The organism is Terribacillus saccharophilus, assembly GCF_046592595.1.
Classification (GTDB): Bacteria; Bacillota; Bacilli; order Bacillales; family Amphibacillaceae; genus Terribacillus; species Terribacillus saccharophilus_C.
This window is the reverse complement of sequence record NZ_JAWVPF010000012.1, coordinates 1-51,813: the sequence shown is the minus strand read 5'-3', so window position 1 is coordinate 51,813 and position 51,813 is coordinate 1. Positions and strand designations below refer to the sequence as shown.

57 protein-coding genes and 1 tRNA gene are annotated in these 51,813 nt (G+C 44.7%); 50 read left to right on the top strand and 8 right to left on the bottom strand.

Translation table 11 applies throughout. The annotated features are described in order from the left end of the window. Positions 1 to 22 precede the first annotated feature (22 nt). The 3 genes from SFC25_RS17440 to SFC25_RS17430 are packed head-to-tail and all read right to left on the bottom strand — an operon-like array spanning position 23 to position 977. Positions 23 to 262 carry a helix-turn-helix domain-containing protein gene (locus SFC25_RS17440; protein WP_411216476.1) on the bottom strand — a complete coding sequence of 80 codons (240 nt, stop codon included), beginning with the start codon at positions 260 to 262 and terminating at the stop codon, positions 23 to 25. 2 nt (positions 263 to 264) lie between these two features. Then, positions 265 to 417, bottom strand: a complete 153-nt coding sequence (locus SFC25_RS17435; RefSeq protein WP_084160723.1) for a YvrJ family protein — start codon at positions 415 to 417, stop codon at positions 265 to 267. Continuing rightward, the gene (locus SFC25_RS17430; RefSeq protein WP_411216475.1) at positions 414 to 977 is read right to left on the bottom strand and encodes a sigma-70 family RNA polymerase sigma factor; all 564 of its coding nucleotides are present in this window, start codon (positions 975 to 977) and stop codon (positions 414 to 416) included. Before SFC25_RS17430 ends, SFC25_RS17435 begins: the two co-directional genes overlap by 4 nt. A 313-nt stretch (positions 978 to 1,290) precedes the next feature. On the opposite strand from SFC25_RS17430, the gene SFC25_RS17425 reads away from it, so the two are divergent. From SFC25_RS17425 to rsmI, 11 genes are all read left to right on the top strand, one after another. Then, positions 1,291 to 1,470 (top strand): sigma factor G inhibitor Gin, encoded by a 180-nt coding sequence (locus SFC25_RS17425; protein WP_411216474.1) that lies wholly within the window; start codon positions 1,291 to 1,293, stop codon positions 1,468 to 1,470. Positions 1,471 to 1,541: 71 nt separating this feature from the next. Then, complete coding sequence (locus SFC25_RS17420) at positions 1,542 to 2,969, top strand: aminotransferase class I/II-fold pyridoxal phosphate-dependent enzyme (RefSeq protein WP_411216473.1); 1,428 nt, start codon at positions 1,542 to 1,544, stop codon at positions 2,967 to 2,969. Continuing rightward, positions 2,966 to 3,604 carry a dTMP kinase gene (gene tmk / locus SFC25_RS17415; RefSeq protein ID WP_411216472.1) on the top strand — a complete coding sequence of 213 codons (639 nt, stop codon included), beginning with the start codon at positions 2,966 to 2,968 and terminating at the stop codon, positions 3,602 to 3,604. Before SFC25_RS17420 ends, tmk begins: the two co-directional genes overlap by 4 nt. Before the next feature lie 27 nt (positions 3,605 to 3,631). Beyond that, positions 3,632 to 3,961, top strand: coding sequence for a cyclic-di-AMP receptor (locus tag SFC25_RS17410; RefSeq protein WP_038562504.1), 330 nt, complete (start codon positions 3,632 to 3,634; stop codon positions 3,959 to 3,961). An 18-nt stretch (positions 3,962 to 3,979) separates the two neighbouring features. Then, complete coding sequence (locus SFC25_RS17405; RefSeq protein ID WP_038562501.1) at positions 3,980 to 4,417, top strand: YaaR family protein; 438 nt, start codon at positions 3,980 to 3,982, stop codon at positions 4,415 to 4,417. Positions 4,418 to 4,441: 24 nt separating this feature from the next. Beyond that, positions 4,442 to 5,428 (top strand): DNA polymerase III subunit delta', encoded by a 987-nt coding sequence (gene holB / locus SFC25_RS17400; protein WP_411216471.1) that lies wholly within the window; start codon positions 4,442 to 4,444, stop codon positions 5,426 to 5,428. An 8-nt stretch (positions 5,429 to 5,436) separates the two neighbouring features. After that, positions 5,437 to 6,261: a PSP1 domain-containing protein gene (locus tag SFC25_RS17395; RefSeq protein WP_095224685.1), complete on the top strand. Its 825-nt coding sequence runs from the start codon at positions 5,437 to 5,439 to the stop codon at positions 6,259 to 6,261. Positions 6,262 to 6,276: 15 nt separating this feature from the next. After that, entirely contained in the window at positions 6,277 to 6,627 is a 351-nt protein-coding gene (gene yabA / locus SFC25_RS17390) for a DNA replication initiation control protein YabA (protein WP_411216470.1), read from the top strand. Positions 6,628 to 6,697: 70 nt separating this feature from the next. Then, the gene (locus tag SFC25_RS17385) at positions 6,698 to 7,444 is read left to right on the top strand and encodes a tRNA1(Val) (adenine(37)-N6)-methyltransferase (protein ID WP_411216469.1); all 747 of its coding nucleotides are present in this window, start codon (positions 6,698 to 6,700) and stop codon (positions 7,442 to 7,444) included. Next, entirely contained in the window at positions 7,431 to 7,715 is a 285-nt protein-coding gene (locus tag SFC25_RS17380) for a GIY-YIG nuclease family protein (RefSeq protein ID WP_411216468.1), read from the top strand. The genes SFC25_RS17385 and SFC25_RS17380 overlap by 14 nt, the downstream gene beginning before the upstream one ends. Next, on the top strand, positions 7,693 to 8,568 hold the full coding sequence (rsmI, locus tag SFC25_RS17375) for a 16S rRNA (cytidine(1402)-2'-O)-methyltransferase (protein ID WP_411216467.1): 876 nt from the start codon (positions 7,693 to 7,695) through the stop codon (positions 8,566 to 8,568). Before SFC25_RS17380 ends, rsmI begins: the two co-directional genes overlap by 23 nt. 35 nt (positions 8,569 to 8,603) lie before the next feature. Here rsmI and abrB read toward each other — a convergent pair whose 3' ends face one another. Further along, on the bottom strand, positions 8,604 to 8,882 hold the full coding sequence (abrB, locus tag SFC25_RS17370; RefSeq protein ID WP_038562480.1) for a transition state genes transcriptional regulator AbrB: 279 nt from the start codon (positions 8,880 to 8,882) through the stop codon (positions 8,604 to 8,606). A 460-nt stretch (positions 8,883 to 9,342) separates the two neighbouring features. Between abrB and metG the strand changes: the two genes are divergently transcribed. The 18 genes from metG (at position 9,343) to SFC25_RS17280 (ending at position 27,226) form a co-directional block, all read left to right on the top strand. Beyond that, the gene (gene metG, locus SFC25_RS17365) at positions 9,343 to 11,301 is read left to right on the top strand and encodes a methionine--tRNA ligase (protein WP_411216466.1); all 1,959 of its coding nucleotides are present in this window, start codon (positions 9,343 to 9,345) and stop codon (positions 11,299 to 11,301) included. A 68-nt stretch (positions 11,302 to 11,369) separates the two neighbouring features. Beyond that, positions 11,370 to 12,140 carry a TatD family hydrolase gene (locus tag SFC25_RS17360; RefSeq protein ID WP_411216465.1) on the top strand — a complete coding sequence of 257 codons (771 nt, stop codon included), beginning with the start codon at positions 11,370 to 11,372 and terminating at the stop codon, positions 12,138 to 12,140. 10 nt (positions 12,141 to 12,150) lie between these two features. Further along, entirely contained in the window at positions 12,151 to 12,714 is a 564-nt protein-coding gene (gene rnmV, locus SFC25_RS17355) for a ribonuclease M5 (protein ID WP_411216464.1), read from the top strand. Beyond that, positions 12,704 to 13,579 (top strand): 16S rRNA (adenine(1518)-N(6)/adenine(1519)-N(6))-dimethyltransferase RsmA, encoded by an 876-nt coding sequence (gene rsmA, locus SFC25_RS17350; protein ID WP_411216463.1) that lies wholly within the window; start codon positions 12,704 to 12,706, stop codon positions 13,577 to 13,579. The genes rnmV and rsmA overlap by 11 nt, the downstream gene beginning before the upstream one ends. A gap of 60 nt (positions 13,580 to 13,639) precedes the next feature. Continuing rightward, positions 13,640 to 14,521, top strand: a complete 882-nt coding sequence (yabG, locus tag SFC25_RS17345) for a sporulation peptidase YabG (protein ID WP_411216479.1) — start codon at positions 13,640 to 13,642, stop codon at positions 14,519 to 14,521. A gap of 183 nt (positions 14,522 to 14,704) precedes the next feature. Next, positions 14,705 to 14,965 (top strand): biofilm formation stimulator Veg, encoded by a 261-nt coding sequence (gene veg, locus SFC25_RS17340; protein ID WP_038562465.1) that lies wholly within the window; start codon positions 14,705 to 14,707, stop codon positions 14,963 to 14,965. 134 nt (positions 14,966 to 15,099) lie between these two features. Then, positions 15,100 to 15,276 (top strand): small, acid-soluble spore protein, alpha/beta type, encoded by a 177-nt coding sequence (locus SFC25_RS17335; protein ID WP_038562461.1) that lies wholly within the window; start codon positions 15,100 to 15,102, stop codon positions 15,274 to 15,276. A 116-nt stretch (positions 15,277 to 15,392) separates the two neighbouring features. After that, positions 15,393 to 16,262: a 4-(cytidine 5'-diphospho)-2-C-methyl-D-erythritol kinase gene (ispE, locus tag SFC25_RS17330; RefSeq protein WP_411216462.1), complete on the top strand. Its 870-nt coding sequence runs from the start codon at positions 15,393 to 15,395 to the stop codon at positions 16,260 to 16,262. 54 nt (positions 16,263 to 16,316) lie between these two features. After that, positions 16,317 to 17,129, top strand: coding sequence for a pur operon repressor (gene purR, locus SFC25_RS17325; protein ID WP_038562454.1), 813 nt, complete (start codon positions 16,317 to 16,319; stop codon positions 17,127 to 17,129). Between the two features lie 120 nt (positions 17,130 to 17,249). After that, positions 17,250 to 17,546, top strand: coding sequence for a septation regulator SpoVG (gene spoVG / locus SFC25_RS17320; RefSeq protein WP_411216461.1), 297 nt, complete (start codon positions 17,250 to 17,252; stop codon positions 17,544 to 17,546). 212 nt (positions 17,547 to 17,758) lie between these two features. Next, positions 17,759 to 19,120, top strand: a complete 1,362-nt coding sequence (gene glmU, locus SFC25_RS17315) for a bifunctional UDP-N-acetylglucosamine diphosphorylase/glucosamine-1-phosphate N-acetyltransferase GlmU (RefSeq protein ID WP_411216460.1) — start codon at positions 17,759 to 17,761, stop codon at positions 19,118 to 19,120. A gap of 19 nt (positions 19,121 to 19,139) precedes the next feature. Further along, positions 19,140 to 20,087, top strand: a complete 948-nt coding sequence (locus tag SFC25_RS17310) for a ribose-phosphate diphosphokinase (protein ID WP_411216459.1) — start codon at positions 19,140 to 19,142, stop codon at positions 20,085 to 20,087. Between the two features lie 73 nt (positions 20,088 to 20,160). Continuing rightward, entirely contained in the window at positions 20,161 to 20,796 is a 636-nt protein-coding gene (locus SFC25_RS17305; protein WP_411216458.1) for a 50S ribosomal protein L25/general stress protein Ctc, read from the top strand. Positions 20,797 to 21,164: 368 nt separating this feature from the next. Beyond that, positions 21,165 to 21,725 carry an aminoacyl-tRNA hydrolase gene (gene pth / locus SFC25_RS17300; RefSeq protein ID WP_411216457.1) on the top strand — a complete coding sequence of 187 codons (561 nt, stop codon included), beginning with the start codon at positions 21,165 to 21,167 and terminating at the stop codon, positions 21,723 to 21,725. Between the two features lie 87 nt (positions 21,726 to 21,812). Beyond that, positions 21,813 to 22,040 (top strand): anti-sigma-F factor Fin, encoded by a 228-nt coding sequence (locus SFC25_RS17295; protein ID WP_374079850.1) that lies wholly within the window; start codon positions 21,813 to 21,815, stop codon positions 22,038 to 22,040. A gap of 90 nt (positions 22,041 to 22,130) precedes the next feature. Further along, the gene (mfd, locus tag SFC25_RS17290; RefSeq protein ID WP_411216456.1) at positions 22,131 to 25,661 is read left to right on the top strand and encodes a transcription-repair coupling factor; all 3,531 of its coding nucleotides are present in this window, start codon (positions 22,131 to 22,133) and stop codon (positions 25,659 to 25,661) included. A 147-nt stretch (positions 25,662 to 25,808) separates the two neighbouring features. Next, complete coding sequence (gene spoVT, locus SFC25_RS17285; protein ID WP_411216455.1) at positions 25,809 to 26,345, top strand: stage V sporulation protein T; 537 nt, start codon at positions 25,809 to 25,811, stop codon at positions 26,343 to 26,345. Positions 26,346 to 26,422: 77 nt separating this feature from the next. Next, positions 26,423 to 27,226, top strand: coding sequence for a helix-turn-helix transcriptional regulator (locus SFC25_RS17280; protein ID WP_411216454.1), 804 nt, complete (start codon positions 26,423 to 26,425; stop codon positions 27,224 to 27,226). Here the strand turns inward: SFC25_RS17280 and SFC25_RS17275 are convergent. Then, the gene (locus tag SFC25_RS17275) at positions 27,178 to 28,398 is read right to left on the bottom strand and encodes an MFS transporter (protein WP_411216453.1); all 1,221 of its coding nucleotides are present in this window, start codon (positions 28,396 to 28,398) and stop codon (positions 27,178 to 27,180) included. The genes SFC25_RS17280 and SFC25_RS17275 overlap by 49 nt on opposite strands. A gap of 126 nt (positions 28,399 to 28,524) precedes the next feature. Here SFC25_RS17275 and SFC25_RS17270 point away from each other — a divergent pair, with 126 nt between their 5' ends. The 7 genes from SFC25_RS17270 (at position 28,525) to SFC25_RS17240 (ending at position 33,494) form a co-directional block, all read left to right on the top strand. Continuing rightward, on the top strand, positions 28,525 to 30,105 hold the full coding sequence (locus tag SFC25_RS17270; protein WP_411216452.1) for a putative polysaccharide biosynthesis protein: 1,581 nt from the start codon (positions 28,525 to 28,527) through the stop codon (positions 30,103 to 30,105). Then, positions 30,102 to 31,418, top strand: a complete 1,317-nt coding sequence (gene yabN, locus SFC25_RS17265) for a bifunctional methyltransferase/pyrophosphohydrolase YabN (RefSeq protein WP_411216451.1) — start codon at positions 30,102 to 30,104, stop codon at positions 31,416 to 31,418. The genes SFC25_RS17270 and yabN overlap by 4 nt, the downstream gene beginning before the upstream one ends. Before the next feature lies 1 nt (position 31,419). Continuing rightward, positions 31,420 to 31,677, top strand: coding sequence for an RNA-binding S4 domain-containing protein (locus SFC25_RS17260; protein ID WP_038562415.1), 258 nt, complete (start codon positions 31,420 to 31,422; stop codon positions 31,675 to 31,677). A 60-nt stretch (positions 31,678 to 31,737) separates the two neighbouring features. Further along, on the top strand, positions 31,738 to 32,022 hold the full coding sequence (yabP, locus tag SFC25_RS17255) for a sporulation protein YabP (RefSeq protein ID WP_095224708.1): 285 nt from the start codon (positions 31,738 to 31,740) through the stop codon (positions 32,020 to 32,022). Then, complete coding sequence (gene yabQ / locus SFC25_RS17250) at positions 32,019 to 32,618, top strand: spore cortex biosynthesis protein YabQ (protein WP_411216450.1); 600 nt, start codon at positions 32,019 to 32,021, stop codon at positions 32,616 to 32,618. Before yabP ends, yabQ begins: the two co-directional genes overlap by 4 nt. Positions 32,619 to 32,625: 7 nt before the next feature. Then, on the top strand, positions 32,626 to 33,006 hold the full coding sequence (locus SFC25_RS17245) for an FtsB family cell division protein (RefSeq protein ID WP_411216449.1): 381 nt from the start codon (positions 32,626 to 32,628) through the stop codon (positions 33,004 to 33,006). Positions 33,007 to 33,080: 74 nt separating this feature from the next. Further along, a complete protein-coding gene (locus SFC25_RS17240) occupies positions 33,081 to 33,494 on the top strand; it encodes a S1 domain-containing RNA-binding protein (protein WP_411216448.1) in 414 nt (137 codons plus the stop codon). 142 nt (positions 33,495 to 33,636) lie between these two features. Here the strand turns inward: SFC25_RS17240 and SFC25_RS17235 are convergent. Further along, positions 33,637 to 33,710: transfer RNA gene (locus SFC25_RS17235), tRNA-Met, on the bottom strand. Between the two features lie 130 nt (positions 33,711 to 33,840). On the opposite strand from SFC25_RS17235, the gene SFC25_RS17230 reads away from it, so the two are divergent. Then, a complete protein-coding gene (locus SFC25_RS17230; protein ID WP_411216478.1) occupies positions 33,841 to 34,416 on the top strand; it encodes a histidine phosphatase family protein in 576 nt (191 codons plus the stop codon). A gap of 36 nt (positions 34,417 to 34,452) precedes the next feature. Here the strand turns inward: SFC25_RS17230 and SFC25_RS17225 are convergent, their stop codons facing one another. Continuing rightward, entirely contained in the window at positions 34,453 to 35,955 is a 1,503-nt protein-coding gene (locus tag SFC25_RS17225; protein ID WP_411216447.1) for a DHA2 family efflux MFS transporter permease subunit, read from the bottom strand. Beyond that, positions 35,952 to 36,398 (bottom strand): MarR family winged helix-turn-helix transcriptional regulator, encoded by a 447-nt coding sequence (locus SFC25_RS17220; RefSeq protein ID WP_411216446.1) that lies wholly within the window; start codon positions 36,396 to 36,398, stop codon positions 35,952 to 35,954. The genes SFC25_RS17225 and SFC25_RS17220 overlap by 4 nt, the downstream gene beginning before the upstream one ends. Before the next feature lie 391 nt (positions 36,399 to 36,789). Between SFC25_RS17220 and spoIIE the strand changes: the two genes are divergently transcribed. From spoIIE to lysS, 13 genes are all read left to right on the top strand, one after another. Beyond that, positions 36,790 to 39,249 (top strand): stage II sporulation protein E, encoded by a 2,460-nt coding sequence (gene spoIIE, locus SFC25_RS17215; protein WP_411216445.1) that lies wholly within the window; start codon positions 36,790 to 36,792, stop codon positions 39,247 to 39,249. 63 nt (positions 39,250 to 39,312) lie between these two features. Continuing rightward, positions 39,313 to 40,047, top strand: coding sequence for a hypothetical protein (locus SFC25_RS17210; RefSeq protein ID WP_411216444.1), 735 nt, complete (start codon positions 39,313 to 39,315; stop codon positions 40,045 to 40,047). Continuing rightward, the gene (locus tag SFC25_RS17205) at positions 39,977 to 40,942 is read left to right on the top strand and encodes a protein kinase domain-containing protein (protein WP_411216443.1); all 966 of its coding nucleotides are present in this window, start codon (positions 39,977 to 39,979) and stop codon (positions 40,940 to 40,942) included. The genes SFC25_RS17210 and SFC25_RS17205 overlap by 71 nt, the downstream gene beginning before the upstream one ends. A gap of 61 nt (positions 40,943 to 41,003) precedes the next feature. Continuing rightward, on the top strand, positions 41,004 to 42,422 hold the full coding sequence (gene tilS / locus SFC25_RS17200) for a tRNA lysidine(34) synthetase TilS (protein ID WP_411216442.1): 1,419 nt from the start codon (positions 41,004 to 41,006) through the stop codon (positions 42,420 to 42,422). Beyond that, positions 42,415 to 42,966, top strand: coding sequence for a hypoxanthine phosphoribosyltransferase (gene hpt, locus SFC25_RS17195; RefSeq protein ID WP_095224721.1), 552 nt, complete (start codon positions 42,415 to 42,417; stop codon positions 42,964 to 42,966). The genes tilS and hpt overlap by 8 nt, the downstream gene beginning before the upstream one ends. A gap of 116 nt (positions 42,967 to 43,082) precedes the next feature. Continuing rightward, complete coding sequence (gene ftsH / locus SFC25_RS17190; RefSeq protein WP_411216441.1) at positions 43,083 to 45,131, top strand: ATP-dependent zinc metalloprotease FtsH; 2,049 nt, start codon at positions 43,083 to 43,085, stop codon at positions 45,129 to 45,131. A 155-nt stretch (positions 45,132 to 45,286) separates the two neighbouring features. Continuing rightward, positions 45,287 to 46,156, top strand: coding sequence for an Hsp33 family molecular chaperone HslO (gene hslO, locus SFC25_RS17185; RefSeq protein WP_366248426.1), 870 nt, complete (start codon positions 45,287 to 45,289; stop codon positions 46,154 to 46,156). A gap of 85 nt (positions 46,157 to 46,241) precedes the next feature. Continuing rightward, positions 46,242 to 47,168 (top strand): cysteine synthase A, encoded by a 927-nt coding sequence (cysK, locus tag SFC25_RS17180; RefSeq protein ID WP_411216477.1) that lies wholly within the window; start codon positions 46,242 to 46,244, stop codon positions 47,166 to 47,168. Positions 47,169 to 47,264: 96 nt separating this feature from the next. Further along, on the top strand, positions 47,265 to 48,080 hold the full coding sequence (gene folP / locus SFC25_RS17175; protein ID WP_411216440.1) for a dihydropteroate synthase: 816 nt from the start codon (positions 47,265 to 47,267) through the stop codon (positions 48,078 to 48,080). A gap of 3 nt (positions 48,081 to 48,083) precedes the next feature. Then, positions 48,084 to 48,446, top strand: coding sequence for a dihydroneopterin aldolase (gene folB, locus SFC25_RS17170; RefSeq protein WP_411216439.1), 363 nt, complete (start codon positions 48,084 to 48,086; stop codon positions 48,444 to 48,446). Then, a complete protein-coding gene (folK, locus tag SFC25_RS17165) occupies positions 48,443 to 48,940 on the top strand; it encodes a 2-amino-4-hydroxy-6-hydroxymethyldihydropteridine diphosphokinase (RefSeq protein WP_411216438.1) in 498 nt (165 codons plus the stop codon). The genes folB and folK overlap by 4 nt, the downstream gene beginning before the upstream one ends. 27 nt (positions 48,941 to 48,967) lie before the next feature. Next, positions 48,968 to 49,957, top strand: a complete 990-nt coding sequence (dusB, locus tag SFC25_RS17160) for a tRNA dihydrouridine synthase DusB (RefSeq protein WP_411216437.1) — start codon at positions 48,968 to 48,970, stop codon at positions 49,955 to 49,957. A 163-nt stretch (positions 49,958 to 50,120) separates the two neighbouring features. Further along, positions 50,121 to 51,605: a lysine--tRNA ligase gene (lysS, locus tag SFC25_RS17155; protein ID WP_411216436.1), complete on the top strand. Its 1,485-nt coding sequence runs from the start codon at positions 50,121 to 50,123 to the stop codon at positions 51,603 to 51,605. Positions 51,606 to 51,813 lie beyond the last annotated feature (208 nt).

Here is a 51,813-nt window from a genome sequence, read left to right as displayed (position 1 = left end):
CTGATAAAGATCAGGGATTTTTTTATATGACGGAATGAAGTTGATGGGAGAATTGCCACTGAGGTTCCACCTCTTGGATTTCAAATCGATGTATGGCTTTGATTAGTTGGATATACAACTCTTGCTCCATGTCTTCTTTCCATGCATATGGCGCGGAACTGCTGAGTTTTCGGATCTTTGGCTGAAACCGTATAAGCATAGCTTCCAGTGCGTCTTTATCTTCCGCCTTTGCTTTGATTGTAAGTTCAAGCAGTGTATTCAATGTTAGTTTCCTCCTTTTTGAATTTGTTCGATGAGCGCCTGCAAGGTTTGCTCCAGGCGCTTGATGTTTTGCTCAAGCCGTATAAGCAAATAAAACGAGACTACAATAGGAAAGCCAAGGTTGCCAATCATGGAAATAATGGTTTCTGTCGTCATGGCGCGTCTCCTTTCGGTAAAACTGAGCGGAGTTTCCTAAGTGCAGATTGGATTGACTTTGAAACTGCTTGCTGGGAGATATCCAGTGTCTCAGCAATTTCCGTATGAGTAAGCTGATGAATAAAATGGAGTTCTAAATATTCCTTCTGTTTATTAGGCAAGTCCTGAATAGCTGTTAAAAGGGCAGGGTCGTGTATGGCCTGTTCCCAGCTGTATACAGTCTGATCTTCCCTGGCTACAAGCATGTCCTTTTTGCTCGTTTCTTGTTCTTCACCTGCAGGCTGATCCAGAACAGCTAATTCTCTGCCTTGATGTACTGCTGCTTGTTTACTGTAATTTCTCGCATAATAACTTAGTGTCATCGTAAGGTAATTGGTTAGTTGTATTTCTGTATAAAATCGCTGAAATGCAGAATTTAGTTTTTGTATATTTGCCTCGGAAGGATATCGTTCTGCTTGTTCGTAAACAATGCGGTGCTGTTCATCTTTCAGGAATCCTTGCATCAAGGCTGCATTTGGATGGAATTTTCCTGGTTCGGGTTTTTCCTCGCTGCACATCATTATGTTCCCCCTTTCAACCAAAAACGAACATATGTTCTATTTTAGTGTAAAAAAAATCAGCCTTTTTGAAAAGACTTTTTCGGATAGTCCCAACCTGCTTGTCCATTTATGCTGCCTGCTGCAGTTTTCATTAGCAAGTTTCCTCTTTCTCCTATACTTTATAAAAGGTAATCCGTACCTCATATGACAACGTCAATACGTACAAACCGTACAAACAACATCTTTGCCAGTTGAACATAAACTGAGACTACAAGATTGGCAGGTATGAAGTTCGTTAGTTTAGGAGAAACTAACCTAACGGAGGTGGAGAAGGATGAGCAAAAGCTGTTTATGCGGTATTTGTGACCAGGAGAAACAAGAAGGTATACATCTTTATCGCTTATTTATCTGCAGGGAATGTGAACAGAAAATTGTGCAAACGGAACCGAAGGAAGTTCAATACCATTATTTTGTTAAGAAACTTCGCAACTTGAATCAAATGACATTTCATTAAAGCCTGTGCCAGGCTTTTTTCTTTTTGTATGTGTGCGTATAATAAGTGAAAAAGCTCAAAGGAAGAATGAAATGAATCAGTTACATACGCCGCTATACGATAAGTTGGTACAGTTTGCTAAACAAGATCCAATATCGTTCCATGTGCCAGGACATAAACATGGAATGCTATTTGATGAGGAAGCATTCTTTCAAACTGCTGGATTGCTGGATCAGACAGAGCTGACAGGTTTGGATGATTTGCATGCTCCTGAAGGAATCATAGCAGAGGCGCAGGAGTTGGCTGCGTCCTATTTCGGGGCAAAGCATACACGATTCTTAGTCAGTGGGAGTACAATTGGAAATATAGCGATGATTCTCGGAAGCCTGAAAAGAAATGAAATAGTCTTAGTGCAGCGCAACTGCCACAAGTCGATATTAAATGGATTGGAGCTTGCTGGAGTAAAGCCTGTTTTTTTGGCACCTGTATATGATAAAGAGAAAGAGAGATATACCCATCCTGCACAAGAAACAATACAGATGGCGATTACAAGGTATCCGGAGGCAAAGGCACTCATTTTGACGTATCCAGACTATTTCGGAACAGTATTCGATTTGAAAGAAACCGTGAAAATGGCCCATAAAAGCAGAATACCTGTATTAGTAGATGAAGCTCATGGAGTGCATTTAAAGATTGCTGAGACACTTCCTCTAAGCGCATTAGAAGCTGGAGCAGATGTTGTTGTCCAGTCCGCTCACAAAATGGCACCTGCGTTTACGATGAGTTCCTATCTTCATTTCAATAGTGAGTATATCTCCATTGCCTCTATTGATCGTTACTTGCGGATGCTGCAATCCAGCAGCCCATCCTATATGCTGCTTGCTTCACTTGATACAGCCAGAAAGTACTTGGCTACTCGTACAGCACAGTATATGGATGGGCTTCATACAGCAGTCGATGCATTCCGGGAACTACTTTCTGCGTCGGACCTCTGGGAAGTGGAAAGACAAGACGGTGACTGGCTGAAGATTGTGTTGCGTGTTAAGCCAGGCTATCAGCCGAGGCAGCTTGCCAATATGCTGGAGGCATCCGGTATTTATCCGGAATTAGTAACGGATCGGCATATTTTACTTGTCCATGGATTGAAAGCACTAACAGATAAAGATTTAGATCGCATCAGGACAGCTTTAAAAGATATGAATGCACCAGCTTCTATCAATCCTGCCCGAGCAGCTCATCTTTTCTCTGAGCCGATACAGGAGCTTGCCATAAGCTATGCAGAAATGGAAGAGCAACGGCCTGTTTTTACAGATTGGGATGAAGCTGTCGGCTGTATCGCAGCAGAATCGATCATTCCTTATCCGCCGGGTATACCGGTACTGGCAAAAGGAGAAATCGTTACAAAACAGCATGTGGAAATGATACAATTATGGAAGAATAACAGCATCTCTTTTCAAAATGAACAGATTGAAAAAGGAATGCTTACGTATAGAGGCACAAACGAAGGAGAATTATTTTGACAGGATTGTTTATTACGCTGGAGGGCGGAGAAGGTGCGGGTAAGACATCCGCAGTGCCGCTTTTGACAGCTCGTTTAGAAGAACAAGGCTATCAGGTGCTTGCCACTCGTGAGCCGGGCGGGATCGAGATAGCGGAAGCAATTCGAGCAGTAATTCTGGATCCAGCCAATACGAGCATGGATGGACGTACAGAGGCACTGCTTTATGCAGCTGCCAGAAGACAGCATCTGGTGGAAAAGGTGTGGCCGGCGCTGAAAAAGGGAATGATTGTACTATGCGATCGTTTTGTGGACAGCAGTTTGGCTTATCAGGGCTATACACGCGGTCTTGGGATGGAGGAAGTGATGGAGATCAATCGATTTGCCGTTGAATCTACCATGCCGGATTTGACATTATTCTTTGATATTTCCCCAGAAGCAGGATTAGCCCGAATTTCGGAGAATAAAGGTAGAGAACAGAATCGGTTGGACTTGGAGGCATTATCCTTCCATGAGAGTGTTTATGAAGGGTATCAGATTCTTCGGGAACAATACAAGGACCGCTATGTGACACTTGATGCTTCCAAACCGCTTGCTGATGTAGCTGAAAATGCTGTGCAAGCGATCATGGCTTTTTTAGAAGACAAAGAAAAGTGATGGAAAAGACATGGAGGAGGAAATAAGATGAAACTAGTATTAGCAATTATTCAGGATAAAGACAGCAACAGATTGACAGATGCACTCGGGGATCAGAATTTCAAGACGACTAAGCTATCCACGACTGGAGGCTTCCTAAAAGCGGGGAATACGACACTTATGGTCGGTTGTGAGGATGATCAAGTAGATGATGTGCTTGATATCATCAAGGACAATTGCAGTCAGCGCAATCAGATGGTGGCACCGATATCCCCGATGGGAGGCAACGCGGATTCTTATATCCCGAACCCTGTCAAAGTAGAGGTTGGCGGAGCTACTGTTTTCGTACTTCCTGTCGATTCCTTTATAAAGTTCTAAACAAAGGAGACAATACTGTTGAAAATCGGTCCGGATTTACGTGCACAGCTGGATGCTGCACGTAAGAATACGACACAGGCACCAGCTGAGCCGAAAAGGTTCCAGGATCTGGTGCAGTCCCAAAGCAGGAAACTGCAGGGACAGGAGCTGCAGCAGCTGATCACGGACATTACCAAGCAAGGGGAACGGCTCGCGCGTACGCGTTCGTTCCGGGAGCTTGCTTTGTATAAACGTAAGATTAAAAAGTTCATGGAAGATGTGAAGGACAACGGGATGGAGCTGCATCATGAGCATTCCTGGAACCAGCATGGGTCCCGGAAGCTCACAACAGTGCGGTTGATCGATGAGAAACTGATGGAGCTGACAGAAATCCTGATGGATCAGGAGAAGCAGCAAATCGGTGTCCTCGGTCTGATCGGAGAGATCAAAGGGCTCCTATTCAACCTGTACACGTGAAGTAACTGATAAAGGAAGAACGTTATGATAAATTGGGCTGACATGTCTACAAAACAGCCTGTTGTCAGTAAGATGCTCGTCAACAGCCTGAAACGCGACCGTATTTCTCATGCCTACATATTCCAAGGATCGCGTGGAACTGGCAAATCAGCATTAAGCCGCTTGTTCGCCAAGAGTATCTTTTGTAAAAACCGCAGGGTCGCAGAGCCTTGCAATGCATGTAAGGATTGCCGCCGCATCGATTCTGGCAATCATCCGGATCTTCACTGGATCGTTCCGGAGGGGGCCTCGATAAAAAACGATCAGATTCTCCAGCTTCAAAAAGAATTTTCCTATACAGGTATGGAATCTGATCGCAAGGTATATGTAATGGAAGACGCAGATAAAATGACAGCCAATGCATCCAATCGACTGCTCAAGTTTCTTGAGGAACCAGGTGCCCATACAACAGCGATCCTATTGACGGAAAATAGTCAGGCGTTGCTTCAGACAATTCAATCAAGATGTCAGATACTCGCACTGCAGCCTTTGCATGAAGGACAGTTCGAGGAATTGCTGATTTCGGAAGGATTGCCGCAGTCAACAGCCCGACTTTTGTCCCAGCTGACGCAGAATTATGAGGAAGCAATAGAGATTTCCGGTCAAGAGTGGTTTGCTAAAGCGCGAAAACTAGTGGTACAATTAGTAGAAGTGCTGGAAACCAGGCCTAACGAAGCGCTTTTGTTTATCCATAGTCAATGGATGCCTGTGATGAAGGATCGCGAGCTGCAGCAGCTGGCGTTACATCTGCTATTATTGTGGTTTAAAGACATTATCTATCTTTATGCTGACAGGCCGGATTCCATTATCTATATACAGGAGAAAGACAGGCTTGAAAACAGCCTTCGCCATTGGACGAGGCAGCGGGCTACTGACAGCTTGCAGTCCGTTATGGAAGCGAAACGCCAATTAGACCAGAATGTCCATCCTGCACTTGTTATGGAAAAATTAACACTTCAGATGCAGAGGTGAATGGGTAGATGCAAGTCATTGGTGTCCGTTTTAAAAAGGCGGGTAAAATCTATTACTTCGATCCAGGCAAACTTTCGGTTGCTTTGGACGATTATGTTATTGTAGAGACTGTTCGCGGCGTAGAATTCGGACGAGTTGTGCTTGCAGATAAGCAAGTGGATGAAGAGGATGTCGTCCTTCCTCTGAAAAAGGTTATTCGTATCGCAACAGACAAAGATAAATTTACCGTGGCGGAAAATACAGAGAACGCTGCGCAGGCACATAAGGTTTGTGAGAAGAAGATTCGGGAGCATAAGCTCGACATGAACCTGGTCGAAGTCGAATATACTTTCGACCGAAATAAAGTCATCTTTTACTTCACAGCAGACGGCCGGGTTGATTTCCGGAACCTCGTGAAGGATCTGGCTGCAGTCTTCAAGACTAGAATCGAGCTCAGACAGATTGGAGTACGGGATGAAGCGAAGCTGCTTGGCGGTATTGGTCCGTGCGGCAGAATGCTATGCTGCTCCACTTTCCTGGGAGATTTCGAGCCGGTGTCAATCAAGATGGCAAAGGATCAGAATCTATCGTTGAATCCAGCGAAGATTTCCGGTTTATGCGGACGGCTGATGTGCTGTCTGAAGTATGAAAATGATGAGTATGAAGAGGCGAAACGTGAGCTTCCGGATTTGGGTGAAGCGATTCGGACTTCCTACGGATCGGGTAAGGTAGTCGGCTTGAACATTTTGGAACGGTTGATTCAGATTGAAGTGCCGGAAAAGGAACGGGTTATCGAGTATACCTTAGATGAACTGATCGAAGAAGGAGTTATCTCAACGCAAGCCATGGAATAATGGGGTGGAGAGACGGTGAACAAGAAGGAAATACTGGAGCATGTCACACAGATGGAAGAGCAAATCGGGCAGCTGTACAAGCAGCTGGGCGATGTAAAGGGTCATGTAGCGGAGCTATTGGAAGAGAATAACCGTCTGACGGTAGAAAACCATCACCTGCGCAATCGTCTGGATGGTCAAGCTGGTCAGGAACAGAAAGCTGGCAGTAAAGCCGCACCGTCAAAGGATGCACAGATTGGTGAAGGGTATGATAACCTGGCACGACTATATGAAGAAGGGTTCCATATCTGTAATGTGCATTTCGGCAGTCCGAGACGTAATGAAGATTGCTTGTTCTGTTTGACGTTCTTGAATAAGAATAAATGATGTGGCGGCCTTTCTTACACTTAGTAGGGAAGGCCCTTTTTTGTAAAAAATCAAGAAGGGAATTAAATGTATGGTGGAACTAAAAGGAGATGAGCGGCTGGATTACTTGCTTGCAGACGAAAATATGCGCATAATCCAGAGCCCGACTGTATTCGCCTTTTCATTAGATGCAGTACTCCTGGCTAATTTTGCATCGATCCCAATTGCAAAAGGAAGAATAATGGATCTATGCTCCGGTAATGCTGTGATTCCTTTATTGCTAAGCAAAAGGACAAAGGCACAGATAACAGGTGTTGAAATTCAGGAGCGCCTTTATGATATGGCAGAACGGAATGTGGCACTGAATGGGCTTGGAGATCAAGTAAAAATGATTCATGGTGATTTGAAAGAGATGCCAGCTATGTTTGGAAATGGTCCTTTTGATGCGATTACATGTAATCCTCCTTATTTTAAGACACCAGGCAAAAATGAGCAGAATCTGAATGAGCATTTGACGATTGCCCGGCATGAGATCATGTGCACATTGGATGATGTTATCCTGGCATGCCGCAAACTTGTTAAACCAGGCGGTAAGGTCAGCCTTGTCCATCGCCCGGATCGCCTGCTGGATATTGTCACCAGCATGCGGGAGCAGAAAATTGAACCAAAACGGATGCAGCTTGTCTATCCGAAACCTGGGAAAGAAGCAAACATCCTCCTTATAGAAGGTGTTCGTGATGGCAATCCTGGTTTGAAGATTCTGCCGCCGCTGTATTCTCATAAGCAAGGTGGAGGATATACGGAAGAATTAGAGGAAATCCTTTATGGCAGCAAATGAGCATATGGTCTATATCCTGAAGTGCAAGGATGGAAGTCTTTATACCGGATATACTAACGCGCTCGCGAACCGTTTGAAGCAGCATGCTGCTGGTAAAGGGGCAAAATATACAAAAGGCAGGGGTCCATTCATCCTTGTTTATATCCAAAAATTCGATACCCGGCAAGCTGCCCTGCGAGAGGAATACAGGATCAAGCAGCTTCCGAAATATCGAAAGTGGGCGCTTGTCCAGGAAGGAGGAAAGCCGTATGCAATCACAGAAAAGCTTTGAAAATCATCAGACAGGCACACTGTTCATCATTCCGACGCCTATTGGCAATCTGCAGGATATTACGCTAAGGGCGTTGGAGACTTTAAAGCAAGTACATACTGTCGCTGCAGAGGATACACGTAATACAAAGAAATTGTTCAACCATTTCGACATTCCCACACCGCTTATCAGTTATCACGAGCATAACCGGAAAGCGAGGGAGCAGATGCTTCTTGATTTGCTGGAAGAAGGGAAAGATGTGGGGCTGGTAAGCGATGCAGGTATGCCGGCAATCAGCGATCCTGGACAGGAGTTGGTCCAAGCAGCTGCTTCAGCGAATTATCCGGTGGTCGTACTGCCGGGAGCAAATGCTGCGCTTGTCGCATTAGTTGGATCAGGCCTTTCCACAGACGCGTATCAATTTTATGGATTCCTGCCGCGGAAAAAGAAGGAATTAACAAAAGAATTGGAGAAGCTGCGGAAAGTGGCGGCAACTCTGATCTTCTATGAAAGTCCGCATCGCTTGAAAGAGACACTTGCTGGCTTGCAGGAGGTTTTTGGGAACAGAAGAATCGCACTTGGCAGAGAGCTGACAAAGCGGTATGAAGAGTTTCTGCGAGGAACCATACAAGAAGCATTGGAATGGGCTTCTTCCGAAACAGTGAGAGGTGAGTTCTGCCTAGTTGTAGATGGAGCCTCGGAATCAGAACAGGTAGAGGAAGTCGAGAGTTTTTGGCAGGATATGAGTGTGCAGGAGCATGTTAACTGGTATATAGAGAATGAGGACTTACCCTCAAAGCAAGCGATCAAGCAAGTAGCTGTAGATCGTCAGCTTCCTAAGCGGGACGTGTACCAAGCTTATCATGTTGAATAAAAGAAAAACCGCTCCAGAACCGGAGCGGTTTTTTATTATTTGTTAAGACGTGTTTGGATTTCGTTGATTAGCTCTTCTGCACCTTCGCGGCTAAGAACTAGTTTACCGTTAGCCAAAGACAAGTTGTCATCGGAGATCTCGCCAGTGATATGGCAAGTCATATTTGGTTTATATTTTTTAAGGATGATGCGGTCATCGTCTACGTAGATTTCCAAAGCATCTTTTTCGTTGATTCCTAGTGTGCGGCGCAATTCGATTGGAATAACAACTCTTCCCAATTCGTCGACTTTACGTACAATACCTGTTGATTTCATATAATGTTTCTCCTCTCGGGTGTTTATATATGTTTATTCGTCATTATTCGACAATTTAACTATTGCTTATCGTACCAGTGATTGACATAAGTGTCAATTCAAAAATCTTGCAGTTCAGCATGTTGCTGCCAGCAAAAACAGAATAAAGGGAATATGGTAGGCTTTTTGTACTATTATAATGGATGTATATGTAAAATAAGTAAATTAAATAGGGATATCCGAATAGAAAGATGATAGGAGGGATATGTCGAATACTCGACATTATTCGACACATTTGTCATATATGTCGGAATAACATCATATAAATACGTATATATACTCATTTTTATGTCGCAATCAACAAGAAAAAATTTCTGCTGGATTGGAATTTATGTCGGAAAGTCGCTACAATAGAGATATGTGTAATAGCGATACGAGTAGCTCACGCTGGTGGGCTTTTTTCTTAATGGAGGGTAAGCAGATGCAGAAAGAGAATAAAACGTTTTATATTACTACGCCGATCTATTATCCGAGTGGCAAGCTGCACATCGGACATGCCTATACGACAGTAGCTGGGGATGCGATGGCTCGCTATAAGCGTCTGCGCGGATATGATGTCGCGTATTTAACGGGTACGGATGAGCATGGTCAGAAAATCCAGCGCAAAGCAGAAGAGCAAGGTGTGACGCCGCAGCAATACGTGGACAATATCGTTAAAGATATCCAAGCTCTATGGAAAACACTTGAGATTACAAATACTGATTTCATCCGCACAACAGAACCGCGCCACAAAGAAACAGTACAGAAAATCTTTTCCAGGCTTTTGGAGCAGGATGATATTTACCTGGATCAATACGAAGGCTGGTACTGTACGTCCTGTGAATCCTTCTTCACGGAAACACAGCTGGACGAGGGCAGATGTCCGGATTGCGGCGGCCCGGTCGATCGTGTGAAAGAGGAATCCTATTTCTTGCGGACTAGTAAATATGCTGACCGCCTGTTGAAGTATTATGAAGAAAATCCTGAATTCATCCAGCCAGTGAGCCGGAAGAATGAAATGATCAACAACTTCATCAAGCCTGGTCTGGAAGACTTGGCCGTTTCCCGTACATCATTTGAATGGGGACCGAAAGTGCTGGAGAATCCGAAACATGTTATTTATGTATGGCTGGATGCGCTATCCAACTATATCACGGCCCTCGGATATGGTTCTGATGATGACAGTCTTTATCAGAAATACTGGCCGGCGGATGTACATTTGATGAGTAAGGAAATTGTCCGTTTCCATACAATTTACTGGCCGATCATGCTGATGGCACTGGATCTGCCGCTGCCGAAGAAAGTATTTGCACACGGCTGGATCCTGATGAAAGACGGCAAAATGAGTAAATCAAAAGGGAATGTCGTGAGCCCTGTCGATTTGAAGGATCGTTATGGTCTTGATCCGCTTCGTTACTACTTGCTTCGTGAAGTGCCATTCGGTGCAGACGGTGTGTTCACGCCGGAAGGATTCGTCGACCGCACGAACTTTGATTTGGCAAATGATCTAGGCAACTTGCTGAACCGTACAGTAGCTATGATCAGCCAATATAAAGAAGGTATTGTGCCGGCTTATGTTGCTGGAGAGACGGAATTCGAGCAAGCTTTGGAAGAAATGGCGAAACAAACTGTCAAAGACGTAGAAGACGGAATGGAGAACATGGAATTCTCTGTTGTTCTTGCGAAGATTTGGCAGCTAGTCAGCCGTGCAAATAAATACATCGATGAAACGAAGCCTTGGGTGCTGGCCAAAGACGAAGCGCAAGCAGATCGCCTTGGAAACGTGCTTGCCCACCTTGCAGAAGTGCTGCGCCAAGTGGGTATCCTGCTTCGTCCATTCCTTGTCGAAACACCAGCGAAGATTTTTGCACAGCTTGGTGTAGAAGAATCAAGCCAGGACTGGGATACGCTTTTGACAACAGAAGTGAAGGCAGGCCGTCAAGTGAAGAAAGAAGGCCCAATCTTCCCTCGTCTGGATACAAAAGTAGAAGTGGAAGCAATCAAGAACATGATGAAAGTTCCTGAACCAGAGAAAAAAGCACAGCCGAAAAAGGAGCAGGAAGCGGCTAAGCTTCCGGAAGTGCAGTATGAGGACTTTGCGAAGCTAGAATTCCGCGTGGCGGAAGTTATTGCTGCTGATAAAGTGAAGAAAGCGGATAAGCTACTGAAGATCCAGCTTGATTTGGGAACAGAGAAGCGTCAGGTTATTTCTGGTATTGCAGAGCATTATACACCAGAAGAGCTTGTTGGCAAAAAAGTGATTTGTGTTGTGAATCTGAAGCCGGTTAAACTTCGCGGGGAGATGTCCGAAGGGATGATTCTTTCCGGGGAAAGTGCGGACGGTAAGCTTGCACTGGCAACAGTGGAGTCAGATTTGCCGAATGGATCAATCGTAAAATAATAAACGAGGGGGAGACGCTTGCACGCAAGCGTTTTTCCTTTTTTAACAGTTAGAAAGGACATCATGCTATGTTATTTGATACACATGCTCATATTAATGATAAGCAGTTTGCAGAAGACCGCGAAGAAATGCTCCAGCGTGCAAAGGATGCAGGAGTATCCCGTCTTGTAGTTATTGGCTGTGATGCGGAGGGAATCACCTCTGCAATTGAGCTGGCGGAGAAGTACGATTTCGTATATGCAGCCATCGGCTGGCATCCTGTTGATGCGATCGATATGACAGACGCCGACCTGGATCGAATCGAGGAGCTGTCGTCACATCCTAAAGTTGTGGCAATCGGTGAAATGGGTCTGGATTATCACTGGGACAAGTCACCGAAGGATATCCAGAAGGATGTTTTACGGAAACAGATCCAGCTGGCTAAACGCGTCAAGCTGCCGATCATCATTCATAATCGGGAAGCGACACAGGATATCATTCCGGTCTTAAAAGAAGAAAATGCTGCTGAAGTCGGAGGCATCATGCATTGCTATAGTGATGAAGCGGACCTCGTGCAGGAATTTTTGGACATGAATTTCTATATCTCACTTGGCGGCCCTGTCACTTTCAAAAACGCTAAAGCACCAAAGGAAGTAGCAAAAATGGTACCAGCAGATCGGCTGCTGATTGAAACAGATTGTCCTTATCTGGCTCCTCATCCTAACCGCGGCAAACGCAATGAACCTGCTTATGTAAAGCTAGTGGCGGAACAAATTGCCGAGCTTCGCGGTATCGGCTATGAGGAATTAGCAGAGCTGACGATGCGAAATGCAGAAAGACTATATCAAATCAAATCATAGAGGGTATAACGTGCAAATTAAAGAAGTGATTGTTGTAGAAGGCAAAGATGATACAGCAAAGATAAATCAGGCAATCCAGGCGGATACAATTGAGACGAACGGATCAGCTGTAAATGCTCGTATCATTGAACAAATTAGACACGCGCAAGCGAAACGCGGCGTAATCATTTTTACAGATCCCGATTATCCAGGTGAGCGTATTCGTCATATTGTCTCCCAGGCAGTGCCAGGTTGTAAGCATGCGTTTCTGTCAAAGGATAAAGCGCGTGCACGTAATAACAAAGGAATAGGTATTGAGCACGCTTCAGCTGAATCGATTCGGACAGCCTTGGGGCAAGTGTATGAGATGAGCGAGATGTACGAACCGGAAATCTCCAGGGAAGCTGTCATTGCATACGGCCTCCTTGGCGGACCAAAAGCAAAACAGCGGCGGGAAAAGCTTGGAGAAAGACTGGCGATTGGCCATACGAATGGCAAGCAGCTTATCAAACGACTTGCTATGTTCCGGATCCCAGAGCAGCTGTTTGTCGAAACGATGCAGCAAATTATACAGGAGGAAGACAATGACGAATGAACGGCATATCGCCACACCGACAAGGACGATGGAACTGCTTAAGAAATATAATTTTTCCTTCAAGAAAAGTCTCGGGCAGAATTTCCTGATTGATACAAATATCCTGCGGAATATCATCCATCATGCAGGAGTAACAGAAGATGTGGGTGCGATTGAAATCGGACCAGGGATGGGTGCTTTGACAGAACAGCTGGCAATCGCAGCGAATAAAGTATTGGCTTTTGAGATAGATCAGCGTCTATTGCCTATCCTGGAGGACACATTGTCTCCTTATGATAATGTGAAAGTCGTGAATGAGGATATCCTGAAAGCAGATGTACAGCAGGAGCTGCAGCAGTATTTCGGAGCTCAGGAAGTCAAGATTGTCGCAAACCTGCCATATTATATTACGACGCCTATACTGATGAACCTGCTTACGAGGAATCTGCCGATTTCCAGCATTACGGTCATGATACAAAAAGAAGTAGCAGACCGCATGGCTGCATCTCCGAACACGAAAAGCTATGGTTCTCTATCATTGGCAGTCCAGTACTACACACAGGCGGCAGTCGTGATGACAGTACCAAAAACGGCATTCATGCCGCAGCCGAATGTGGATTCTGCTGTGCTTCACCTTGAACTGCGCAAGGAACCGCCAGTCCAAGTAGAAGATGAAAAATTCTTCTTCGACCTGATTCAAGCGTCCTTTGGTCAACGCCGGAAAACACTTCGTAATAACCTGAACAGACATTTTTCTTCCCGTTTCTCGAAAGAGGAGCTGGAGGATATCATGAACGAAGCTGGAATTGATGGCACAAGAAGAGGAGAATCTTTGTCGATGGAGGAATTTGCTGCATTGGCGAATACCTTTACAGCTAAAGGCTGAACATTTTTGCCCATCCATCATACGCTGTAGGAGAAAGCTTTGGTGGGTGAGGTGAACGGAATGGATTTGGCGATTGGTGATATCGTCACTAGAATATCATATCAACACGATTTATTGTTCCGTGTATCCAGCTTTACAGCCAATAAGGTCATCTTGCATGGGGAAGACATGCGTCTCATAGCAGACGCTCCCAAGGATGACCTTGTAAAGACTGGAACACGTGAAATAACGAAACGCAAGAAAACATGGCAGGATAAAGAAGACTACTCCTACCGCCTCTTTCGCCAGGATTACCTGCTGATGAAGGATAAGCGGGATTATGAATCAACCTCAGGTTATCAGCACAGCCCAAATTACTTCCAAATTCCTGCAAAGGTGCTCCATATTGATGGAGATAAGACATATTTAAAAAAATGCATCGACTTTTATCAGCGTTTTGGCATCCAAGTACATGGAGTCCATCTGCATGAAAAAGAAATGCCGCTTCAAATTGCTTCCCTCCTGGAAAAAATACAGCCAGATATCATTGTCATCACAGGACACGATGCCTTTCAGAAAAATAAAGGAGATAAGCAGGATATACGTGCCTACCGGAACTCCCAGTATTTTGTCGAGACGGTAAGAGAAGCACGCCGGCTATATCCACACTTGGATCAATTAATCATTTTTGCTGGCGCCTGCCAATCCCACTTTGAATCCTTGATACGCGCAGGAGCGAATTTTGCCAGCTCTCCAAGCAGAATCAATATTCATGCCTTGGATCCGGTTTATATAGTTGCCAAAATCGCATTCACACCGTTTATGGAAAAAGTAGGGGTGTGGGATGCACTCCGGAATACACTGACGGGGGAACGCGGCCTTGGCGGTATCGAAACTCGCGGATTGCTTAGGACAGGATTGCCCTTTGTGGATCCGGACGAGGAGAAAGAAGAAGATTCGTAAATACCAGGCTGATCGTAATTTTACCACTGATGCATAATTTTGTATGAATTTGAAAGAATAAAGTGAAATAAGAAACATTTAATCTTTTCATTGACATCAAAATTGGTATGCTGTTATAATAAAAAGTTTTATTTGACTCTATACCTAAAATATGCTATGATTAGATCAGTGAGGTGGAGTGCAGTGGCTAAAACATTAGTGGAAATTAAGCAGGGTCTGGAAGGACAAATTGGTAAACGTTTAAAATTGAAAGCTAATGGTGGGAGAAAGAAAACCATCGAACGTTGCGGAGTACTTGCAGAAACGTATCCAGCTGTATTCATCGTAGAACTTGATCAAGATGAAAATGCGTTTGAGCGTGTCTCCTATAGCTATGCAGATGTCTTAACCGAAACAGTCGAATTAGATTTTGATACGGATGATTTGAATGAAATTGCGAAATAACGCATGAACGAAAGCAGGGGGCTTAGTCCCCTGCTTTTTATTTTGTCTTATTTGCAAACATCTGACAGGCATAGCATATGGTCCGGAACAGAAAATAAGGATGTCGTGATAATCTCTGAAGGGAGCTGTTTTCTTTGGGCAGAAGAAGAGGAATCATGTCTGATGCACTAAAAGAGGAAATTGCAAAGGAGCTTGGATTTTACGACACTGTGCAAAAGGAAGGCTGGGGCGGCATCCGTTCCCGTGACGCCGGAAACATGGTCAAATATGCCATTGCCATGGCCGAACAGTCGATGCGCGATAAGCAATAAAGGGAAGTCCTCCTCTTTTTTTAAAGAGGAGGACTTCTTCTTTTTAGGCAGAATAGCCTGTGCTTCCTTTTTATGATACAATTTTGGAGAAATTCAACTAAAGTAGGTGACATGACATGTATTTGCTCGAAAAGGCGCCAGCTAAGATCAATCTTTCGTTGGACGTACTGTATAAACGCCCGGATGGCTATCATGAGGTAGAGATGGTTATGACAACGATCGACCTGGCAGACCGGATAGAGTTAATCGTGTTACAGGAGAACAAGATCGAAATCGAATCGGACAATCGTTTTGTACCGAACGATGAGCGTAATCTTGCCTACCGTGCGGCGCAATTGATCAAAGATACATATAATATCAATAAAGGTGTCAAGATATACATAGACAAGCAGATCCCGGTGGCAGCTGGCCTTGCTGGAGGAAGCAGTGATGCAGCGGCAGTACTGCGCGGTCTGAATACACTATGGAATCTGCAGCTATCTTTGGATACGCTGGCTGAGCTCGGTGCGAAAATTGGTTCGGATGTATCCTTCTGTGTATACGGTTCTACAGCATTATCCACTGGACGCGGGGAGAAGATCAAAGAACTCCCGGCTCCGCCAGCTTGCTGGGTAGTACTTGCTAACCCGGGAATCGGTGTATCCACCCAGACGATTTATCAGCAGTTAAAAATAGATCATATCCAGCATCCGGATACGGAGGGAATGGTCGAAGCTATCGAGCAAGGTGATTTTCAATCAATCTGTGACAAAGTCGGCAATGTACTTGAGCCTGTTACACTTAAGCTTTGTCCGGAAGTAAAACAAATCAAGCAGCAAATGATCGAAGCAGGCGCTGATGCGGTATTGATGAGCGGAAGCGGACCGACTGTCTTCTCTCTTGTATCCCAGGAGAGCCGTGCTTACCGGATCTACAACAGCTTAAGAGGATTCTGTGAACAAGTGTATGTTGTACGGATGCTCGGAGGGCGAACGGAGCTTGATTAAATCCGTACGAGAATGTTATTGTTAGATAATAACATTCGGTTTTGAGGTGTAGAGATGAAAAGAAGTGAACGTTTGGTTGCGATGACCAATTATTTAATGGATCATCCGCAGCAATTGGTATCTTTGCCATATTTCTCGACGACGTACGCTGCTGCCAAATCCTCCGTCAGTGAGGATTTGTCGATTATAAATGATATGTTCCAGCATGAAGGTATTGGGTACTTGCAATCTGTATCCGGTGCTGCTGGTGGTGTTCGCTATATCCCGGTATACTCCAAGGAGAACAGTGCTGCTTTCATTGATGAGCTATGCAGTAAGCTAGCGGATTCAGACAGGCTCCTTCCCGGGGGATATCTCTTTATGAGCGATATTCTTGGAGAACCTGCAACAGTGAATAAAATTGGCCGTCTCTTTGCAACGGCTTTCCATGACCGCGAAATTGATGTGGTTGTCACAGTCGCTACGAAGGGTATCCCGATTGCTTATGCAGCTGCTGCATATCTGAATGTCCCTGTTGTCATTGTCAGAAGGGATCCAAAGGTGACAGAGGGGTCAACAGTGAGCGTGAATTATGTTTCTGGTTCATCCAGAAAGATACAGACCATGGTTTTGTCCAAGCGCAGCATTCCCGATCAAGCGAATGTCTGTATCGTGGATGATTTCATGAAAGCAGGCGGTACGATCAACGGAATGAAGAGTCTATTGCAGGAATTCAATGCAAACGTGACGGCTATAGGCGTATTGGCTGAAGCAGAGGACGAAGAAGAAGAGCGTGTAGTCGAAGATTATACGTCGCTGATCAAGATTCAGAATGTTGATGTACGCAATCAGCGTGTTGAAGTGCAAAAAGGGAATTACTTTAACTAATCCGGCTTTTCCACCTTACCGATATTTTTTTAAAAAAAGTTCTATGAGGAGCAGGAGTTTCCAGCTTTATGTAGAATTACTGGTAATAAGTTCTAAATAAGGTAAGGGTGGTGAAGCATAATGGAAGTAACTGACGTAAGATTACGCCGCGTTAATACCGAGGGAAGAATGCGTGCTATCGCTTCTATTACAATGGATCAGGAGTTTGTTGTACACGATATTCGTGTCATCGAAGGAAATAACGGCTTGTTTGTCGCTATGCCTTCCAAACGTACACCAGACGGTGAATTCCGCGATGTAGCACATCCAATCAACTCTGGTACACGGAGCAAGATTCAGGATGCTGTGCTGCAGGAATATCATCGTGTAGGAGAAGAAATAGAAGTGGAGTATGAGGAAGCCGCTGGCGCTTCTTGATATGAGCTAAATAGATGGCGGATGCGCCATCTTTTATAAAGGTGAAATTAACAGCTGTTCTAACATATGGGATAGCTGTTATTTTTATGCTTATAATCCAGTTGGTTGAAAGAGAAATTGTCTCGAATTAGGTGAATTCGAGTGCTGCTCCTGTTGAAATGACAATTATTTTAAGATATATTTACAGAGGATAAAAAGAATGGAGGGTTCGCATGTCAAACCGATATGCAGTCATCCTTGCTGCCGGTAAAGGCACCAGGATGAAATCGAAGCTGTACAAAGTGCTGCATCCTGTCATGGGAAAACCGATGGTACAGCATGTTACTGACCAGTTAAATTCTTTACAATTAGATAAATTAATCACCATTGTCGGGCATGGAGCAGAAGATGTGAAAGCCCAGCTTGGAGATGTAAGTGAATATGCCCTGCAAGAGGAACAACTAGGTACAGGACATGCGGTCTTGCAGGCGGAAGAGTTCCTCAAAGGCAATGAGGGTGTTACGGTCGTGTTAAGCGGAGATACTCCTTTGATTACAGGCCAAACTATTCAAGCATTGCTTGATCATCACGAACAGCAAGGGGCAAGTGCAACAGTATTGACTGCAAAAGCGCCGAACCCTGCAGGATATGGCCGTGTCATCCGCAGTGAGGCAGGAGAAGTCCTGCGCATTGTGGAGCATAAAGATGCGAATGCAGAAGAACTACTTGTTGATGAAATCAATACAGGTACATACTGCTTTGACAACAAGCTATTGTTCCAAGCATTGCATAATGTATCGAATGATAATGCCCAAGGCGAATATTATCTTCCGGATGTACTGGAACTTCTGAAAAAAGATAACAAGCTGGTGACAGCTTATCAGACACCTGATTTTGATGAAACAATGGGTGTAAATGATCGTGTAGCTCTATCACAAGCAGAACAGATCATGAAACGTCGTGTTAATGAACAGCATATGCGCAATGGCGTAACTATCATTGATCCAAATTCAACTTATATCAGTACAGATGCGGTTATCGAACAAGATGTAACAATCTTGCCAAACACGATGATCCTTGGTAAGACACTTATCAAAGAAGATGCCATCATTGGTCCGAATTCAGAAGTGAAGAATGTCACAATCGGCAGACGCACAGTTGTGAAGCAGAGTGTAGCACATGACAGTGAAATTGGAAATGATGTCAATGTTGGGCCTTTCGCTCATATTCGTCCGCAAGCCCAGCTTGGAGATAATGTGAAGATCGGGAACTTCGTCGAAGTGAAGAAAGCAACGATCGATAAAGGAAGCAAAGTTTCCCACCTAAGCTATATCGGAGATGCTGAAGTTGGTAAAGATGTTAATATCGGTTGTGGTACAATAACAGTGAACTATGACGGAAAGAATAAACATCTGACGAAGATTGAAGACAATGCCTTTATCGGTTGTAATGCAAACCTGATTGCCCCAGTTACGGTCGGCAAAGGTGCCCTGGTGGCAGCAGGCTCGACCATAACAAAAGATGTACCAGCAGATGCTTTATCGATTGCCAGAGCACGACAAGAAAACAAAAATTCTTATCTAAAGAATAATTAATTTTGGAGGGTTACTCGACATGCCTTATAATGATCCATCGTTAAAAGTTTTTTCTTTGAATTCTAATCCGGAGTTAGCTAAGTCAATTGCAGACCACATTGGCGTAGAACTGGGTAAAATCACTGTTTCCCACTTTAGCGATGGCGAAATCCAGATCAATATCGAAGAAAGTATCCGCGGCTGTGACGTTTACGTTGTCCAGTCCACTTCTGCCCCTGTCAACCAGCATATGATGGAACTTCTCATCATGATTGATGCATTGAAACGTGCATCAGCTAAAACTATCAACATCATCATGCCATATTACGGTTATGCTCGTCAGGATCGTAAAGCCCGTGCTCGCGAACCAATCACAAGCAAACTGATCGCTGATATTTTGCAAACTGCCGGAGCTACACGCGTCTTGGCATTGGACTTGCATGCACCGCAGATCCAAGGTTTCTTCGATATTCCGATCGATCACTTGGTTGGAGTTCCGATCCTATCCGATTATTTCGAGAAAAAGAATTTGGAAGATATCGTTGTTGTATCTCCTGATCACGGCGGCGTAGTCCGTGCGCGTCGTATGGCTGATCGTTTGAAAGCGCCTATCGCAATCATCGACAAACGCCGTCCTCGTCCTAACGTAGCAGAAGTAATGAACATTATTGGGGAAATCAAAGGTAAAACTGCGATCATCATCGATGATATCATTGATACGGCTGGAACATTGACATTAGCTGCTAACGCGTTGAGAGAAAAAGGCGCAACAGCAGTATACGCAGCATGTTCTCACCCAGTTTTGTCTGGACCGGCAATCGAGCGAATCCAAAATTCTCAAATTAAAGAGCTTGTTGTGACGAACTCAATTCCACTTCCAAAAGAGAAGCAAATTGACAATATCACGCAGCTTTCTGTTGCACCGTTGTTCGGTGAAGCTATCATCCGTATTCACGAACAGCAATCTGTTAGTATCTTATTTGACTGATTTTACGTTTAGTACTGGAATTGTAAGGGAATCATACTCTGTAGACGCGTAAAAACTATGGAGGGTGATTACGATGGCAGTAAAACTTAAAGCAGACAAACGAGAAAACAATACTAAATCTTATATTAGAGGACTGCGTGAAGAAGGTATCGTTCCTGCAGTCGTGTACGGAAGTGGCAAGGAGCCTTTAAGTGTCGCAGTAGATAGTGTTGACTTACTGAAAACTGTTCGCGATGAAGGGAAAAACGCAATTATTTCCCTTGATGTAAAAGGCGATACAGTTGATGTCATGCTGCATGACTATCAAACTGATTCCTTAAAAGGCAATCTAGTGCACGCGGACTTCTATGTGGTAAATATGTCCGAAGCACGTAATGTAGAAGTGCCTATTCAGCTTGAAGGGGACGCACCAGGTTCTAATGAAGGCGGCGTTCTTCAACAGCCATTATTTGATCTGGAAATCAGCGCAAAACCGAACGACATTCCAGAGCATATTACAGTAGATGTTTCTAAACTTGAAGTAGGTGACAGCATCAGCGTTGGTGACCTGTCAACAGATGGTTCTTATGAAATCCTAACGGATGCCGATACAACAATCGCTACAGTCACTGCACCTACTGCAGAGATTGAATCAGATGATACAACTACTGGCGATGCGGATGATGTAGAAGCTATCGAAGAAGGATCTAAGGACGATAAAGAAGATTAAAACACAAAAGCTGTACCTTTACGGGTACAGCTTTTTCTACGTAAATTTTATGTGAAGAAACCGCAATAAAGGACTATCTCTTACAAAGCTGGGGTATCCTATACAAATACCAGACAAAGCATGTCAAGGATGGGAAAGGAAGCATCCTTGATGTGCTTTTTTGCCGGAATAAAGGATTTTTCCCTTTTATCGGAGAAGGATAAGGAGTGATGGGGAGAAGACGCCACTTCCTCTTTGTGGCTCCAGGCTTTCTCACCTATTCCTTCGTTTCTAACCGTTCTTTTCCGCTTTTCGGTTTTCTTGTATTTTATTTTCTGTTAAGGTATAGTTTTTTTGGAATGGACTATGAGTAAAGGGCGTTTATAGATATGAAGATGATTGTTGGACTTGGTAATCCGGGTCAGAAATATGATCAAACGCGGCATAATATTGGGTTCATCGCGATTGATGAATTAGTGCACCGGCACAATTTGCCGTTATCAAATAAAAAGTTCAATAGTGTATATGCGATAGGCTTGATAGATGGAGAAAAGGTGATCTTGGTAAAGCCTACGACGTTCATGAACCTATCAGGGGAAGCGGTGCGTCCGCTTATGGATTATTACAATGTAGAGCTTGAGGATCTGGTTGTCATTTATGATGATTTGGATTTACCTGCAGGAAAAGTACGATTACGGGAAAAAGGCGGTCATGGAGGCCATAATGGTATCCGTTCTTTGATTGCGCATTTAGGTACGAAAGAATTCAAGCGTATTCGTCTCGGTATCGGGCGCCCGGTTAGTCAGCAGCCTGTTGTAGATTATGTTCTTCAGCGCTTCCATAAGGAAGAACTGCCGGATATCGTCGATAGTGTTAAAAAGGCTGCTGATGCCACAGAAAATTGGCTGAAGGAACCTTTCCTTAACGTCATGAATGATTTTAACCGCTGATTCATACACTGCAGTGAATTAAGTATGAATTTATACGCTTTCGGGCAGACTTTGACAGAGTCAAATCTAAGTCCCGGAGGCGTAACTATGGCTATCGTGTATCGTTGTCGGCATTGCAAAACACAGCTAGCAGAGCTGGATGAATATAAGGTGGATATCAAGGCGCTCGGATGGGATCGATTATCCGCAGCGGATTATCAGGAAATGGTGCAGATTGATTCGGGTCATATCGTCTGTCAGGTAGCATGTGAGGATTGTGAAAATGCGCTGCAGCAAAATCCGCATTATCATGAGCTGGATCATTTCATGCAATAACGTAAAGCTAAATAATGCTGTCATACAAAGCTTTGGTGCGTCAACCAAGGCGTTTTTTGCTTATGACATGTACTAGCAGAAGGAGGCATTATGCAAGAGATCAAGCAATTTATCTCAACTCAAGATGACATACAATCAGTCATCAATGGGATAAAGTCTGGGATGAACGAACAGCTTCTGACAGGATTGTCTGGTTCGGCAAGGGGAGTACTGGCAACTGTTCTGCAAGACTCCATACGCCGAAAGGCAATCCTGGTCACGCATCAGCTGACCCAGGCGCAGACACTATATGAAGATTTATTGGAGCTGAGTACACATTCGAATGTGTACTTGTATCCTGTGAATGAATTATTGGCATCAGAAATTGCTATTTCCAGCCCGGAGCTCCGCTCACAGCGTCTGGATGCACTGCGGAATTGGATGCATAGCGAAAATGGCATCCTGGTAGCTCCAGCTGCAGCATTAAAAAGAATACTGCCACAACCAGCTAAATGGGAAAGCTATCAGCTGGCTTTTCGTGTTGGAGAAGAAATTGATCTGGAGCATTACTTACGAGCATTGGTCGATATGGGATATGAACGTACAGATATGGTTGCAGCGCCGGGAGAGTATAGCCTTCGCGGGGGGATTTTGGATATTTATCCGTTGACGGAATCCAATCCAATCAGAATCGAGTTATTCGATACCGAAGTTGATTCCATTCGCTTTTTTGATTCGGACACACAGCGCTCCATGGAGAAACAAGATACGGTTGAAGTAGGCCCTGCTACAGAATTGCTGCTTGATAGTGAGGATATTGCCAGAGCCGCAGACCGATTGGAGAAAGCATTAGGAGAAACAATTGGCAAGCTGCAAGCAGATGAGCATAAGCAGCAAGTCCTTGAGGCTGTCAGTCAGGACCTGGAGAGATTGCGCCAGCAAGAGCGCTTTCAGGGTATGGCCAAATATGCAGGCTATTTCTATGAGGAACCGGCTAGCCTGTTAGATTATCTCGGTGAGGGCGGCTATATCGTCCTCGATGAAATGAGCCGAATCCAAGAAACAGCTAACCGGCTCGATGAAGAAGAAGCAGAATGGCATCAGAGTCTCTTGGAAGCGCATCAAACTGTAAGACAGTTGAAATTGTCGTTTGACTGGCATGAAGTTCTGCAGAAAATGAAGCATCCGCGTCTGTATTTGAGTGTGTTCCTTCGTCATATACCGAATACGCAGCCCCAGAATATCGTCAATGTAACATGCCGGGCTATGCAGCAGTTTCATGGTCAGATGCATTTATTGAAAAATGAGCTGGAACGGTGGGAAAAGAGCAATTATTCTACTATCTTAATGGCACCTACCCAGCAGCGTGCAGAGAAAATCCAGGCTGTCCTGGCTGACTACGATATGGAAGCAGTCATTGCAGACCGTGTTTCCTTGCCGGTGAGCACACCGACTATTTTAATAGGCAATATCAGCAGCGGTTTTGAGCTGCCTTTTCATAAGCTTGCAGTGCTGACAGAGAGCGAACTGTTTAAAAAGCGTTCAGCAAGACCGAAGCGTAAGCAAAAAATATCAAATGCAGAGCGAATTAAGAGCTATCAAGAGCTTGCGGTAGGCGACTATGTTGTTCATGCAAACCACGGTATTGGCCGCTATGTTGGCATTGAAACATTGCAGGTACAGGATCTTCATAAGGATTTCATGCTGATCCGCTATTCTGGTGACGATAAACTATTTGTACCGATAGATCAGATAGATCTTGTACAAAAGTACGTTGGATCAGAAGGAAAAGAACCTAAGCTATACAAGCTCGGCGGAACAGAGTGGAAGAAAGTTAAGAGCAGGGTCCAATCCTCTGTAGAGGATATTGCAGATGAACTGATCAAGCTTTACGCCGAAAGAGAAGCTTCCAAAGGATATGCATTTTCAGAAGACACCGAAATGCAGCGTGAATTTGAAGCAGCATTTCCTTATCAAGAAACCGACGATCAGCTGCGTACCATTGAAGAAATTAAAAAAGACATGGAACGTGAACGGCCGATGGACAGGCTGCTTTGCGGTGATGTTGGTTACGGAAAGACAGAAGTAGCTATCCGTGCAGCATTTAAGGCAATTGCTGATGGTAAGCAGGTAGCGATATTGGTACCGACAACCATCTTGGCACAGCAGCATTATGAAACGATTCTGGAGCGATTCCAGGACTATGCGATCAATGTAGGGCTCATGAGCAGATTCCGGACGCGTAAACAGCAAAATGAAGTGATGACCGGACTGAAGAGCGGGGTTATCGACGTTGTTGTCGGTACCCACCGCCTATTATCCAAGGACATCGTCTACAAAGATCTGGGGCTCTTAGTAGTGGATGAAGAACAGCGGTTTGGTGTAAAACACAAAGAAAAGCTGAAGCAGCTGAAGACGAACGTGGATGTTTTGACTTTGACTGCGACTCCAATTCCTCGTACATTGCATATGTCCATGCTGGGAGTTCGTGATCTTTCTGTTATCGAGACACCACCAGAAAACAGATTCCCGATTCAAACATATGTGATGGAATACAATCCAGTCTTTATCCGCGAGGCTATAGAACGGGAAATGGCTCGGGATGGCCAAGTCTTCTTCCTTTATAACAAGGTAGAAAATATCGAGCGGAAAGCGCAGGAAATTGCAGCGCTGGTTGATGATGCCAGAGTTGCATTTGCTCATGGTCAAATGAATGAATCGGAGCTTGAAAGTGTCATGCTCGCCTTCTTGGAAGGGGAATATGATGTACTTGTCAGCACAACCATCATTGAAACAGGCGTAGATATCCCGAATGTAAACACATTGATTGTGGATAATGCAGACAGGATGGGACTTAGTCAGCTATACCAATTGCGCGGTCGAGTAGGGCGTTCCAATCGTGTAGCTTATGCTTATTTCACTTACCAGCAGGACAAAGTATTAACAGAAGTAGCAGAGAAGCGTCTGCAGGCAATCAAGGAATTCACCGAGCTTGGATCAGGATTCAAGATTGCCATGCGGGATCTGTCCATCCGCGGAGCAGGTAACTTGCTGGGTTCTCAGCAGCATGGATTCATCGATTCTGTCGGTTTTGATATGTACTCCCAGATGCTTACGGAAGCGGTGGAAGCACGGAAGGCAGGTAAGCCTGCTGAAGAGATTAAACCATTCGAGGTAGAGCTTGATCTGGATATCAATGCGTATATCCCGGAATCTTATATCAATGATGAGAAACAGAAGATCGATATGTATAAACGTTTCCAGAGCTGTACATCACAAGAGGAAATCCATGATTTACGGGAAGAACTGATAGACCGATTCGGTGACTATCCGGAAGAAGTAGCTAATCTCTTCCACGTCACTTCTTTGAAAATGTATGCTAAACGTGAAAAAATCGAAAGCATCAGCGAGAAGAAGAAAAAACAGCGGATGGAGATTTTGGTCGATTCCGATATGAGTCAGCATGTGGACGGCAGCAAGCTGTTCGAATTTGCTAATCAATATGGCCGCATGGTTCAGCTCGGGACAGAGGATAAGAAATTGAAGATCGTCTTCAATTGGGATCGGAACTCTTATGGACGCCGATATGAGATTGCGGAAGAATTCATTCAAGCTATGCGCGAGCTTAAACGGGCCAGCTAAACTTCCATACTAAAAAATGTACAGGAAATGTATAGTAATGCCGATGTGTATCATACTAACAGCACAACTGGTGAATTCTTCTTTTCTTCATAATAAGTAGAAAATACCCCAGAGCAGCTTATGATACAGAAAGAGAGGCAATGGAAGATGAAGGCTACAGGAATCGTACGTAGAATCGATGACTTGGGACGAGTAGTTATCCCGAAGGAAATACGCCGGACACTGCGCATTCGAGAAGGAGATCCGTTGGAGATCTTTGTTGACCGTGATGGTGAGGTTATTTTAAAGAAATATTCTCCAATCAGTGAGCTGGGTGATTTTGCAAAAGAATACGCAGAAGCATTATTTACTTCGATTGACCATGGAGTCCTTATTTGTGACCGCGATGAATACATTGCAGTTGCAGGAGAATCGAAGAAAGAATACATGAATAAAGGCATCGGTGCCGTTATAGAAAAGGCGATGCAAGAAAGAACTACTAGCACAATCAATCAAGCGGGCAGTGTGGAGCTCGTAGAAGATAAAGACGAAGACGTGCAAGCATATGTAGTAAGTCCGATCATCGCCAGCGGCGACCCAATTGGATGCGTCATTATTGTGAGCCGTAATGATGGTGAACTTAGTAAGGTGGAAGAGAAAGCAGCAGAAACAGCTGCTAATTTCCTTGCAAGACAGATGGAATAGTGAAGATGGAATCCCGCAACTTATTATGTTGCGGGATTCTTTTTATGCTAAGCTATTCCAAAAGAGGGGGAGAAATTATGATAGAGGAGCATACAAATGGTCTCTTATTGAACCGGACAACAATGCTCGGTGAAAGAAACTGGCGGGATGATGATACGTATAAATTGATCTTCAGCCCTAGCGGTCATGCTGCCTACCAATTTCAGAAGCATAGTATAGAACTGTCTGATGGTGAGTCCATGCTTCTTAATCCGCATGAAATACATAAACAGCTCCGCCATACCTCAGAAAAGTGGATTATCGAATTGCAACCAGTCTTTATAGCGGAAGTAGCAAAGGAACTGAGCGGAAGCACAGTAGATCCTATGTTCGCTCTAGTAGCATGTAAACACCCACTCCTTCATCAATGGTTTTCTACGACGCGTCTCTACTTGGGAATGCCAGCTACAGAAAAGGAAAGAGCTCTATGGCTGGAGAATAGCTGGATCCAGCTTGCAATGGTTCTTCTGCGCCTTGTACCAGGCTCTCATAGTGACAAGTGGGATATAAATGGGTATGAACCAAATGTGCACGTCGTCTTGGATGCTTTGAAACAGAGTTATCATCAAGACTGGACACTGGATGAGATGGTACAGCTGACCCAACTAGGGAAATATCAATTCAGCCATCTTTTTAAAAAGGAAACGGGATTGTCACCTTATAGCTGGCTCCAAATATACCGTGCTATCCAAAGTCAGAAGCTGCTCCGCCATACCGATGATTCCATCCTTTCCGTAGCCATGCAAGTAGGCTTTAAGAATGTATCTTCTTACCATGCTGTATTTCGACGTATTTATGGTCTGACTCCAGGTTTATTCCGGAAAAGTATACGTAATATATAAAAACAAACAATTACTAAAATACCCGCTCCACTTATCAGGATAAGGCTGCGAATAGATAGGATGGGTAAAAGACTTGCGTATAGTATCAGTGACAATGTATTTGATGCATATAATAGAACAGCATTAGAGCTGAATGCCCTTCCTAACATCACTTTTGAGACATGCGTCTGTATTAGATATACTCTTGTCAAACTGCTTAATGGAAGACCTATACCGATAAGGATAGCACCCAAAAAGAAGAAGGGTAACATGTAAGCAGAACCGATTATACTGATTCCTGAACCCCATATAAAGCATCCGAGAATATATTTAGTCATGTCCAATCGTTTTACCAGGAGTGGAATAAGAAGGCTGATTATTGTTGCTCCTAAGCCAAATACGATTTGCAGTGCGTTAAACCACGATTCTCCATTTTGTGTAATCTCCTCAAATGCGAGTAATATGCCAACCTGCCATACCCAAGTGTTAAAAAAGACAACGAAAAAGGTAGTCATGAATAGATGCACGATGGCAGGCTTTTTACGAATCCATTTATAGAAGTCGAATAATGATCTATAGAGGGATATAATAGACAGCTTACCTTCTTTATCAGTCGCTGGCATAGTCGGTAATCGAGAAAGGAATATAGCACTGATAGCATAGGAAGCAGCATCTACCAAAAAGAAGTAGATAATATCTGCTCTCGCTAGCAGCCAAGCTGCAATAATCGGACCGAGTAAGGAAGCAGTGCGTTGTATCGTGTCCCAGGCGCTATTTGCGGTAGATAGTCTTTCTTCTGGGATTATTTCTGGGAGCACTGCTCGATGAGCTGGATTAAAAAAACACCCGCAGCATTGAAGCAGGAAACTCCCAACAAGAAGATGAGGGTAAGTCAATCCATCCTGTAAGTAGAGAAAAATGATTATAGTAAGGATCATTAGTCTAATTAGGTCTATAACCACCATCATATTTCTCTTATTGATGTGGTCTGCAAGAGCACCACCGAAAAGTCCGAAAAGAAGGTATGGTGTAGTTTCTGCAATGGCAACAATTGTTGTATGTATGCTGGAGTCAGTCATACGATAAGCAAGGAACAGAAAGGCTAATCCCGATAATATATCACCGATGCGGGAAACTGCTCCTCCTGAAAAGTAATAGACTGCTTTCTTATTTTTGATAACGTCCTTATACATGCTGTTTCACCTCTTTGTCAGCATACATCCTTCAAAGAAAGAGGTCGTATTGGATCTTGCTCAAAATTAAAGCAGGATATGCTATATGGTATAATCCCAATAGGAAAAGTTTGGAGGAGTCATTGGATGGGGTTAGGGATGAAGCGGCTGTTTCATGGTGCTTTTGTACTGGCGGTCGCTGGTTTGATCACTAAGATTTTAAGTGCGGGCTACCGGGTCCCGTTTCAGAATATAGTAGGCGATAAGGGATTCTATATCTATCAGCAGGTGTATCCATTCCTTGGGATAGCAGCAAGCCTGGCACTATACGGTATTCCGGCAGCGGTCTCAAGGCTGGTTGCTGATCGTTACCGCAGCTCATCGCCTTCTCTTCGGTCGTTTTATGTACCGATAGGAACCTTTTTGCTTGTACTTGCTGTTTTAACATTTGCTGTGCTGTATATGGCCGCACCGCAAATTGCTGGACTGATGGGGGATGCTGCTTTAGTAAAGCCGCTCCAAGCAGCAGCTTTTATTTTCTTGGCGGTTCCGTTCACTTCGATTATGCGGGGTGTTTATCAAGGAAAGCAGAATATGACGCCGACAGCTGTTTCACAAGTAGTGGAGCAGCTTGTGCGCGTAGGTTTGATTCTTGCTGTCACTTTTCTGCTGGTCCGTTCAGGTAGTGATTTGTACGACATTGGAGCGAAGGCGGCTCTGGCATCCTTAATAGGAGCATGCTTTGGTATTATAATACTTTGCTTTTTTATGAGGAGAGAGCCGATTATCTCATCGGCGGAACAGCATCTTCCATGGGGATATATCATAAAGACGATCCTCGTATACGGACTTTTTATTTGTCTAAACTATATGCTATTGCTGTTGTTACAGTTTGCCGATGCTTTTACGCTTGTCTCCGGCTTACTGGAACATGGTTTGAATTTGGATGAAGCACGTGAATGGAAAGGGATATATGATCGGGGACAGCCGCTAGTTCAATTAGGTATCGTCGTCGGATCTTCTCTGGCTTTAGCATTTGTGCCGTCTATAACAAAGAATCAGCTGATGAGCGAGAAGAAGGCTGTCATCCATTTGCTGCATAGCGGATGGAAGCTCAGCTTCCTGTTGTCTATCGCAGCAACAGCGGGATTAATCGCTCTATTCCCGTTAGTAAATGAATTGCTGTTCAAGGATGATGTCGGTACATATTCTTTGCAAGTATTTTCACTGACGATCTTTGTTTGTTCACTTACATTGACGACAGCGTCGATGTTGGAGACGTTAGGGAAATGGAAGCATACAGCTGCAATAATTGCAGCGGGGTTTCTTCTAAAATGGTTTTTAAATGAATGGCTTGTTCCAATTTACGGCATCATGGGTGCTTCAGTGGCAACGGTCATTACGGTAACCTGCATATTAGCTTGCAATACATATTTGCTGAAACGCTATCTGCCAGACATTAAATTATTCCAGCTTCCATGGAAAAGTTTATTTGTCGGATTGCTGTCCATGCTTGTCGCAGTCGGACTTTTATATGTAGCTGCCGTCGAATTGTTTCACGTGAAAACACGAATTTTGTTATTAGGGTATGTATTGTTTGCGGTCATTGTTGGTGCTTGCTTGTATGGAATAACCCTGATTAAAACAGGGGCATTCAATCGGGCTGAGTTGGAATCATTGCCGTTCAGCAAATATTTACTGCGCTTGGAAGGGAGAAAAGAAAAATGAAACATACCATTGAAGTTGTCGGTCTTGGTGGTGGTGACATCAATCAGCTGTCACTTGGAATCTATAAAAAATTAAAAGAGCATGGAGAACCTATCTTTGTTCGAACGAAGGATCATCCAGTTGTCAGAACACTGGAGGAAGAAGGGGTGGAGTTCCATTCCTATGACGAAATTTATGAGAACTATCCCGACTTTCAATCGGTTTATGAAGAGATAGCGAACAGCTTATTCAGGCAAGCAGAGGAAGGTTCATTGATTTATGCGGTTCCCGGACATCCGATGCTCGCAGAAATGACAGTCCAGCTGCTGCTTGCGCAGCAAGAAGTGGACGTGAAAATTATCGGAGGGCAGAGCTTTTTAGATGATCTGTTCTCTGCACTGCGAATTGATCCGATCGATGGTTTCCAGTTCGTAGATGCCACGTCATTCAAACGCGATGAACTGGAGTACAGACAACACCTTATTTTCTGCCAGGTGTACGATCAAATGGTGGCTTCGGAGGTAAAACTGGAGTTATTGGAAGATTTGCCGCCAGATTATCCAATCACGATTGTAGATGCTGTAGGAAGCTCAGAGGAGAGTATCAAGACTGTCATACTGGAGGATTTGGATAGGAGTGTGGAATTCAGTAACTTGATGAGTGTATATGTTCCGCCAGCAGTCTCCCTGGAGATGAACCACAAATTCTACCGCTTGCGTGAAGTAATCCGGACGCTGCGAGGACCGGGCGGCTGTCCTTGGGATCAAGAGCAAACACATGAATCGTTGCGCCGATACCTAATCGAAGAGGCTTATGAACTAATTGATGCTATCAATAACGAAGATGATGAGAATCTAATCGAGGAGCTCGGGGATGTACTGCTTCAGGTCATGCTGCACAGTCAAATCGGTGAGGATGACGGATACTTCTCTATTGAAGACGTCATTCGAAGTGTCACCGAAAAAATGATACGCCGTCACCCGCATGTTTTTGGAGAAGCAGTTTTAGAAACAGAAGAAGAGCGGAGTGAGAGCTGGGAAGCTATTAAGAAAGAAGAAAAGGCAGAGCAAAATCTTGAACACGGTAGGGAATCCTTGCAGCCGGAGCTGATGAAAGCAGCAGAGATTGGCAAGCAGAAATCTTCTCCATCCAATCTTGCGCAGCTGCTGGCAGAATTCAGCAGAAGAGCATCAGAGGCAGAGGTGGATGAGAAAGTCGTTGGAGAGCTTCTGTTTGCTATTGCTTCTTATGCGGGCTATTATAAAATAAATCCAGAAATTGCTTTGCATCAGGCAATGGAGGGAAAGAAAAGTACGGATAAGGGAAGTGAATGATATGCGTTTAGATAAATTTCTAAAAGTCTCACGATTGATCAAACGCCGGACATTGGCAAAAGAAGTAGCCGATCAAGGCCGTATCACGATTAACGGTGTGCAGGCTAAGGCGTCTACGAATGTAGCTGTTGGAGATGAGATGGCAATCCGCTTCGGTCAAAAGCTGCTTACAATCGAGGTACAGCAGTTGAAGGAAGCAGTTAAGAAGGAAGATGCTGCAACCTTGTACACAGTGAAAAAGGAAGAGCCTGTACAATAAAACCGTTCTAACCTTGTCCCTGCCTTCATAGATTGTTAGGGATAAAGGGAGGCGGTAACGATGGATCAAACCCGGAAAACCCAAGCGGATCATGATATAAAGATGTTCAATCGGAAATCACTCGAGATCAGTGGTGTGAAGGAAGTGGACAGCTTCGACAGCGAGGAATTCCTTCTCCAGACTGAGATGGGTTATATGATTATTCGAGGGAGCAACCTGCATATGAAGAATCTTGATCTGCAGGAGGGGAAGGTATCAATCAAAGGCAAAATCCAAGAGCTATCCTATTTGGATGAGCATCATGGGGAGAAGGCTAAAGGAATCTTTAGCAAGCTCTTCAAATGACGCTTACTGTTCAATTCCTCACCATCGTGTCGATGATTGCCGGCGGGGTTTATCTTGGCGCAGCTATGGATACGTTCCGCCGCTTTGAACGGCACTGGAAGAAGCAGATCTTCATGCGTTACATCATGGAATGCAGCTTCTGGCTGCTGCAGACTTTGCTGTTGTTCTTCCTGCTGTTTCAAGTGAATCAGGGGGAAATGCGCTTTTATATTCTTTTAGCATTGTTATGTGGTTTTGCAGGGTATAGAGCTCTATTCCAGACAAGCTATCGACGGGTGCTCGAATGGCTTATCCGTGTGATCCGGCGTTCCATCCTGATTATCAGAAGGATTTTACAGGTTCTTATCCTGACGCCGATTCGCTTGCTGCTCCAAGGGATCTTGCTGCTTACAGGAGGAGTAGTCACGCTCTTGTGGAAATTGATACGGTTGATTCTGGTTATCCTCTTCTATCCGATACGTCTAATTGGACGGTTGGTATGGAGAATGACGCCAAGCAAGTACCGAAAAATTTACTCCAAATTAGCAGGTATCTATAGTAAAATGAAGAATATAGCAGGAAAAGCACTTGATTCACTGCGCAAAGCAAGGAGGTAAAAATGGCGTGGCAAGAAAGAAACGAAATGTAACGAAGATGGAGTCCAGCTACACGAGACAATACGATGCATATGCAGAACGGCAGCGGAAAAAACAGAAAAGACTCTTTCGGCGTTTGATCTTGTTCGCCGCTTTTGCAGTTGTTTTGCTTGGATTGATGACAGGTTATCATATTCATCAGCGTGGTGTTTATGCTTCTAAGCAGGCAGAATATCAAGAGAAGCAGGATGAGTTGGCCAGTTTGCAGAAGAAGGAAGAGGATCTGAAAGAGGAAATCGAACTTTTGAACGATAAGAGTTATGTTTTGGAAATCGCCAGAACGAACTATTTCTACTCAAAAGACGGTGAAACCATTTTTAAGATCACCGAAGAGGAGCCCTCTTATTGACACCCTTTTCCAAGCTTTTATATAATATATAAGTAGTATATTTCTTTCAAACTTTAAGGAGGAGCATTTTTTTTATGTCAATTGAAGTAGGCAGCAAGTATCAGGGTAAGGTAACGGGAATTACTAATTTTGGCGCATTCGTAGAACTGCCAGGAGGTTCTACTGGTCTAGTGCATATTAGTGAAGTTGCCGATAATTACGTGAAAGACATTAATGAACATTTGTCTGTTGGTGATATGATCACAGTCAAAGTCATTAATGAAAAGGACGGAAAGATTGGACTTTCAATCAAGAAAGCGAAAGATAATCCGCCACCAGCACGTCGTAATAACAACAACAGAGGTTCCGGACATGGCGGTCATCGTGAGCGTACCGAAACCTTTGAAGCAAAAATGAATCGCTTCTTGAAGGATTCAGAGGACCGTCTTGCGTCCCTTAAAAAACACACAGAATCTAAACGTGGTGGCAGAGGCGCTAAAAAAGGTTGAACTTGCTGTCTATATTGGGATTTGATAAAAATGCAAATCTTGGATATAAAATAATGAATCGGATGCTTTTATAGCATCCGATTTTTTTATGCAAATTTATATAAAAAAACAAGGAATGCAATTTGCATTCCTTGTTTAGGGATAGCGGCGGAGGGGATCGAACCCCCGACCTCACGGGTATGAACCGTACGCTCTAGCCAGCTGAGCTACACCGCCATATTAAATGAATTGATTAGAAGCACAAGGAATATAATACAATAGCCTGGACTATATGTCAACAATAAATTTTTCGGTATCGGCTGACAGGAAAAATACGGTATAGTAATGCTATAGATTAGGGGAGGGGATCAGAATGATTTGTCTTGTCAGACATGGCGAAACGGATTGGAATAAGCAAGGGAAAGTACAGGGAAGTACAGATATTCCATTGAATGAAAGAGGAATCAGGCAGGCACAAGCTACTCGTGACTATCTGGCAGGAAGTGATTTTGACCTGATCATAGCAAGCCCTATGAAACGGGCGAGAAAGACAGCAGATATTCTTAATGAAGCATTACAGCTGCCGCTTGTCGAGATGGAGGGTTTTGTTGAAAGAGGTTTTGGCGAAGCAGAGGGGCTTACAAGAGCAGAGCGGGAAGTGAAGTACCCTAGCTGGGACTTTCCTGGTATGGAATCATGGGATGACTTAGTAGAACGTGTCATGCTCGCATTGCAGGAAGTGAATGCAAAGTATGGTGATAAAAAGGTGCTGCTCGTCTGTCATGGAGCCGTCATATCAGCCATCCTATCTACTATTTCTAATGGAGAAATCGATACAGAGAATACGCATCTAGTCAACGCTTGCTTGAGCAATATCCAGTTTATCGAAGAAAAATGGAAGGTCCATGATTATAACCTTTCCGAACATCTGGCCAATATATAAAAAAAGCTGCATCCATTAAGGATGCAGCTTTTTCTATTAATGCGTTTCGGAAGGTTTTCCGATCGGTGTTGTTGTAGCTGTGGATTGTTCCTGTTCAATCTCATCTGCAGGGCGAACCTTTTTCAGGAAGAAGGAAAGGATGAAACCGACAGCTGCGATAAGGGTAGCAATCCAGAAAGCATCATTGATACCTTCTATGGAACCGAGCAAGGTAGCTTGCTGCTGCGGTGTGCCAGAAGTCATCATGTCTGTAACGTGTTCTTTTGTTTGAGTAGAGAATACGGTAACTAGCAAGGCAGTACCAATTGCGCCGGCCATTTGACGAAGTGTGTTCGCCATTGCAGTACCGTGAGCGTAATACCGTTTAGGAAGCTGATTCAAACCAGCTGTCATAATTGGCATCATAACCATGGATACCCCGATCATACGGAAGGTATAGACAGTCATCATATATGTGTAAGTTGTATCAATAGTCAACGTACTTAGGAAGTATGTTGTGATTGTGGTAATCAATAGTCCGATCAATGCAAGCGGACGAGCACCGATTTTATCGAACAATTTACCAGTGATTGGTGACATGATCGCAGAAACCAATGCACCAGGCAATAGCAAAAGACCTGATTTAAGCGGTGAATAACCAAGCATATTCTGTGTGAAAATCGGAATCAATAGCATCGCTGCAAACATAGCCATTGTAATAACGACATTGATTGTAGTCGATAGAGAGAACATCCAGTATCTGAATACACGGAATTCGAGCATTGGTTTTTTGATTGTCAATTGACGGATGATAAAGATGATCAAGGATATTCCACCTACTACAAGTGTAGAGATTACAGGTGCGGAATCCCAGCCTTTATCTCCGGCAACACTGAATCCGTATAGCAAGCCGCCGAATCCGATAGTAGAAAGGATGACGGATAACACATCAACTGTTGATTTCTGTGTTTTTGTTACATTTCGCAGGATGAATACTGCAAGAATGATATCGATGATAGCAATCGGCAAAATGATGAAGAATAACCATCTCCATGATACATGCTCAACTACAAAACCTGATAGAGTAGGTCCGATTGCAGGTGCGAACATCATCGCTAGACCGATGACACCCATTGCACTGCCTCGTTTTTCGATTGGGTACAGGCTTAATACTGTATTGAATAGTAATGGCATCATGATACCAGCGCCGGCTGCTTGTACAATACGTCCAATCAGGATTGTTGTAAAGTCAGGTCCGACTCCGCAAATAAGTGTTCCGATCGCGAACAGGCTCATTGCGGTGATAAATAGCTTACGAGTTGTGAATCTTTCCATAAAGAAGGCGGTGATAGGAATTAAGATACCGTTTACGAGCATAAATGCTGTTGTCAGCCATTGAGCTGAGTTTTCTTCTATATCCAAATCCACCATCATGACAGGTAACGCGATGTTCATCAGTGTCTGGTTCAGGATAGCTACGAAAGCACCTAAAACCAAGATAGCGACGATCGGGCCTCTGGTTAATGTTTCCGGATTAACATAGGCGGAACGATCTTTCATGTTGTTTCATCTCCTTGAGTTGTAATCTTTGTTAGCAATCGGCTGTGAAGGGACAATAATGTCTCAACTTCTTCCGTGCTAAAGTCTGAAATGTTCCCCAATCTTTGCAAATAGGTTCGGTAGGCTGTCTTTTTCTGCTCCAGTCCCTTTGGAGTCAGAGACAGAACGATTGCGCGGCGGTCGTGTGTCGAGCGCTCCCGTTTCACCAATTCAGCTTGTACAAGCCTTTCAACCGTTTCGCTGACTGTACTCTTGCTTGCATTCACCTTGTGGGCAAGATCATTCAAGCCAGTTCCAGGCTCGTCCGCTAATACTTTCAGGATGTGCAGCTGAACGACAGTCACACCCAATTGATCAGCATTATGCCAAAACTGCTTATGGAAAGCTTGATTCAGACATCGAAACGATTGGATCACTTGGCTGATTTTTTCCTCATCAGTCAAAGTTGTCATCCCCTCAACAAAAAAATAGTTCGCATGCGAACTGTTTCAGTAGGAACTATTCTACTCCTCTTTTTTAAAAATGCAATATCGAAGTTTTATGGAAAACGCTTCCTATAAAAAATAAAAGTTTTCTGACAAGACTTACGGAACTCGAGGCTAATACGACAGGGAAAATTGCCGCAAAAAAGCTGATGCTGTCCAAGCTGTGTTGAAGGCGGTGAGAAGGTATGGGATTAAGTCGAAATGTTTTTAGGTCTGGCTCGGTTCTTTTGACAAATTGTGAATTCAGGATGTGGTTAAATGACTTTATTCAAATAAGAGTTTGTCCCGGGGGTTGCCATAGTATGTACACAGAGCCTCGGCAAATATGAGGATAGGAGTGTTCAATGAAATGGAGACAGTATCAAGAAAGAAATGGGGCATCTATGGAGTGGAACAGAAGCGGTTGGATAGTTGGAAGAAGAAGGGGTTTGATCTGGCGAAACTTCTATTGATAGAGAAGGCGTGGCTTTTGGCTTTAGTAGGCTTCTTGCTGGGACGGGCTGTCGTACTGACCACTGTGTCTCCATTTGCAGCCGCATTCCTGGCGTCGATCTGGCTGACAAGAAGAAAAAGGATGGTACCAATCACATTGGCAACTGTAGCTGGGGCAAGTACTTATCATTGGACACATGGACTATATATAGCAGGGGCAGCATTCGTCCTATATTTCCTAGCCATGATATGTAAGAAAATACCGCATCAAATCCGGGTCATGGCTGTACTCGTCTTTCTGGCAAGTTCCCTCCCCAGGATGCTGGCACTTTCTTATGAAAGCACCTTGTCCAGCTTTGACTGGATGATGATCGGTGTCGAAGGAATTCTTGGTTCTGTACTCTTTATCATCTTTATGCAGAGCATTCCGTTATTATCCATAAAAAGATATTATCCGGCATTAAAGAATGAAGAGATAGTCTGCTTGATCATTTTGCTTGCTTCGGTACTGACCGGTACGATCGGCTGGCAAATCCAAGGGGCAGGAGTCGAGCAGATATTCTCCCGCTACTTCGTATTGCTGCTTGCCTTGATCGGCGGTGCGGCGATGGGTTCGACTGTGGGGGTGGTTGCCGGCTTGATCCTTAGTCTCGCAAATGTTGCCAGTCTCTATGAGATGAGCCTCTTGGCTTTTGCTGGTTTGCTTGGCGGCTTATTGAAAGATGGAAAGAAATTCGGAGTGAGCATAGGTCTTATAATAGGAACATTACTTATCGGCGTGTATGGGCAGGAGCAGGGCATGCAGGAGGTGTATCCATCGTTGCTTGCCTCTGCCATCAGCATTCTGCTTCTCGTTTTGACGCCGGACAGCTGGATCCGGCGTATGTCCCGTTTTGTTCCCGGCACTGCTGAGCACAGTCAGGAACAGGAGCAATATCTGCAAAAAGTACGTGATGTTACGGCTAATCGCGTACAGCAGTTTTCCAATGTATTTGATGCATTGGCAAAAAGCTTCGCCACACCGGACCGGGAGGCGGAAGATGTGCGGAATCGCGAGACTGATTTTCTGCTTGGGAATGTGACCGAACAGACGTGTCAGCTTTGCTTTAAAAAGGATCGCTGCTGGGGGGCACAGCAGTTTGACCGAACCTATCAATTAATGGAAAGTCTGAAGGAAGATATGGAGGATGGCGGGCCGCCGAATAAGCTGCTGGAGCGGAATCTGGAATCCCACTGCGTAAAATCCAAGAAAGTGATTGAAACGATGAAGCATGAGCTGAGTTTCCACCAAGCGAATCAAATGCTGCGGCGGCAAGTACAGGAAAGCCGCCGCTTTGTTGCCGATCAACTTAATGGTGTATCTGAGGTGATGGGCGACTTCGCAAAAGAAATCGTCAAGGAGAAGGAAAATCATGAACATCAAGAGGTAGAAATGATGGCTGCATTGCGGGCGGCTGGCTTAGTCGTGGATAAGCTGGATGTGTTCTCCCTGACAAAAGGAAGTATTGATATTGAAATGCATGTATCCATACAGGGATATCATGGCGAGGGGCAGAAACTGATTGGTCCTATTTTATCCGACATTCTGGGGGAGACTGTTGTGGTAACGAAGGAAGAGATAGCACCGTTTCCGGATAAGTCCTGTTTCTTGGCGTTCTCTTCTATTAAGAAATTCGTCGTGGATACAGGTGTTGCACATGCAGCAAAAGGTGGGGGGTTCGTGTCGGGAGATAGTTTCTCCACAATCGAACTAGGGGCGGGCAAGTACGCGATCGCAATCAGTGATGGTATGGGCAATGGAGACAGAGCACATGAGGAAAGCACCGAGACATTACGGCTGCTTCAGCAGATCCTGCAGTCGGGGATCAGGGAAGAAGTGGCGATCAAATCAATCAATTCCATCCTCTCGCTCCGCTCCAACGAAGAGATATTCGCGACATTGGATCTGGCAGTCATCGATCTGCATGATGCAGCAGTCCAATTCCTTAAAATCGGATCGACACCAAGCTTCATTAAACGCGGTGATCAGGTCCTTAAAATAGAGTCTGGCAACTTACCGATCGGCATTGTACAAGATTTGGAGGTGGACGTCGTCCAGGAGCAGCTGCAGCCCGGGGACTTGCTCGTCATGATGAGTGACGGAATCTTCGAAGCGCCGCGGCATGTGGAAAACACCGATATCTGGCTGAAACGGAAGATCAAGGAGATGAATACAACCGTACCGCAGGAGATGGCTGATTTGCTCCTGGAAGAGGTTGTTCGCCACCGCGCAGGAGAGATAGAGGATGACATGACTGTCATGGTGGCAGCTATTGATCGCAACATGCCCGAATGGGCGTCCATTCCTACTTATAAAAACAAAGTGAAGGAGGCATAGGAACGTATATTATCTCTTTTTCCGGTCGAAGATGGAGATAACGAATGGAGAAGAGGGATGACGATGAAACCGAGTACGCTGAAACAGATCCTGCTTATCACAGATGGATGCTCCAACCGCGGGGAAGACCCAGCAGCGGTCGCTGCCTTGGCTTATGCCCAACATATTACGGTAAATGTAATCGGTATTCTGGAAGAAGGGCATACAGAACATTCGCTTAGTCTCGAGGAAGTGGAGAACATCGCAAAAGCCGGAGGCGGTGTCAGCCAGTTAATCTATAAGCAAGCTTTGACAGAGACTGTGCAAATGGTGACAAAACAGGCTATGACCCAGACGATCGAGGGGGTCGTTAATCGGGAACTAAAGCAAATCTTAGGACCTGGCAATACATTGGACGATTTGCCGCCGGAAAAAAGAGGGGATGTACTGGAGGTCGTGGAAGAAATAAGCGAAACGGCTAATCTGGAGGTGCTTATCCTGGTAGATACGAGTGCCAGCATGCACCATAAACTTCCTGTCGTGAAGGAAGCCCTGATCGATCTTTCAATTAGTATGAATGCACGCCTTGGCAATAATAAGTTTGCCATACTTGGTTTTCCTGGGAAAAGGGACCCTGCTGTCAAAGTAATGGAGTGGACGGAGCGGTTGGAAAACGTGTCTTCTGTTTTTCTGAAGCTTGCTACAGGCGGAGTCACACCGACAGGGCCTGCGCTGCGGGAAGCAATTCATGAATTCAGTCGCCAATCACTGCCAAAGCGCACAGATGGGATTGCTGAATATGAAGAATTCGGCAGCTGATTTCCAGCCTGGAGTCCGTTTGTCGGGCAAATGGCATAATGGGACCTATCCGCTGATACGAAAACTTGGCAGCGGGGCAATCGGCACAGTTTATCTGACAAAAAGAAACGGCGTCGATGCCGCCTTGAAAATCAGTGAAAAGCGTACCTCTATGACGATGGAAATGAATGTACTGCAATCGCTGAAAAAGGTCCAGGGACATTTCCTCGGACCTTGTTTGTTTGATACCGATGACTATGTCAGTCCAAGTGGTAAACTGTATACCTTTTATGTGATGGAATATATTCAGGGCAGCAGACTGGATGCGTACATAAAGGCAAAAGGGTCGGAATGGCTCCCAGTATTGCTGCTGGGGTTGCTGGATGATTTGGATCATCTTCATCAGGCAGGCTGGGTTTTCGGTGATCTGAAGCTTGATAATCTTGTTGTTAGTGAAAACCCTATCCGTCTCCGTTGGGTGGATGTAGGGGGAACAACACAGACAGGACGTGCAATCAAGGAATACACCGAGTTTTATGACCGAGGCCACTGGGGTATGGGAAGCCGGAAAGCAGAACCGACATATGATTTATTCGCACTTGCTATGACGGCCCTGGAAGTTATGAATGGAGGTAGATTTCCTAAAGGAGATACACCTAAAGCGGCCATAAAGCAGGTGCTCTCCCGAACCGGGAAGCTGCGGCCAATCCTGGAAAAGGCATTGGCAGGAAAATATACAGACAGCGCCGCAATGAAACAGGATCTGGTGAAACATCTTATGAAGAAGAATGTCCCTGTTCCGCCAGCAATACCTTCCCGAGTGGCGAAGAGCAGTCAACGCAAGACTGGTTTAGGTGAGTGTATCGTGCTAAGTGTTTATGGTATTGCTTGCTATGTGCTTTATCTGCTGCAATAAACTTTTTGTCTTGCTGTATAAGTGGTACGATAAAAGCAGCAACTACATAAGGATGACGTAAATGGAACAGACTGTGACAGCATTTATGGACAAACATGATATATGGAAAAAAGGTACGACTATCCTGGTTGGTGTATCTGGCGGTCCTGATTCAATGGCACTGCTCCATTTTCTGAAGGAACAAAAGCAGCGGCAAAATTGGCATATCATCGCCTTGAGTGTCGACCATGGTTTGCGGGGCGAGGAATCCAGGTTGGACACGGTATTCGTGAAAGAAACATGCGAAAATTGGGGAATTGTATCTGAAGCTGTAACATTGGATGTCCCGGGGTGGAAGGAAGCACATCAGCAGAGCACCCAGGTTGCAGCAAGGGACATGCGCTACCGTTATTTTGAGGAGTGCATGGAACGATATGGAGCAGATGCTTTGTTTCTAGCCCATCATGGTGACGATCAGGCAGAAACTATCCTGATGCGGCTGGCACGCGGTTCTAATCCCGCTGCAGTCAGCGGCATGGATATCAGGCGGCCATTCGCTGGCGGAGAATTAATCCGTCCGATGCTGTCGTGCAGCAAAGCACAAATTCAACAATATTGTGAACAGCATGACATACCATATCGTATTGATCCGTCCAATGCTACAGAAGACTATACGCGAAATTTCTTCCGGCATCGTGTTTTGGAGCCGATAAAAACAGAATTTCCGACATTCCATCAGCATGCGCAGCGCTTTAGCGAAGCGCTAAAAGCAGATGAAGCTTATCTGGAAGGACAAGCAGCAGAGATGTTTGCAGAAGTGGTGGAATACGACGCCGCGAAACAGGCGGCAGCCTTTGAAATAGACCGATTTCTTACATACCCGATTGCTTTACAAAGAAGAGTGTATCATCTAATATTGATGTATCTGTATCAAGCGCTTCCGGTGGACTTGCACCATCGGCACGAAGCGCAGTTCTTTGAACTGATAGCTAGCTCTAAAGCAAACAGCTCTTTAGATTTTCCGGCAGGATTACAACTGACAAAGTCCTATAGCCAGATGACGGCTTCATTCCGTAATGAGGCAAAGGACTTATTCCACTATACATTTCACGCTCCCGGATGCGTCACGTTACCTGATGGATCTCTATTAACGGCTTCTTTTACCCCACACTCAACCGAAAACGGTTCCCATGTCTTCGTACTGCCCCTAGCGGATGTTACTTTGCCTTTGCGGGTCCGCACAAGGAAAAATGGCGATAAAATGAAGCTTCGCGGAATGAGAGGGACGAAAAAAGTAAAAGATATTTTCATTGATGAAAAAATTCCGGCTGTTAAAAGGCGGGACTGGCCGATTGTGGAGGATGCGACTGGCACCATTTTATGGCTTATCGGTTTAAGAAAAGGGGAAACAGGCAGAACAACAGGAGAATCAGGCAGCTATTTGCGTCTGTGCTACCAAGCGAAAAAAGGGGAACAAACAGGAGGACCGAGCAATGCATGATGAGATTGAGAAAGTACTGATTACGAAGGAAGAGATTGAAGCGAAGTGCGCTGAAATCGGGAAGCAGCTTACAGAGGAATACAAAGATTCCTTCCCGCTGGCTATCGGCGTATTGAAGGGCGCCCTTCCGTTCATGTCCGATGTACTTCGTCATATGGATACACATTTGGAGATGGATTTTATGGATGTGTCCAGCTATGGCGGCGGCATGACATCTTCTGGTGAAGTGAAGATCGTCAAGGACTTGGATACGAAAGTCGAAGGCAGAGACCTTTTGATCATCGAGGATATCATCGATAGTGGTCTTACTTTGAGCTATCTGGTTGATTTGTTTAAATACCGGAAAGCGAAGTCGATAAAAATCGTCACGCTTCTTGATAAGCCTTCAGGACGTACGGCGAAGATCCAGGCGGACTTGGTCGGTTTCCGTGTGCCAAATGAATTCGTTGTCGGGTATGGTTTGGATTATCAAGAGAAATATCGCAATTTGCCGTATATCGGTGTTTTGAAACCGGAAGTATATGGCGGCGCCCGTACCGAATAATCGGTACCGGTATGGATCGTCTTCCTTTTACATAAGGTAAAGGGTATTTAGTTGTATAGCAGGTTTTGCATATGGTAGTATTTACTATAGTTTTCTCGTTTGGGAGGAGGTAGGCAATGAGCAAAGTGTTCCGCAATACCTTAATGGTTATAATCATATTTGTAGTCATTATCGGTGTGATCAACTTATTCAAGAATCAGACGAACGAAATCGAACAGTATGACATCAACAAATTTAGAACCACGCTTGAGAGTGGTGATATACAAAGCATGACCGTCCAGCCTACTAACAATATCTATACGGTACGAGGCGAGACGGAGGATAACACACAGTTCCAGACTGAGATTCCTCAGAATGAACAGCTGATGAGTGATATTCTGACAACTGCACAAGACCAAGGCGTTGAGATGAATGCAGATGAAGAGCCGCAGCCAAGCTTCTGGCAGACTCTTTTGACAACCCTCTTCCCTATCTTGCTGCTTGTACTAATCTTCTTGTTCTTCATGAGCCAGGCACAAGGCGGAGGCAGCCGTGTCATGAACTTCGGTAAGAGCAAAGCGAAGATGTACAATGAAGAGAAGAAAAAAGTGAAGTTCCGTGATGTAGCCGGAGCTGACGAAGAGAAGCAGGAGCTTGTCGAAGTTGTTGACTTCCTTAAAGATCCTCGCAAATTCTCTGCTGTAGGAGCACGTATTCCGAAAGGTGTCCTGCTTGTGGGACCTCCGGGTACAGGTAAAACATTGCTTGCTCGTGCGGTAGCGGGAGAAGCAGGCGTACCATTCTTCTCTATAAGTGGTTCGGACTTTGTGGAGATGTTTGTAGGGGTCGGTGCATCCCGTGTACGTGATTTGTTTGAAAATGCGAAGAAAAACGCACCTTGTATCATCTTCATTGATGAGATTGATGCAGTTGGACGTCAGCGTGGAGCTGGTTTAGGCGGCGGTCACGATGAGCGTGAGCAGACGTTGAACCAATTGCTTGTTGAAATGGATGGTTTCGGTGCTAATGAAGGAATCATCATCATTGCCGCAACAAACCGTGCTGATATTCTTGACCCAGCCCTTCTTCGTCCAGGCCGTTTCGACCGTCAGATTACAGTTGACCGCCCTGACCTAGGCGGACGTGAAGCGGTCTTGAAGGTACATGCCCGCAACAAACCGCTTGATGAGTCCGTTAATCTGCGCACGATCGCGATGCGTACTCCAGGATTCTCCGGAGCGGATTTGGAGAACCTGTTGAATGAAGCGGCACTTGTAGCTGCGCGCAGTGACCGTAAACAAATCATCATGGCCGACGTTGATGAAGCAATCGACCGTGTCATTGCAGGTCCGGCGAAGAAAAGCCGCGTTATCTCCAAGAAAGAACGCAATATCGTTGCTTATCACGAGAGCGGACATACCGTTATCGGTATGGTGCTTGATGATGCAGATATGGTGCATAAGGTTACTATTGTTCCTCGAGGCCAAGCTGGCGGTTATGCTGTCATGCTTCCAAGAGAAGACCGCTATTTCATGACCAAGCCGGAGTTGCTTGATAAGATTACCGGATTGCTCGGCGGACGTGTAGCAGAAGAAGTCATCTTCGGTGAAGTAAGTACCGGAGCACATAATGACTTCCAGCGCGCAACAGCTATTGCTCGTAAGATGGTTACTGAATACGGTATGAGTGACAAGATCGGACCGTTGCAGTTCACAAGCAGCGGCGGCAATGTATTCCTCGGCCGTGACATTCAGAATGAACAAACATACAGTGAAGCAATCGCCTATGAGATCGATCAGGAAGTACAGAGCTTCATCAATCAGTGTTATGCACGTGCGAAGCAGATTCTTACTGAAAACAAAGAGAAGCTTGAGCTTATTGCCCAGACACTCCTTGAGATCGAAACATTGGATGCTTTCCAAATTCAAACATTGTTTGATAAAGGACGCCTTCCTACAGAGGATGAGATTGCCGCTGAACGCAGCAAATCAGAGAAGAAAACAAGCCTGCTGAAGGATAGTGATGACGATGTAACTGTCACAATTCAGCCGCAGGAAGAAAATGGAGCAGCTCCGTCTGATGACACAGCTATCGACGAAGATGTTTCCAAATCGCCGGATCAGTCAGGTATACCTGAGGAAAATCCGCGAACAAATGATGATTCAGATAATCGTCCAAAAGCATAAAAGAAAAGGTCTCCTTTTGGGAGGCCTTTTTCTCTGTTTGGGTATAGTAAACATATAAAAGGATTTACCTGCAGGATTATGATAAGATAAGCAATACCTTGTGGAAAAAATAGGCCGATATGGTCGATATATATAGAAGGAGTGACATTGCTCTTATGGGTGATTATTTAATTAAAGCGACAGGATTTAACGGTAATATCCGTGCTTATGCAATACAATCAACAGAATTAGTGGAAGAAGCACGCCGCCGTCATGATACATGGGCAACCGCATCGGCAGCGCTTGGACGTACGCTGACAATAAGTACGATGATGGGCGTGATGCTCAAAGGAGAAGACAAGCTGACAGTAAAGGTGGAAGGCGACGGACCAGTCGGACCTATTATTGTAGATAGTAATGCAAAAGGTGAAGTGAGAGGATATATCACGAATCCGCATGTCGACTTTGAATTGAACTCCATCGGTAAACTGGATGTTTCACGTGCTGTAGGTACTGTTGGAACATTGAGTGTAGCAAAGGATCTTGGTCTGAAAGAAATGTTTACTGGTCAAGTACCGATTGTTTCTGGAGAGATTGGAGAAGACTTCACGTATTACTTCGCTAACTCCGAACAGGTGCCTTCGGCGGTAGGTGCAGGTGTATTGGTTAATCCGGATCATACCATCCTCGCTGCTGGCGGATTTATTCTGCAAGTTCTGCCGGGAGCGGATGATACAATCATTACGCAATTGGAAGAGCGGATCAGCTCTATTGCTCCTATTTCCACATTGATCAGAGAAGGAAATACACCTGAGCAAATTCTTGAGAAGCTGATAGGGGAAGAAAATATCAACTTCCTGGACACTATGCCGGTCAGCTTTACTTGTCAGTGCTCAAAAGACCGCATCCAGAATGCAATTAAGAGTCTTGGAAACGAAGAGATCCAAGCAATGATCGATGAAGATCACGGTGCGGAAGCGAACTGCCACTTCTGTAATGAAACGTATACGTTTACGGAAGATGAATTGAAAGCACTGCTTCGATAAACCCATCTCATTTGGTTTGACTTTTGGCGATATTTTGCTTACAGTTAAATAAATCCAATTAAATTAGTGGGAATTAGGGGGAATAATCATGGCAATTGCATCATCCATTTCTGAATTGATCGGAAACACACCAATCGTTAAGCTTAATCGCACGGCAGACAGTGATAGTGCCGAGATTTATGTAAAGCTGGAATTCCAAAACCCAGGCGGATCTGTCAAAGATCGGATTGCTCTTGCAATGATTGAAGATGCTGAAGAGAATGGCAGATTGAAGCAAGGCGACACAATCATTGAACCGACAAGTGGCAATACAGGAATTGGACTTGCTCTAGTAGCAGCTATTAAAGGCTATAAAGCAATTCTTGTTATGCCGGATACGATGAGTATGGAAAGACGCAACCTTCTGCGTGCTTATGGAGCGCAGCTCGTGCTGACACCAGGTGCAGAAGGAATGAAAGGTGCCATTCAGAAAGCGGAGGAATTGCAAAAGGAACATGGTTATTTCATGCCGCAGCAGTTTAAGAACGCAGCTAACCCTGCTATTCATGCTCGTACGACAGGTAAGGAGATTGCTGCTGAATTCGGAGGCGACCTAGATGCGTTTGTAGCTGGTATCGGAACAGGTGGTACGATTACAGGCGTAGGTCAAGTTCTGAAAGAATTGAACAAGGATATCCGCATCATCGCGGTTGAACCGGCAAGCTCCCCGGTGCTATCTGGCGGGAAGCCAGGACCGCATAAAATCCAAGGTATTGGTGCAGGTTTTGTTCCATCTATCCTGGATACGGATATTTACTCTGAGATCATTCAAGTAGAAAATGACGAAGCGTATGCAACTGCCAGAGAAACAGCTGCTAAAGAAGGGTTGCTTGGCGGTGTCTCTACTGGAGCTGCCATCTTTGCTGCTAAGAAGGTTGCCAAAGAGTTAGGAGCTGGCAAGAAAGTGTTAGCTATTGTTCCGAGTAACGGTGAGCGCTACCTCTCTACACCACTATACCAATTTGAAGACTAAGAACGGGATGCCCCTGCTGTGATAGGCAGGGGTGTTTTTTTATGCATGGATTCGTGTACACTAGAAAGATAGATTGAACGAGAGGTTGACGGTTATATGAAACGCATAATAGGCAATAAAGAATATGATCTTTCTAAGAAAACCCTTGTAATGGGAATCATTAACGTGACACCCGACTCCTTTTCAGATGGAGGCAGTTATACAAATGTAGAGGCTGCTGTTACGCAAGCGCAAAAGCTTGCTGCTGAGGGAGCGGATATCCTGGATATTGGCGGAGAATCCACCCGTCCAGGTTACGAACCTGTACCTGCGGATGAAGAGATCGCGCGCGTGGTTCCAGCAATAAAAGCCATTAAAGAAGTGGTTGATTTGCCGATGTCCATTGATACGTATAAGGCGGAGACTGCGGAAGCTGCAGTCAAAGCTGGTGCATCGATCATCAATGATATATGGGGGGCGAAGTACGACCCCGATATGGCGAAAGTTGCAGCGCAATTGGATGTGCCAATTATCTTGATGCACAATCGGGAAAATGCGGATTATAACGATTTGCTCCCGGATATGATTACGGACCTGGAGAAAAGCATCCAGATCGTTCTTGATGCTGGTGTTAAGCGAGAGGATATATGGCTGGATCCGGGCATTGGATTTGTCAAGTCTTTTGATGAAAACATGTCAGCTTTGCGTGAATTAGATAAAATCACGGCAATGGGCTATCCTGTCCTCCTCGGTACATCGCGTAAAAGGTTTATCGGCACGGTACTTGATTTGCCAGCTGACCAACGGGATGAAGGAACAGCAGCTACGACAGCATTTGGTATTACAAAGGGCATACACATGGTTCGGGTTCATGAAGTAAAACAGACAGCTCGAATCGTGAAAATGATGGATGCGTTAGTTGGAAAGGAGTAAAAGATGGATAAAATATATATGAACCAATTACAATTTTACGGCTATCATGGTCTATTTCCGGAAGAGAATAAGCTTGGACAGCGTTTTATCGTAGATGCTGTACTGGAATTGGACCTTCGCAAAGCTGGTGAATCGGATGATATGACACAGTCGATTCATTATGGACAAGCATTTGAGATCATCAAGGATGTTGTGGAAGGGCGAGCGAAGAACTTAATAGAAGCGGTGGCAGAAGAGATTGCTAAACAATTGTTTGCTTCATTCTCTCTGTTGGAGGCATGTACAGTGAAAGTTATCAAACCAAACCCTCCAATTGCAGGACATTATGAATCGGTAGCGGTGGAAATACGGCGGGGGCGTCTATGAATCAGGCATGGATTGCACTCGGATCGAATATAGCCCCGAGAGAGACATACTTACAGCAGGCAATTCAAACGTTGAGTGAGCACGAGGAAATTAAGCTGAAGCAGATATCAACAGTTTATGAAACGGACCCTGTAGGCTATGAGGACCAAGATCAGTTCCTGAACATGGTGGCAGAGGTGGAAACGAATCTAGATCCATTGGAGCTGCTTCATATCTGTCAAGATATCGAACAGGACTTAGGGCGTAAGCGTATCATTCGCTGGGGGCCGCGGACGGTAGACCTTGACATTTTGCTGTATAGTAATGAAAATATGAATGTTGAGGAACTTATCCTTCCCCATCCGCGCATGCATGAACGAGCTTTTGTATTAGTGCCTTTGGCTGAAATAGCTGCCGAGCTGCCCCTTAAGGGGAAAAGCGTGCAGGAATGGCTGGATGCATTGCCGACTCGAGATGTGCAGGGCGTCAGGGTATGGGGTTCTTTAAATATATAGTAAGAAAATAAGTGGGAGGTAAGGACGTTGTTCAAAATCGGTGATATCACCATTAAGAACCGAGTGGTATTGGCGCCGATGGCTGGTATCAGTAACTCAGCTTTCCGATTGACTGTAAAAGAATTCGGAGCTGGTATCGTATGTGCAGAAATGATCAGTGACAACGGCATCGTGACTCGGAACGCCAAGACGATGAACATGCTTTATATAGATGAACAAGAAAAGCCAATGAGCCTTCAAATCTTCGGAGCTAATCCGGAGACGCTGGTTGAGGCTGCTAAATTTGTCGATCAGAATACAACAGCTGACATCATTGATATCAATATGGGCTGCCCAGCGCCAAAAATCACCAAGAACATGGCGGGTTCCAGGTGGCTGCTTCAGCCGGAAAAAATTCATGAGCTGGTATCTGCAGTTGTAAAAGAAGTCAACAAGCCTGTAACTGTTAAGATGCGGACAGGCTGGGATGACAGTACGATCTATGCAGTAGAGAATGCACAAGCACTGCAAGAAGCAGGAGCAGCGGCAGTCGCATTGCATGGCCGTACACGTGAGCAGCACTATGATGGACTTGCTAACTGGGATATCATCCGTCAAGTGAAGGAATCTGTTTCTATTCCTGTCATCGGCAACGGCGATATCACAACGCCGGAAATCGCGAAGCAGCGATTGGAGGAGACGGGTGTTGATGCAGTTATGATAGGAAGGGCAGCTCTTGGAGATCCGTGGATGATATATAGGACTGTTCACTACTTGGAAACAGGCGAAATCCTCGAGGAACCAAAACCTCGTGAAAAGATTGACGTGTGTGTGCTGCATATGGAACGTTTGGTCCGCCTAAAAGGTGAGAGAGTAGCAATCATGGAAATGCGCAAGCATGCTGCCTGGTACTTAAAAGGGTTGGATGGTACTGGGAAAGTACGCAAATTGATAAATGAAACAACGACAAAAGAAGACATGGCTGAGCTGCTTTATGATTTTGCAGACCAAGCGGAAGCTTCAATGGCGATGTTTTAATCGGACGTGCTTTATTGACACAGCATGGCTGCTTTTCTATACTTATACGAGGTAGCAATGCGATAAGCCTCGCATTATACGAGGACGAACAATACTGCCAGTCATGCTGGCAGTTTTTTTAGCATGTTAGATAATGAATATAGAAGAAATGGGAGTGAACAGGATGAGTGAAGAATTAAACGATCAGATGCAGGTGCGTCGCGATAAGATGGAACAGCTCATGAACCAAGGTTATAATCCGTTCGGTGCCAGATTCGAACGCACACATCAATCAGAAGAGCTGGTAGCAGCATTTGATGCTTTCAGTAAGGAAGAATTAGAAGAGAAGAAAGCGGAAGTTACTATTGCTGGCCGTCTAATGACGAAACGCGGTAAAGGTAAAGCAGGCTTTGCCCATTTGCAGGACTTGAGCGGTCAGATCCAACTTTATGTTCGGAAAGATCAAGTTGGTGACGAAGCGTATGAGCTATTCAGCAGTGCCGACCTAGGTGACATCGTCGGTGTTACTGGTGTAATGTTCAAAACGAATGTTGGGGAGCTTTCTGTTAAGGCGACTTCCTTTGATATCCTTTCCAAAGCACTTCGTCCGCTTCCTGATAAATTCCATGGTTTGACTGACATTGAGCAGCGTTATCGTCAACGTTACCTTGATTTGATCGTGAATCCGGAATCGAAGCAAACATTCATCACTCGCAGTAAGATCATCCAAAGTATCCGCCGTTACTTGGACGATATAGGATACTTGGAAGTAGAAACACCACTGATGCACAGCATTCCGGGTGGAGCGGCAGCTCGTCCGTTCATTACCCATCACAATGCATTGGATATCCCGCTTTATATGCGTATAGCTATTGAACTTCACCTAAAACGTCTTATCGTTGGCGGGTTGGAGAAGGTTTACGAAATTGGACGTGTATTCCGTAACGAGGGTGTATCAACACGTCACAATCCTGAGTTCACAATGCTTGAGCTGTATGAAGCGTATGGGGATATGGATACAATCATGGAATTAACAGAGAACCTGATTGCACATGTTGCAAAAGATGTACTAGGTAAAACGGTTATTCCTTATGGTGATTATGAAATCAATCTTGAACCGAAGTGGAAACGTCTGCACATGGTTGACGCAGTAAAAGAATACACAGGTGTTGACTTCTGGAAGCATATGAGCGACGAAGAGGCGAAAGCTCTCGCGAAGGAAAATGGCATCGATATTAAAGATACAATGACATTCGGTCATATTGTGAATGAATTCTTTGAACAGCGCGTAGAGGACAAGCTGATCCAGCCAACCTTCATTTACGGTCATCCGGTTGAGATTTCTCCACTGGCGAAAAAGAATCCTGAAGACGAGCGCTTCACGGATCGCTTTGAAGTATTCATTGTAGGAAGAGAGCATGGAAATGCATTCTCCGAGCTGAACGATCCTATCGATCAGCGTGAGCGTTTCGAAGCACAAATGAAAGAAAAAGAACAAGGTAATGATGAAGCACATGAAATGGATGAGGACTTCTTAGAGTCCCTGGAGTATGGTATGCCGCCTACAGGCGGATTGGGTATCGGTATCGATCGCCTGATCATGCTCCTGACAAACGCTCCGTCCATCCGGGATGTATTGCTGTTCCCGCAGATGCGCAATCGTTCCTAATAGAAAGAAGAAGGGTTATTTTGCCCTTCTTCTTTTCACCTTTATATAGGCACCTGCATAGAATGCTAACAAATGAGGGATAATGCAATATGACAGTTTGTAAGAAAGTTTAACATTTCTTTAAAAAAACTATTGCAATGCTATTACATCCGTGGTAAATTATTAGAGTTGCTTCAAACGAAGCGGCAAACACGAAAAACAAGAACAA

Bases quoted from the DNA above. Each gene is read 5' to 3' on its own strand.
- lysS (WP_411216436.1), top strand. From the start codon at position 50,121: ATGAGTGAAGAATTAAACGATCAGATGCAGGTGCGTCGCGATAAGATG.
- folK (WP_411216438.1), top strand. From the start codon at position 48,443: ATGAATCAGGCATGGATTGCACTCGGATCGAATATAGCCCCGAGAGAG.
- folB (WP_411216439.1), top strand. From the start codon at position 48,084: ATGGATAAAATATATATGAACCAATTACAATTTTACGGCTATCATGGT.
- holB (WP_411216471.1), top strand. From the start codon at position 4,442: ATGATAAATTGGGCTGACATGTCTACAAAACAGCCTGTTGTCAGTAAG.
- yabG (WP_411216479.1), top strand. From the start codon at position 13,640: ATGGATTTGGCGATTGGTGATATCGTCACTAGAATATCATATCAACAC.
- rsmI (WP_411216467.1), top strand. From the start codon at position 7,693: ATGCAATCACAGAAAAGCTTTGAAAATCATCAGACAGGCACACTGTTC.
- mfd (WP_411216456.1), top strand. From the start codon at position 22,131: ATGCAAGAGATCAAGCAATTTATCTCAACTCAAGATGACATACAATCA.
- folP (WP_411216440.1), top strand. From the start codon at position 47,265: ATGAAACGCATAATAGGCAATAAAGAATATGATCTTTCTAAGAAAACC.
- pth (WP_411216457.1), top strand. From the start codon at position 21,165: ATGAAGATGATTGTTGGACTTGGTAATCCGGGTCAGAAATATGATCAA.
- SFC25_RS17425 (WP_411216474.1), top strand. From the start codon at position 1,291: ATGAGCAAAAGCTGTTTATGCGGTATTTGTGACCAGGAGAAACAAGAA.
- SFC25_RS17205 (WP_411216443.1), top strand. From the start codon at position 39,977: ATGAATTCAGTCGCCAATCACTGCCAAAGCGCACAGATGGGATTGCTG.
- SFC25_RS17295 (WP_374079850.1), top strand. From the start codon at position 21,813: ATGGCTATCGTGTATCGTTGTCGGCATTGCAAAACACAGCTAGCAGAG.
- SFC25_RS17310 (WP_411216459.1), top strand. From the start codon at position 19,140: ATGCCTTATAATGATCCATCGTTAAAAGTTTTTTCTTTGAATTCTAAT.
- SFC25_RS17420 (WP_411216473.1), top strand. From the start codon at position 1,542: ATGAATCAGTTACATACGCCGCTATACGATAAGTTGGTACAGTTTGCT.
- SFC25_RS17275 (WP_411216453.1), bottom strand. From the start codon at position 28,398: ATGTATAAGGACGTTATCAAAAATAAGAAAGCAGTCTATTACTTTTCA.
- SFC25_RS17360 (WP_411216465.1), top strand. From the start codon at position 11,370: ATGTTATTTGATACACATGCTCATATTAATGATAAGCAGTTTGCAGAA.
- yabQ (WP_411216450.1), top strand. From the start codon at position 32,019: ATGACGCTTACTGTTCAATTCCTCACCATCGTGTCGATGATTGCCGGC.
- SFC25_RS17435 (WP_084160723.1), bottom strand. From the start codon at position 417: ATGACGACAGAAACCATTATTTCCATGATTGGCAACCTTGGCTTTCCT.
- yabN (WP_411216451.1), top strand. From the start codon at position 30,102: ATGAAACATACCATTGAAGTTGTCGGTCTTGGTGGTGGTGACATCAAT.
- spoIIE (WP_411216445.1), top strand. From the start codon at position 36,790: ATGGAGACAGTATCAAGAAAGAAATGGGGCATCTATGGAGTGGAACAG.
- purR (WP_038562454.1), top strand. From the start codon at position 16,317: ATGAAAAGAAGTGAACGTTTGGTTGCGATGACCAATTATTTAATGGAT.
- yabP (WP_095224708.1), top strand. From the start codon at position 31,738: ATGGATCAAACCCGGAAAACCCAAGCGGATCATGATATAAAGATGTTC.
- SFC25_RS17305 (WP_411216458.1), top strand. From the start codon at position 20,161: ATGGCAGTAAAACTTAAAGCAGACAAACGAGAAAACAATACTAAATCT.
- hslO (WP_366248426.1), top strand. From the start codon at position 45,287: ATGGGTGATTATTTAATTAAAGCGACAGGATTTAACGGTAATATCCGT.
- SFC25_RS17260 (WP_038562415.1), top strand. From the start codon at position 31,420: ATGCGTTTAGATAAATTTCTAAAAGTCTCACGATTGATCAAACGCCGG.
- SFC25_RS17270 (WP_411216452.1), top strand. From the start codon at position 28,525: ATGGGGTTAGGGATGAAGCGGCTGTTTCATGGTGCTTTTGTACTGGCG.
- spoVG (WP_411216461.1), top strand. From the start codon at position 17,250: ATGGAAGTAACTGACGTAAGATTACGCCGCGTTAATACCGAGGGAAGA.
- ispE (WP_411216462.1), top strand. From the start codon at position 15,393: ATGTATTTGCTCGAAAAGGCGCCAGCTAAGATCAATCTTTCGTTGGAC.
- SFC25_RS17385 (WP_411216469.1), top strand. From the start codon at position 6,698: ATGGTGGAACTAAAAGGAGATGAGCGGCTGGATTACTTGCTTGCAGAC.
- metG (WP_411216466.1), top strand. From the start codon at position 9,343: ATGCAGAAAGAGAATAAAACGTTTTATATTACTACGCCGATCTATTAT.
- SFC25_RS17240 (WP_411216448.1), top strand. From the start codon at position 33,081: ATGTCAATTGAAGTAGGCAGCAAGTATCAGGGTAAGGTAACGGGAATT.
- rsmA (WP_411216463.1), top strand. From the start codon at position 12,704: ATGACGAATGAACGGCATATCGCCACACCGACAAGGACGATGGAACTG.
- SFC25_RS17210 (WP_411216444.1), top strand. From the start codon at position 39,313: ATGAAACCGAGTACGCTGAAACAGATCCTGCTTATCACAGATGGATGC.
- SFC25_RS17410 (WP_038562504.1), top strand. From the start codon at position 3,632: ATGAAACTAGTATTAGCAATTATTCAGGATAAAGACAGCAACAGATTG.
- SFC25_RS17380 (WP_411216468.1), top strand. From the start codon at position 7,431: ATGGCAGCAAATGAGCATATGGTCTATATCCTGAAGTGCAAGGATGGA.
- SFC25_RS17280 (WP_411216454.1), top strand. From the start codon at position 26,423: ATGATAGAGGAGCATACAAATGGTCTCTTATTGAACCGGACAACAATG.
- spoVT (WP_411216455.1), top strand. From the start codon at position 25,809: ATGAAGGCTACAGGAATCGTACGTAGAATCGATGACTTGGGACGAGTA.
- abrB (WP_038562480.1), bottom strand. From the start codon at position 8,882: ATGAAATCAACAGGTATTGTACGTAAAGTCGACGAATTGGGAAGAGTT.
- hpt (WP_095224721.1), top strand. From the start codon at position 42,415: ATGCATGATGAGATTGAGAAAGTACTGATTACGAAGGAAGAGATTGAA.
- tilS (WP_411216442.1), top strand. From the start codon at position 41,004: ATGGAACAGACTGTGACAGCATTTATGGACAAACATGATATATGGAAA.
- SFC25_RS17430 (WP_411216475.1), bottom strand. From the start codon at position 977: ATGATGTGCAGCGAGGAAAAACCCGAACCAGGAAAATTCCATCCAAAT.
- SFC25_RS17225 (WP_411216447.1), bottom strand. From the start codon at position 35,955: ATGAAAGATCGTTCCGCCTATGTTAATCCGGAAACATTAACCAGAGGC.
- ftsH (WP_411216441.1), top strand. From the start codon at position 43,083: ATGAGCAAAGTGTTCCGCAATACCTTAATGGTTATAATCATATTTGTA.
- glmU (WP_411216460.1), top strand. From the start codon at position 17,759: ATGTCAAACCGATATGCAGTCATCCTTGCTGCCGGTAAAGGCACCAGG.
- SFC25_RS17395 (WP_095224685.1), top strand. From the start codon at position 5,437: ATGCAAGTCATTGGTGTCCGTTTTAAAAAGGCGGGTAAAATCTATTAC.